Genomic DNA, 56474 nt, shown 5'->3' with positions numbered 1-56474 from the left:
AGCGGTACTTCACCGCGTCGTGCGCCGGATCCGGCCGGGCGGCCAGCCAGTCGCGCATGATCGCGCGGGTGCGCCGGTTGTTCACCTTGGCCCCGCGCAGCGACCGGAACAGCCGGTACACGCGCTGCGGCGGCAGCTTCGCCAGCCGGGCGGCGATCAGCCGGCCCTCGGTGCGCTTCTCCTCGGCGGTCGCGTCGGCGGCGGTCTCCAGCAGCCCCTGGACGATGCGCGCGGCGTTGTGGTCGTTGATGTCGAGCGCGAGCGCGGCGGCGTACACGCGACGGTAGTTGACCCGTACGTACTCGTGGAGGAAGTCCAGCGAGAGCTGCTGCTGATGCGCGGTCGTGCGGAATTCGCGCTGTCCGGTCGCGGTGATCGCCGCGTTGACGAAGAGGAGCACGTCCTCGGCCGCCACGAGGCCGGTGCCGCTGCCGGTGCTGGTCGTCATGGTTTCCCCCGTGGTGTCACGCGCCGCCGTACGCAGGGGCGGGGCGGGGCGCCGGCCGGGGAATGGGGGCGCGAACAGCGAAATCACTGCTTCAGAGGCAAGTCCCGGAAGTCGCGGCCGGAGTCCCGCGGCCGGCACCGCAAACGTAGCCATGAAGTTCACGCTGTGCCAACTCAATACGGGATCGGCCCGGTGAACCCGGCAGACTTGGGCCATGACGACACTTCCCCCGACCCCTTTGCGTATCGGCCTCGTCGGTGCGGGCCCCTGGGCCCGGAACACCCAGGCCCCCGCTCTCGCCGCGCACCCGGGCGCCGTACTGAGCGGCGTGTGGGGCCGCCGCCCCGAGGCCGCGAACGCGCTGGCCGCCGCCCACGGCACCACGGCGTACACCGGCGAGACGGGCATCGACGAGCTCTTCGCGGCCAGCGACGCCATCGCGTTCGCCGTGCCGCCGGACGTCCAGGCCCCGCTCGCCGCCCGCGCCGCCGCCACCGGCCGCCATCTGCTGCTGGACAAGCCGGTCGCGACCACGACGGCGGCGGCCCGTGAGGTCGTGCGCGCCGCCGAGCAGACCGGGGTCGCGTCCGTCGTCTTCTGCACCCTGCGCTTCGCGGCCGAGACATCCGCCTGGATCATCGAGCAGGCCGCCCTGGACGGCTGGTTCACCGCCCGCGCCGAGTGGCTCGGGGCGCTGTTCGCCCCCGGCACGACCAGCGAGTACGCGGCCTCGCCCTGGCGCCGGGAGAAGGGCGGCCTGTGGGACGTCGGCCCGCACGTCCTGTCGGTCCTGATCCCGGTCCTGGGCGACGTCACACGACTGACCGCGGCCCGCGGCCCGTCCGACACCACCCACCTGATCCTCCGCCACACCTCCGGCGCGTCCAGCACCGTGACGCTCGCCCTGGGTGCCCCGGTGGGCGCGGCCGGCACGGAGATCGAGCTCAGGGGCGAGCAGGGAACGGCGGCGCTGCCGCGGTGGAGCGATCCGGTCGGTTCCTTCCGGGCGGCGGTGGACGCACTGGTCGAATCGGTACGCACGGGGGTGCCGCACCCCTGCGACGTCCGGTTCGGACTGCGCCTGACGGAACTGCTGGCCGAGGCGGAGAAGCAGGCGGGGGAGTAGGGGGAGCAAGCGGGAGCGAGGGGACGGGGAGCGCGAAGGAACGGGCGGTGCGGGGCCGTGTGCGGGTGTCCCTGTGCACGGGGGACGCAACCGTTCGTCCCGGCCGCCCCGCCCGTGCCCCGTGCGGGCGGGGCACGGGCGGGGCGGCGTCACCCTGCCCGCGGAGCCGCATCCGTGCCGGGCGCGGGTGGGGGAGGCGCCGTGACGGCCCGGTGAGCGGTGTCCAGGAAGCGCCGGACCGCGGCCGTCTCGCTCTCGTCGAAGTCGCGCAGCACGGCGACCGTGTTCTCGATCAGGGGCCGGAAGAAGAACTGGCCCAGCTCCACCGCGCGTGGCGTGACGCTCAGCAGCACCCGCCGCCGGTCACGCGCGTCACGCGTGCGGTCGAGGTGGCCCAGGCGCTCCAGACGGTCGGTCCCCGGCGCGACGCACCACACCCTGCCGCTGCACGAGCCGGCGGCCACCGAACTGAACCGCAGGATCGAGGACTTCCTGACGGACGCCCGACAGCACCCGCCGCGCGGGACGCTCAGCGCCCCATGGCGTCCCGCACCGCCTCGTCCGTACGCGCCACGACGGCGGTCCCGTCGTCCGCCGTGATGATCGGCCGCTGGATCAGCTTCGGATGCCCGGCGAGCGCCGAGATCCACCGCTCCCGCGACCCGGCCTCGCGCGGCCAGTCCTTGAGCCCGAGCTCCTTCGCGTCCGCTTCCTGCGTCCGTGCGATGTCCCACGGCTCCAGCCCGAGACGGTCGAGCACGGCCCGGATCTCGTCCGGTGACGGCACATCCTCCAGATAGCGGCGGACGGTGTACTCGGCACCCTCCGCATCGAGCAGCGTCAGCGCGCTGCGGCACTTGGAACAGGCGGGATTGATCCAGATCTCCATGGGGTCGACGGTACGGGAGGGACGCCGCGAAAACCCGTCTGGCCAGCGACGATTGTCAGTGGTGGGCCGTAAAATAGAGGGAGTTGGTGAGGGTTCCACGACCGTGCCAGGAGGTTGCCCATGGCCGTTGCCGCAGTCACGACCAAGCCGCTCCACAAGCCCCTGCAGAAGAAGCCGCTCCCCGCGGGCCGTCCCCGCGAGTGGTACGTCTCCCACAACCGCCGCCTGAAGGCCATGCGCCTGGCGATCGCCCTGCTCGACACGGGCGTCTACTACCCGTCGACCGCTACCGACGGCAGGATACGTGCGACTGCCGAGCGCATCGGCATCCACCCGCCGTCCGACACGACCTGCCGCATGGTCCGCACCCTGATCCGCTACGGCCGCTGACGGCTGACGGCCGACCGGCCCGTGGTCCGTGCCCTGCCGGGGCGCGGGCCACGGGCCACGGGCGCGCAAGGCTGCTCCCGGCCACGCCCGGCTTCAGTACCCACCGCAGGCGGCCGTGGCGAAGGCGCCGGACACCGAGGCCGTTCGCACCGTCCAGCCGTCCAGCCGTCCAGCCGTCCAGCGTCACGCCGCGACTCCGCGGGGCGGCCGCTCCCGGCCGTCCGGTCCTTCCGTACGGCCGGAACGCTCACCCGTCCGGAACGCTCACCCGTCCGGCGTACACGGCATGCGGCCGCACCCGCCGCCGTCTTGACTGGGGCGAGGGACGATGGCCGAGTGCTGGGAGGCACGCGATGACGACGAAAGCCGCGCGCGGCCTGTGGGCCGTGCTCCTGACGACGGCCGTGGCGGCGACGGCCGTCGGCTGCTCCGACGACGGCGGCAGCGCCTCCACCGCGGCGTCCAAGGCCGCGTCCGCCGCGGCGTCGGCTGCCTCCAGGGGCTCGGACGTGGTGGCCTCGGCGACAGCGGCCGCGGGCGAGAAGCTGAAGGGCTTCAAGAACGGCGTGAACGCCAAGGGTGATGTCAAGGTGGGCACACCGGGTACCGGCCCCGACGGCCATGCCGACGCGAAGGTCACCGTGACCAACGGTGCGGACTCGGCGAAGTCCTACGCCGTGCAGATCAACTTCCGCGACCCGAAGGGCAATCTGCTCGACGCGGTGGTGGTAACGGTCGACGACGTCGGCCCGAAGGCGTCCAAGGAGGCCACGGCCCGCAGTAACCGCAAGCTGTCGGGCGATGTCGAGGCCGAGGTGGGAAGGGCGCTGCGGCACTGATCACGCCGCAACGTCCGTAGTTGCAAAGGTGGTTGCCCGTGGTTGCCTGCGGTCTTCGGAGCGATGGATCACTGCCCCGAAGACCGCAGGCGCCGGGGCCGGCGCCGGGGCGCCGTCAGAAGGTGTTGTTCCGCTGCTCCCGCGCGGTCGGCCTGCGAAGCACGTGCCACGGCGGAGCCTGCACCCGGCGAGGCCGGCAGGAAAGCGCCGTCAGCTTGTTCTCGGTGCCGGTGCCGGGTTGCGGTATCTCAAGGATGATCCGCTGGTCCGAGCAGTCGTCGACCACGAGCGCGATCTCCTCCAGCACCATGCGGCCGACCGAGGGATGCTCCACTTCCCGAGCGGTGACGTGACGCCTTTCGACCTCGTGCTGCTGCCACCACGTGCGGAATTCCGGGCTGCTTCTGCCCAGTTCGCGAACCAATGCGGTGAACCACGGTTCGTGGACGTACAGACCGGTGGCCGCGCGGAATCCGGCCAGTGCTGATCGCGCGCTCGGCTCCCAGTTCTGAACCAATTCACGAAGATATCCGCCGAAGAACAGCCACAAAATGTGACGGTGCTCAGGGGGAATGTCGGTGAGGTCGCCGTAGACGTCGGTTCTGGCCTGGTTCCAGGCGAGAATATTGAAACGGGGACCGAGAGCGAATGCCGGATGGGGGTGCTGGCTGTCCAGGATGCGCTGGAGGGCCGGGGACACGCCGTCGTCGGCAACGCTCGCGCTGGAACGGGCGTCCTGGTTCGCCAGGGCCAGGAGGTAACCGCGCTCTTCGGCGTTGAGGCGCAGGGCTTCGGCCAGCGAATTGAGGACCTGGTCGGAGACTCGGATGTTCCGGGCCTGTTCGAGGCGGGAATACCAGCAGGCGCTGATCCCTGCCAGGTCGGCGACGTCCTCCCGTCGCAGACCAGGGGTCCGCCGCGATGCTCGCGAGGGAAGACCGACCTCTTCCGGTTGAAGGGCCAGTCGTCGTGTTCTGAGGAAGTTCGCGAGCTCCACTCGCCGTTGGTCGCAATTCATCCGTTGTCCCCTCTGCTGGGCGGACTGCTGCGGATGGCATTACCTGGTACCTCTGCTCTCAGGATAGTCGGTTTCCGGAATCGCGCTCTGCCGCGTGCGAGGGCGCGGCCGGAAGCCTTCAGAGGCGTACCGCCGCTGTGCGCCCGTCGGTGACCGCACCGCAAAGGGCCCGGCAGCGAGCTGCCGGGCCCTTCGTGTGAGGTTGAGGTCAGCGGTTTCCCCGCCCGCCTACACGCTCACCCTGGTTCTGGTTCTGGTTCTGGTTCTGGTCGCGGTTCCGGTTCTGGTGCCGGTTCTGGTTTTCGTTTTGATTCTGGTTCTGCTTCTGGTTCTGCTCAACCGGGACCCCCGACCTCAGCTGCGCCAGCATTGCGGAGCAACCGCCGATGGATGCCACCTTGTTGTTGAAGCCGAGAGTGTAATCCGCCACGAAACTCTGGCTCTTTCCGGTGTTCTCGTTGAACAGGTCGGACTTCTGCCTGCACGACGCGGCGCCGTCGTTCGCCCCGGCGGTGAGCGCCTGTTCCCTCTCGTCGGCGGTGCCGGGGACCGTTGTGCCGGGAACCTGTGTCTGCGCTGTCGCACTCGGCTTGACAAGGTTCAGGCACCCTTGCTGGTTCGCTCCCTCTTGGGCTGTGACGGCGTCGTCGGCCTTGACCACCGCCACCGCGTTGACCACTCCACCGCCGTCAGCCGTTGCGGTGGTGATCATGCGCTTCCCACTGATGAAGGAGACCAATTGCCCAGGAGTGAAACCGGCACCCGTTATTTTCGCGCTCTCATTCGGGTCTTCGACTCCGGAAATCGAGCAGGAGGCTGCCGGAATGGCCGACGGCTGTGAAGCGGCCCCCGATGCCGCGCTCTTGCCAGGAGTTGCGGCGTGCGCTGTGGCGGAGATTCCGGGTGCCAGCGCCAGCGACGCACCCAGCGGGACGCCGAGCAGGGCGAGAATTCGCTTCTTTCCGTGCATGAGATTCCCCTTTGTCGTGGGTCCGTGCAAGGAAAAGCGTTGCATGGGGTCCGAGGGGCAACAAGAGACCATTCATCCTAGGAGTGGCAGTGTCAGGTTTAATTCCGTGCGGTTGCGAAATCGGGGGATACGCATGCGCGATTCGGCGTCAGGTACACAGAGGGAGGGCCGCCACTTCCGGGAGGAAGGGGCGGCCCTCGCTGTCATGCCTGACGGTCGATCAAGTCCCGGTGGGACCGATCCCGCGTTTTAGAGGTCGAAGTACAGCTCGAACTCGTGCGGGTGCGGGCGCAGCTGGATCGGGGCGATCTCGTTGGTCCGCTTGTAGTCGATCCACGTCTCGATCAGGTCGGACGTGAAGACGCCGCCGGCCTGCAGATACTCGTTGTCCGCCTCCAGGGCCTCCAGGACGGCCGGGAGGGAGGTCGGGACCTGCTGGACGGTCGCGTGCTCCTCGGGAGCCAGCTCGTACAGGTCCTTGTCGATCGGCTCGGCAGGCTCGATCTTGTTCTTGATGCCGTCGAGGCCCGCCATCAGCAGGGCGGAGAAGGCGAGGTACGGGTTGGACGACGGGTCCGGGGCACGGAACTCGACGCGCTTGGCCTTCGGGTTGGAGCCCGTGATCGGGATACGCATCGCGGCGGAGCGGTTGCGCTGCGAGTACACCATGTTGACCGGGGCCTCGAAGCCGGGAACCAGGCGGTGGTACGAATTCACCGTCGGGTTGGTGAAGGCCAGCAGCGACGGGGCGTGCTTGAGGATGCCGCCGATGTAGTAGCGGGCCACGTCCGAGAGGCCCGCGTAGCCCTGCTCGTCGTAGAACAGCGGGTCGCCGCCGGCCCACAGGGACTGGTGGACGTGCATGCCCGAGCCGTTGTCGCCGAAGATCGGCTTCGGCATGAACGTCGCGGTCTTGCCGTTGCGCCAGGCGACGTTCTTCACGATGTACTTGAAGAGCATCAGGTCGTCGGCCGCGGCGAGCAGCGTGTTGAACTTGTAGTTGATCTCGGCCTGGCCGGCGGTGCCGACCTCGTGGTGCTGGCGCTCGATCTGGAGACCGCTCTTCTCCAGCTCCAGGGACATCTCGGCGCGCAGGTCGGCGAAGTGGTCGACCGGCGGTACCGGGAAGTAGCCGCCCTTGTAGCGGACCTTGTAACCGCGGTTGTCCTCGACCGCACCGGTGTTCCAGGCGCCTGCCTCGGAGTCGATGTGGTAGAAGCTCTCGTTCGCCGACGTCTGGAAGCGGACGCTGTCGAAGACGTAGAACTCGGCCTCGGGACCGAAGTACGCGGTATCGGCGATGCCGGTGGAGGCGAGGTAGGCCTCGGCCTTCTTGGCCACGTTCCGCGGGTCGCGGCTGTACTGCTCGCCGGTGATCGGGTCGTGGATGAAGAAGTTGATGTTGACGGTCTTGTCGCGGCGGAACGGGTCGACACGCGCGGTCGACAGGTCGGCGCGCAGCGCCATGTCGGACTCGTGGATGGCCTGGAAACCGCGGATCGACGAACCGTCGAAGGCAAGCTCCTCGGTCGGGTCGAAGGTCGCCGCCGGTACGGTGACGTGCTGCATCACACCGGGCAGGTCGCAGAACCGGACATCGATGAACTTGACGTCTTCGTCGGCGATGAACTTCTTCGCGTCGTCGGCGTTCTGGAACATCCAACTCCTCCTACTCCCGGCCCGGGAGGGACGGGGTTGCAGCTCGTGGTGCGGCCGGTGCGGTGGCACACGCTGGACCCGACCTTAGGCAGACCGGATTTCTCAAGCATGACCCATTTGTTTCGCAGAAGTTAACCGAGCCGAGCGCGAGCGGCACCTTGAGGCCGGTAACGGACCCTTGTCCGGCCCGCCAGGGAGCCCGCGGCGGTCACCCCGCCCGGCGGGGAGCGAAACAGGGCGCAGTACCGTGTTCGGGTGGACACTAGGCAAGCAATCGGATCGTGGCTCTCCGGGCCGCGCGCGACCGCCGAGGAGATGGGGGCCGACTTCGGCCACCGGGGCAAGCGGCTCGGTCTGCCCGAGCACGGGCCGGGGTCCGTGGCGCCGTTCGGCCGGCGTCTCGGTGCGCTCTTCATCGACTGGGCCCTGTGCATGCTGATCGCATACGGGCTGTTCGCTCGCGGTGACCAGCAGGCGGCGGGAAACTGGGCGCTCGGCGTCTTCCTCGTACTGAGCGTGCTCACGGTCGGAACCATCGGCTGCACGCCCGGCAAGCGCGTCGCGGGCATCAGGGTCGTCGCCGAGAACGGCGGCCGGCTCACGTTCGGGCGGGCGGTCGTCCGGAGCGTGCTGCTGTGCCTGGCGATCCCGGCCCTGGTCTGGGACCGCGACGGCCGCGGTCTGCACGACCGGCTGGCCCGCGCGGTTCAGGTCCGTATCTGAGCGGGGCCGTATCCGGGCGAGGGCCCGCGGCCGGGCGAGGCCGAAAAGATGAGAGAGGGCGGGTTGCGAACCGGTTCGGTTCGCAACCCGCCCTCTCTCGTACGTGGTACGGATGGCCGGCTGCCGCGTACGGCGGAGGCGTCAGCGCATCTTTCCGCCGCGCGGCATCCGCATGCCCTTGGGCATCGGGCCCTTCGGCAGCGGCATGTTGCTCATCAGGTCGCCCATCGCGCGCAGCCGGTCGTTGGCGGCCGTCACCTGCGGGCCGGTCAGGACGCGCGGCAGCTTCAGCATCTTGGTGCGCACCTTCTTGAGCGGCACCTGGCCCTCGTCGTTGCCGACGATGATGTCGTGCACCGGTACGTCGACCAGGATGCGCGCCATCTTCTTCTTCTCGGCCGCGAGCAGCAGCTTCACCCGGTTCGGATTGCCCTCGCCGACCAGCACGATGCCCGCCTTGCCCACGGCGCGGTGGACGACGTCCTGGCTGCGGTTCATCGCGACCGCGGGTGTCGTGGTCCAGCCGCGGCCCACCCGGTCCAGCACCGCCGCCGCGGCGCCGGGCTGCCCCTCCATCTGCCCGAAGGCCGCGCGCTCGGCACGCCGTCCGAAGACGATCGCCATCGCGAGGAGGGCCAGCACGAAGCCCAGGATGCCCAGATAGATCGGGTGGTCGATCAGAAAACCGACCGCGAGGAGGACACCGAAGGTGACGATTCCCACACCCGCGACGACAAGACCGATCTTGGGGTCGGTCCGCCTGGTCATCTTGTAGGTCAGGGCGATCTGCTTGAGCCGCCCCGCGTTCTCGGCGCTGTCCGCGCCTTCAGTGTTTGCCTTCCTCGCCATGCACTGAAGTTTACGTGGCTCAAGAACGGTGGTCGGCCGCGGCCTCCAGTACGTACTCGGCCTCGACCCGGTCCTTGGCCCGGCGCCGGTCTTCGAGGACGGCCGTCCAGGCGTTGCGGCGGGCGGTCCGCTGGCCGCCGCTCAGCAACAGCGACTCGACGGCACGGAGAGCATGGGTGACGGAGGGGAGGGCGGTGGCGCGTACCGGCACGGCCTGCATCGTGGAAATCTCCTCGGAGCGGATGTGCGGACTGAGTGGCGTGGACTCAGCTGCCCGGGCCGGTCTGCCCGGGACTGCGTTGCGCGAAGTGGGCGGCGTGCGCCGGGTGCGGGAAGCGGCGCCGGCAGCGACCAGGAGAGCCGCTGCGCCGTGAGCACCCAGCGTCACTGCTCGGTGTTACCAGCGCATGACGGGTCGGTCAAACACCAATGAACCCTTGATCCGGGCGGAGCGCACGCCGACGCGGCCCATACGCGCCCCCGACCTGCGGGGAGCATAGGGGCCGCGTCGAATCGGCTATTACCGATCGGTAGCTTCTTGTGCTCGGATTCACACGGCGGGCGTCGCCGCGACGGCGCCGCGCCGCTCGATCGCCTGCTGGAAAAGACGGCCCGCGCGGTACGAGGAACGGACCAGCGGCCCGGACATCACGCCGGAGTAGCCGATCTCGTCGGCCTCCTCCTTCAGCTCCACGAACTCCTGCGGCTTCACCCAGCGCTCGACCGGGTGGTGCCGCACGGACGGCCGCAGGTACTGCGTGATCGTGATGAGCTCGCAACCCGCGCCGTACAGGTCCCGGAGCGCCTCGCTGACTTCCTCGCGGGTCTCGCCCATGCCGAGGATCAGGTTGGACTTGGTCACCAGACCGGCCTCACGGGCCCGCGTGATGACCTCCAGGGAACGTTCGTAACGGAAGCCGGGGCGGATCCGCTTGAAGATCCGCGGCACCGTCTCGACGTTGTGCGCGAGCACCTCGGGGCGCGAGGAGAAGACCTCGGCGAGCTGCTCGGGCACCGCGTTGAAGTCGGGGATCAGGAGCTCGACCTTGGTCCGGCCGGCCTCCCGCTCCGCGGTCAGCGCGTGGATCTGGCGCACGGTCTCCGCGTACAGCCAGGCACCGCCGTCCTCCAGGTCGTCGCGTGCGACGCCGGTGATGGTGGCGTAGTTCAGGTCCATCGTGACGACGGACTCGCCGACCCTGCGGGGCTCGTCCCGGTCCAGCGCCTGCGGCTTGCCCGTGTCGATCTGGCAGAAGTCGCAGCGCCGGGTGCACTGGTCGCCGCCGATGAGGAACGTGGCCTCGCGGTCCTCCCAGCACTCGAAGATGTTGGGGCAGCCGGCCTCCTGGCACACCGTGTGCAGGCCCTCGCTCTTCACGAGCTTCTGCAGCTGGTTGTACTCGGGGCCCATCTTCGCCCGGGTCTTGATCCACTCGGGCTTGCGCTCGATGGGGGTCTGGCTGTTCCGGACCTCAAGGCGCAGCATCTTGCGCCCGTCGGGTGCGACAGCGGACACTCCGGCACTCCCCTTTGCTTTCACTGCATTGGATTCTTCGGCGAACACCAGGGTACGCCCGTAGTTCAAACGGCTTTACGTGTGGCCAACCTGTGGCCGGCAGGGCCTATTCCCCGCCGGGCGTCCGGGCCGTCATGCCGTGGCCGCGGCATCCGCCGGGCGCTCGACGACGCGCGGGGCGAGCTCCGCGTTCTCCAGGACGTCCTTGAGGTGCTTCTCGGCCACCGGGAGCACATCGGCGATGGTGATGTCACGGCCCAGCTCGTACGCGAGCGACGTGACCCCCGCGTCCCGGATGCCGCACGGCACGATGCGGTCGAACCAGGTGTTGTCCGGGTTCACGTTGAGCGCGAAACCGTGCATGGTCACGCCCTTGGCCACCCGGATGCCGATCGCGGCCAGCTTGCGGTCCTCGCGGCGCTGGCCGGCGTTGGACGGCGCGTACTCGGGGCCGTTCAGCCGGGGGTCGAACTCCTCGTCCTGCAGCCGCGGGTCGAAGTCGAGGGAGAGGCCGCCGAGCGACGGGCGGTCCTCGACCGGATCGCCGAGCACCCAGACCCCGCTGCGGCCCTCGACCCGGGAGGTCTCCAGACCGAATTCCGCGGCGGTGCGGATCAGCGCGTCCTCCAGCCGGCGGACGTGCGCGACGACATCCACCGGCCTGGGCAGCTTCTGGATCGGATAGCCGACCAGCTGCCCGGGGCCGTGCCAGGTGATCTTGCCACCGCGGTCCACGTCGATGACCGGGGTGCCGTCGAGCGGGCGCTCACTGTCGGTCGTGCGCCGCCCCGCCGTATAGACGGGCGGGTGCTCCAGCAGCAGGCAGGTGTCCGGGACGGCGTCCTCGAATCTGGCCGCGTGCACCTCGCGCTGCTTCTGCCAGGCCTCCTGGTAGTCGACGGCTTCCTCGCCGAATCCCAGCCGGACGAACCGAAGTTCGGTCACGACAGATGCCTTCCTACTCGCGGTGCCGGGAGCCGGGGGTGCCCGGAGCCACGCCACCATGCACTGAATCACGCCCCGAGCCACTGTACGACCGGCCCCCGGGCGGCGGCCCGGCAGGTCCTTCCCGTCAGCGCCACCCCCAATCCTCACACGATCGGATGAAAGTGAAGCGAAGGTGCCTGCGGTCGCGACAGAGGCCGCTAAATTCGCGCCGTTCCATTAGGGCTGCCCGCCCGGCCCCGAAGGCAGGAGACCGTACAGCTGATGTCGGAACGACCTCCGCAGCGCACCCCCAACCGCCGACTCGCCTCGCTCATCGCCGAGGCCGGTTTCTCCAACGCCGGCCTCGCCCGAAGAGTGGACCAACTCGGTCTGGAGCACGGCCTCGACCTGCGGTACGACAAGACGTCCGTGACTCGCTGGCTGCGCGGTCAGCAGCCGCGCGGGACCACCCCCGCGCTGATCGCCGAGGTCTTCACCCGGCGGCTCGGGCGCCGCCTGTCCGCCCAGGATCTGGGCCTCGACGCGTGCGCCCCCGTCTACGCGGGCCTGGAGTTCGCGGCCACGCCGGCCGAGGCGGTCGACATCGTCAGCGGGCTGTGGCGGAAGGACTCGGGCAGCCATGCGGAGCTGCGCAAGATCGCCTTCACCCCGGCCGGGCTCGTCGTCCCCAGCCGGGACTGGCTGATCGGCCGGGCCGACGAGTGGGTGGGACGGGGGCCCGAGTCCGCCCCACCGGTGCCGGGCGGAGCCGCCGGGAGCCGTGCGGCCGGTGGTGCCCAGGCGACCGGTGGTGCGCGTGCGGCCGGCGGGCTCGGCAGGTCTGCCGGGAGCGGTGAGGCCGCAGGGGCGGCAGGGGCCTTCCGGGGCACGGGAACGGTGGAAGCCGCCGGGGCCGGTGGTCCGGCACGGACCGGTGGGCCCGGCGGAGCGCGGGGGACCGGGGCACCGGGGCTGCACGGCCCGCACGGCGCGCACTGGCCCGGCGGCAGCGGGCCCGGCGGTACGGGAACAGCCGGTGCGAGCACTCGGAACGGGGCCCGGGGACCCGTACCGTCCCGGCCCTCCGGACCGTCCGCGCCTCCCGGATCCCCCACCTCCCCGACCGCACCCGGCGTCCCGGGAGCAGGGCTGCCGGCCGCCCCCGGCGTCCCCCGGCAACGGCAGTCCGACCGCGGCTCCGGCCAGCGGGTCGGCGTGGGAGATGTCGCCGCCCTGCGCTCGGTCGGTGAACTCTTCCGCACCCTCGACAACGCCTACGGCGGCGGCCATGCCCGGCAGGCCCTCGTCCGGTACCTGGAGCACGAGACGGAACCGATGCTGCGCGGGACGTACGGCGAGGCGACCGGGCGCAGGCTCTTCTCCGCCGCCGCCGATCTGACCCGGCTGGCGGGCTGGACCTCGTACGACATCGCGGCCCACGGCCTCGCCCAGCGGTACTTCGTCCAGGCGCTGCGGCTCGCCCAGGCCGCCGGGGACCGCGCGTACGGCAGCTACGTCCTGATCACCATGAGCCGGCAGGCGGTCTACCTCGGGCACGGCAGGGAGGCGGTGCAGCTGGCCCGCGTCGCCCAGCAGGGCATCGGTTCGTCGGCGCCGCCCGTCGTCCAGGCCCTGCTGCACGCCGCCGAGGCACGCGGTCACGGGGTGCTCGGCGAGGCCAGGCCCTGCACCGCCTCCCTGGCACGGGCGGAACACGCCCTGGAGATCGCCCGCCACGGGGACGAGGTGCCGCACTGGGCGCGCTACTTCGACGAGGCCCAGCTCGCCGACGAGTTCGGGCACTGCCACCGGGATCTGCAGCAGTACAAGGCCGCGGCGCAGCACGCGGAGCGCTCCCTCCAACTGCGCGCCCCGGCGTACGCCCGCAGCAGGCTGTTCTGCCGGGTGGTGCTGGCCTGCGCGCGGCTCGGGCTCGGCGAGCTCGACCAGGCGTGCCTGCTCGGCGCCGAGGCGGCCCAGCAGGCGGCCGAGATGCGGTCGGTGCGCGCGACGGAATACGTCCGGGACTTCGAGCGCCGCCTGGAGCCCTACCGGGAGGCGGCCGCGGTGCGCGGGTACCGCGAACGGGTCGCCGCGCTGGGGTGAGCCCCCGCCCGCCCGTACCCCCGGGCGCACCCCCGCGCCCGCCGCCGCCCGCACCCCGCGCCCGCCCCCCTCCGGGCGCAAGGGGCGGCGGACTAGGCCGCTTCGGGGAGCGCCGCCGTCCCGCTCCCGTATCCCGGTCGTACGCCCAGGTCGGTGAGGATCGCCTCGGCCGCGCGGCGGCCAGAGAACAGGGCGCCCTGGACCGTGCTCGTGTCGCGGTGGTCGCCGCACACGTACAGACCGGCGAGCAGCCGGACGGGGCGGCGCAGATCGTGCGGGGCGGGCATCGCCGGGACCGCCTCCGGGTCGTGGTGGGCGGCCAGCAGCTCCCAGTCGTCGGTGGGGGTCCCGTACAGGGCGGCCAGGTGGGTGCGGACGGCGCGGTCCAGGTCGGGCGGCGGGGTGCCGAGTACCGTCGAGCTGATCAGGCTCCGGCCGTGCGGGGCGCGCGACGGGTCGACCGCGCTCATCACCGCGGTGTGCGCGACCGGGCCCGAGCGGTCGGCGTCCAGCAGCAGCGAGGCGCCGGTCGGCGGGGGAGCGGGGGCGGTGTGGTGAAGGACCGTCACGGGGTGGAAGGACGGCATGCGCAGGCCGGGCAGCAGCTCGGCGGCGGCGCCCGCGCCGGTCGCCAGCAGCAGGGAACGGCAGCCCAGTTCGCCGTGCTCCTTGGTGCGGACCGAGGTGATGTCGGCGGCCGTGACATGCACGCCCGTCCGTACGGTGCCCGGTGGCAGCGCCGCCGCGAGCAGTTCGGGCAGCCTCCCCGAACCGCCCGCGGGCACGCACATCCGGCCGCGTGCGTAGCCGCGCAGCGCGAGATCGGCGCACCGGCTGGACGTGGTGAGCTCCGGGTCGCTGAGCAGCGCGGAGAGCAGCGGACGCAGGAAGCCGTTGACCGTACGGGAGGGCAGGCCGCGGTGGGACAGGGCGGCGAGCGCGGTCTGTTCGGGCCGGGCCAGGATGCGGGCGGCCGGGGTGGCGGCGAGCCGGGCCAGGGCGGCGCCCAGCCGGGCCTGGTCGATCGGCCCGCCCATCGGCGGCCGGGGGGCGCTTGCCAGGGCGCGTGCTGCCTTGAATGCGCCCCGCGCGCCCCGTACATCGCCGGTCCGGTACTGACGGCCCTCGCTGTGGACGAGCACCCCCGGTGCGAAGGTGCGCAGTACGAGCCCTTCGAGGGCGGGCATCAGGCGGAGTTCCGGATACGAGGTGCTGAGCAGTGGGCCGATGCGGTCGAGCAGGAAGCCGTCCGTCTCGGTGGTGGTCATCCGGCCGCCGATCCGGGGGCCGGCCTCCAGGACGCTGACGCTTACCCCTGCGCTGGTCAGTCGGTGGGCGGCTGACAGACCGGCGATCCCGGCCCCGATGATGACGACGTCCGCGTGGTGTGCCGAGCTGAGCACGTGCCCCTCCCCGAGTCGGCGCAACTGCTGGGAGGCTCTTGCCCCCGACTGGCCCCCGGAATGCCCGAGTTCGCAAGGAGGCTAGGAGGGCGCCCGGTGCGGGCGCAGTCGCGCGCACCGGGGGCACCGTTGCACGGGGTCGCACGCCCGTCCGAATGCGCGGCGGACACGTGGGCCGGGGCCCGGCGGGACGGGCTCCGGCGCCTACTGGCGCGTAGCGCGTGCGCTCAGCGCAGCGCCGCGCGGATGGCCGCGTCGATTCCCGGGAAGGCGAACACGAAGCCCGAGTCCAGGAGCCGGCCCGGCAGCACCCGCTGGCTGCCCAGCACATCCGCGGCGAAGTCCCCGAGGGCGATCCGCAGGGCCGGAGCCGGGGCGGTGAAGAGTGTGGGGCGGCGCAGTACCCGTCCCATCGCGGCCGTCACCTCGCCATTGGTGACGGGGTCGGGGCCGGTCAGGTTCACCGGACCCGACAGCGACTCGGTGTCGAGGATGTGCCGCAGGGCCGCGACCTCGTCGTGCAGTGCGATGAAGCTCCAGTACTGGCGTCCGTTGCCCAGCCGCCCGCCGAGCCCCGCGCGGAACAGCGGGAAGAGCCGGCCCCAGGCCCCGCCCTCCCGCGCGACCACCAGGCCGGTGCGCGCGTGCACCGTCCGTACGCCCGCCTCCTCGGCGGCGGCCGTGGCCGCCTCCCACTCCACGCACACGGACGGCAGGAAGCCCTCGCCGGCCGGGGCGCTCTCGTCGACCGCGCGGTCGCCGGTGTCGCCGTAGTAGCCGATGGCCGACCCGGACAGCAGCACCTTCGGCGGTACGTCCAACGAGGCGACGGCCTCGGCGATCGCCGCCGTCCCGAGCACCCGGCTGTCCCGGATCTCCCGCTTGTACGCCGGTGTCCAGCGGTGGTCGCCGACGCCGGCCCCGGCGAGATGGACGACGGCGTCGCAGCCCACCAGGCCCGCGACATCGACGTACCGGCGCCCGGGATTCCACTCCACCTCGTCGCCGGCCCGCGCCGGGTGCCGCACCAGGCGTACGACCTCGTGCCCGTCGGCCCGCAGCGAGCGCACCAGCGCCGCTCCGATGAGTCCGGATGCTCCGGTGACAGCGATACGGGAGTGCGACATGGGGCCATCCTGCCGCAGGGGCCCCGGGCGCGCCTCACCCGCGGGGCCGGACGGCCCCGCGCGCGTCGCGATCCGCGCCGGGCGGCGAAACGGGGCTGACCGGGCGGGGGAGCCGTGGCACAGTGGCGCGCATGCCCGAGATTCACACCCGCCCGGCCCGCCCCGTCCGTCCCGCGGTTCTCGCCGACGAAGCCGCTCTCGGTGAACTCGACCGTTCCACCTGGTCGACGCTGCACGCGGTCATGCCGAGGCCGCAGCCGCCGTACGCGCCGTTCTTCGACGACCGCCACAGGCCCGAGGACATCCTCGTGGCCGAGGTGGAGAAGGTGTCCGGAGCGGTGTGCCTCGCCGGGTACCTCAGGCTGGTCCCGCCGACCCCGCTGGCCTGCAACGCCCATGTCCGGCAGATACAGGGCCTCGCCGTGGCCGACTGGGCGCGCGGCCGCGGTGTCGCCAGGACCCTGCTGCGGGCGGCGGTCGCGGCCGCGCGGAGCGACGGGGCGAACCGGATGACGCTCCGGGTGCTCGGGCACAACGCACCCGCGCGGGCCCTCTACGAGTCGGAGGGGTTCGCCGTCGAGGGTGTGCTGCCCGGTGAGTTCTTCCTCGGCGGGCGCTACGTCGACGACGTCATGATGGGCCGCTCGCTCGCCCCGTGACCCCCCGATTCCCGCTCAGCCCCTGAACAGCCGCATGCCGCCCATGAGTTGGTGCAGGCAGTGCACCGCCAGATCGGCGGGTGAGCCCGGTCCGCTCGCCGGTGCGTCCGTCTCGGCCCAGGCTTCCAGGGCGACGCGCACCGCGTCCGTGGCGGCGGCCGCGGCGAGCCGGACCTCCAGCGGATCCGCCCCCTCGCCCGCCAGCCGGGTCAGCACCGGCAGCAGTCGTTCCTCCGAATCCTGATTGACCCGGTACCAGACGGCACGCAGCGCCGGGTCCTCCCGCGCCGCCCGCAGCAGCCCGCGCGTCCAGCCGAGCTGTTCGGCGGCGTGCGCGTCGGGCATCCGCAGCGCCTCGGTGACCGCCCGTTCCAGGACCCCGGCGAGCGCCTCTCCCGGCTCGGCCGCTTCGAGCAGGGCCCGCCAGCGCTCGGCGCCGCCGGAGAGCAGCGGGCCCACCGCGTCCTGCTTGGAGCGGAAGTACCGGTAGAAGGTGCGCAGCGCGACGCCCGCCCGACGGGCGATGTCCTCCGCCGTGGTGCCGTCGGGCCCGCGCTCGGCGAAGAGCGAGGCGGCCGCGCGCGCGATGTCCAGCTGGGTCGCGGCCTTGCGGCGTTCGGTGAGGGACGGCTGACTCGGCTTCGGGCTCATTCCCGGGAGATTACCCCGGCAGGGGAGTGGTGTGCGCAGAATGACGTCATGGCAAAACGTGCCACTTGGGCGTACGGTGGACATCGATCGAGGCGGTGTCGAGCACGTTCGGACAGCCTCGGGACAGCAGTCACCGGGATCGGGAGAGAACAGAAATGAACCGTTACGAAGGCCGTCGCGCACTCATCACCGGTGGTGGTTCCGGCATCGGACAGGCCACCGTTCACCGCCTCCTCGCCGAGGGCGGCCAGGTCGTCGCGGCCGATGTCAACGAGGCCGGCCTGAACGCCACGTACGCGACGGCCGAGGCGAACGGCACCGCCGGCCGCCTCACCACCCTCGTCCTCGACATCTCGGACGAGTCCGCGGTACGGGCGGGCGTCGCCTCCGCCGTGGCCGCCCTCGGCGGGCTCGACGTGCTCGTCAACGCGGCCGGGATCCTGCGCTCCGAGCACACGCACAAGACGACGCTGGAGTTCTTCAACAAGATCCTCGCGGTCAACCTGACGGGCACGTTCCTGATGGTCCGTGAGGCGATACCGGCCCTGCTGGCGGGTGACGAGCCGGTCGTCGTGAACTTCTCCTCCACTTCGGCGAGCTTCGCGCACCCCTACATGGCGGCGTACGCGGCGAGCAAGGGCGGCATCCAGTCGATGACGCACGCGCTGGCGAGCGAGTACAGCAAGCAGGGGCTGCGGGTCGTCGCCGTCGCGCCCGGCTCGATCTCCTCCGACATGACCAGCGGCAACGGCCCGGGGCTGCCCGCCGATGCCGACATGTCGCTCTTCGCGAAGCTGTCCCCGGCGCTCGGGGCGGGCTTCGCCAGCCCGGACACGGTCGCGGGCGTCGTCGCGATGCTCGGATCGCAGGACGGGGCGTTCATCACGGGTACGGAGATCCGGATCGACGGCGGAACGCACTTCTGAGGCGGCGGCACCCGCTTGCGGTGCGACGGCGGGGCGGAGGGGCCGCGGGGTGGCGGGACGGTGCCACGGCGTCACAGAGTGGGCGCGGGGTGGCGGGACGGTGCCAGGCCCCGGGCGGGTTCAGCCGGCCCCGAACCGCTCCCAGAGCGCGGGGAAGCGTTCCGCCAGGGCCCCGTCGTCCTCAAGGCCGACAGGGGTGCCCGCCGGCTCGGTGGCCTGGGGAGGCAGGCCGAGGTCCGGGGCGACCACGCCGGTGAGCTGCTCGTACGCCTCGTCTGCGGCGTAGCCGAGATCCTCGGCCTCCCCGTCGACCTCCGCGTCGAAGTCGCCGAGAAGGTCGGCGAGGCTGTCCGGATCGTGCAGCGCGCCCTCGAAGACCTCCCGGCCCTGCCCGATCAGCCAGCAGCGGAAGAAGTCGAAGGCGTCGTCGCTCGCGCCGCCGAGCAGCACGGCGGCGGCGCCCCACAGGTCCCAGCGGTACGCGCGGTTGTAACGGGCCTCGAAGTGCCTGGCGAAATCCAGCACGGTTTCGGGATCGAGTCGCACCAGCCGTTCGACGAGCAGGTCGGCCTGGTCCTCGGGGTCGCCCTCGGCGGCCTCGCGGGTGCTGTCGACGATCTCCCAGAACTCCGTCTCGTCCATCACGGGACAAGCATCGGCCCCGGCGGCGGGCGACGCACGCGGACGCGGGGAAAAGGAACCCTCAGCGATAGAGGTCGCGCAGACGTTCGGCGGCCGCGACGAAACGGGCCCGCAGCGCGGCCGGTTCGAGGACTTCCGACTCCGGTCCGAGCAGGAGAAGTTGGCTGTATGCGACATCGAGGGACTCGACCGGCAGAGTGACCGTGAGCCACCCCTGCGTATCGGCCGGTCCCGCCGCCTCCAGCGCGTCGCGGACCGCCGAACGGTCCATCGCGTACGGCAGTCGGTGTACGCCCTGCGCCGACACCCGTACCGTCACCTCGGTACGCAGCAGCGAGCGGGCGAACTGCGCGGCCCGCTCGTCCCAGAACCCCGGCAGGTCGAACGCCTCGTCGCGCGCGAACCGCTCGTGGGACACCGCGACGGCCGAGAACCGGTCGATGCGGTACACCCGGAAGTCCTCCGCCACACGGGCGCAGAGATACCAGACCCCGGCCTTCAGGACGAGCCCGTACGGGGCCAGCTCCCGCTCCACCTCGCCGTCCCGGCCGCCGCGGCGGTAGCGGGCGTGGACGATCCGGTCGTCCCAGACCGCCTCCGCGACGGCGGGCAGCAGCTCCGGGGTGACCGGTTCCTGATACCAGCCGGGAGCGTCCAGATGGAAGCGCTGGGCGGCACTGGCGGAGGCGTCCCGCAGGGAGGGGAGCAGCGCCGCCGACACCTTGAGCCGGGCCGCGGACGCGGCGTCCTCCAGGCCCATCTCGCGCAGGGCGGACGGCAGCCCGGAGAGGAAGAGCGCCTCGGCCTCGTTGCGGGCGAGTCCGGTGAGGCGCGTGCGGTACCCGCCGACCAGCCGGTAGCCCCCGGCCCGGCCCCGGTCCGCGTACACCGGGACACCCGCCTCGGAGAGCGCCTGGGCGTCCCGGGTGACGGTCCGCTCGGACACCTCCAGCTCCTGGGCGAGCTCGGCGGCGGTCATGGCGGGGCGGGACTGCAGGAGCAGCACCATTTTGATGAGACGGGCAGCACGCATACGGCCATTGTGGCCGGGAGCCACATGCCGCCCTCCCTCGCGGGGCGGCCCGGAAGACGCCCTCGGCCGCCGGACGGGTCCGGTCCCCGGGCCCGCCGGGCGGATCGGCGGCCGGGCGCACCCGGCCGCCGCCTCACGTCACAGCCCGTACCGCTCCCGGGCGTCCTTGACCGCGGACGCGGTCACCTCGCCGCGGCGGGCCAGCTGGGCCAGGGCCGCGACCGTGATCGACTGGGCGTCGACGCCGAAGTGGCGGCGGGCCGCGTCGCGGGTGTCGGAGAGACCGAAACCGTCCGTGCCGAGCGAGGACCAGTCCTGCTCCACCCACTGGCTGATCTGGTCCGGGACCTGCCGCATCCAGTCGCTGACCGCGAGGACCGGGCCCGGTGCGCCCTCCAGCGCCTGGGTCACGTACGGCACCCGCTGCTCACCGCGGAGCAGCGCCTCGTCGCACTCCAGCGCCTCGCGGCGCAGCTCGCCCCACGAGGTGGCGGACCAGACGTCGGCCGTGATGCCCCAGTCCGCGGCCAGCAGCTCCTGTGCCTCCAGGGCCCAGTGGATCGCCGTGCCGGAGGCCAGCAGCTGGACGCGCGGGGCGTCCGCCGCCGCGGGCGTGCCTTCCTTGAAGCGGTAGAGGCCCTTGACGATGCCCTCCTCGACGCCTTCCGGCATCGCGGGCTGCGGCTTCGGCTCGTTGTAGACCGTCAGGTAGTAGAAGACGTCCTCGGCCTCGGGGCCGTACATCCGGCGCAGACCGTCCTTGACGATCACCGCGATCTCGTACGCGAACGCCGGGTCGTAGTTGAGCGCGGCCGGGTTCGTGGACGCGATCAGGTGCGAGTGGCCGTCCGCGTGCTGGAGGCCCTCGCCCGTCAGCGTCGTACGGCCCGCCGTGGCACCGACCACGAAGCCGCGGCCGAGCTGGTCGCCGAGCTGCCAGAACTGGTCGCCCGTACGCTGCCAGCCGAACATCGAGTAGAAGATGTAGAAGGGGATCATCGGCTCGCCGTGCGTCGCGTACGACGTGGACGCGGCGATGAAGTCGGCCATCGCGCCGGCCTCGGTGATGCCCTCGTTGAGGACCTGGCCGTCCTTGGCTTCCTTGTAGTACATCAGCTGGTCGCGGTCGACCGGGTCGTACGTCTGCCCCAGCGGCGAGTAGATGCCGGCCGACGGGAACAGCGCCTCCATGCCGAAGGTGCGCGCCTCGTCGGGGACGATCGGAACCCAGCGCCTGCCGGTCTCCTTGTCCCGCATCAGGTCCTTGGCCAGGCGTACGAACGCCATCGTGGTGGCCAGCTCCTGCTTGCCGGAGCCCTTCTTCAGCGCGGCGAACGCACGCTCGTCGGGCTCGGGCAGCGCCACCGCGTGGACCCGGCGGGCCGGGGCGGGACCGCCGAGGGCGGCACGGCGCTCCTGGAGGTAGCGGACCTCGGGGGAGTCGGCGCCCGGGTGGCCGTACGGCACCAGGCCCTCGTCGAGTTTCGAGTCCGGGATCGGCAGCTCCAGCAGGTCCCGCATGGCGCGGAACTCCTTGCCGGAGAGCTTCTTCATCTGGTGGTTGGCGTTGCGCGACTCGAAGCCGGGGCCGAGCGTGTAGCCCTTCACCGTCTGGGCCAGGATCACGGTCGGCGCGCCCTTGTGCTCGACGGCCGCCTTGTACGCCGCGTACACCTTGCGGGCCTCGTGGCCGCCGCGCGAGGTGTGGAAGCACTCGGCGATCTTCGCGTCGGTGAGCAGCTTCGCCAGCTCGGCGAGCGCGGGCTCGGCGCCGAAGAAGTGCTCGCGTATGTACGCGACGTCGCGGGTGGCGTACGTCTGGAACTGCGCGTCCGGGACCGCCCGGAGCCGGCGGACCAGCGCCCCGGTGGTGTCCAGCTGGAACAGCTCGTCCCAGGCGTTGCCCCAGAGCGTCTTGACGACGTTCCAGCCGGCGCCGCGGAACGCGCCCTCCAGCTCCTGGACCACGCGGAAGTTGGCGCGGACCGGGCCGTCGAGGCGCTGCAGGTTGCAGTTGATGACGAAGGTCAGGTTGTCGAGCCGCTCACGCGCCGCGAGGGCGAGGGCCGCGGTCGACTCGGGCTCGTCCATCTCGCCGTCGCCGAGGAAGGCCCAGACGTGCGAGTCCGACGTGTCCTTGATGTTGCGGTTGGCCAGGTAGCGGTTGAAGCGCGCCTGGTAGATCGCCGAGAGCGGGCCGAGGCCCATCGACACGGTGGGGAACTCCCACAGCCAGGGCAGCCGCCGCGGGTGCGGGTAGGACGGCAGGCCGTCGCCGCCCGCCTCCTGGCGGAAGTTGTCGAGCTGCTGCTCGCCGAGCCGGCCGTCGAGGAAGGCGCGGGCGTAGATGCCGGGGGAGGCGTGGCCCTGGATGTAGAGCTGGTCGCCGGAGCCGTCCCCCTCCTTGCCGCGGAAGAAGTGGTTGAAGCCGGTCTCGTACAGCCAGGCCGCCGAGGCGAAGGTGGCGATGTGGCCGCCGACGCCGAGCCGGGAGCCGCGGGTGACCATCGCGGCCGCGTTCCAGCGGTTCCAGGCGGTGATCCGGGACTCCATCTCCAGGTCGCCGTCGAACGCGGGCTCGGCGGCGGTCGGGATGGAGTTGACGTAATCGGTCTCCAGCAGCTTGGGCAGCGCGAGACCGGCGCCCTCGGCGTGCTGGAGCGAGCGGCGCATCAGGTACGCGGCGCGGTGCGGGCCCGCGGCCTTGGTGACGGCATCCAGGGAGGCCGCCCATTCGGCGGTCTCCTCGGGGTCACGGTCCGGGAGCTGATCGAGCTCGCTCGGAAGCTTTCCTACGGGGTCGGTCATGATCGCCGCCTTCCGGAGTGGAGGGGGGTGGAGAAAGGCCCTGGCTGGCAGGACAGGGCGATGGGGCCGGTGGGCCCGCGAAGTGAACTCTAAGTCGCCGATCGATGATCGATCAAAGGATGAATGGCAAAACTTCTCGATGTGAAGAAAGTGGCATTCGGTGCCGCGGAACCGGGCACGGAGTGACGGGATTTAGCGCGCAAAAGGGGCGCCCACCTGCACAGACGAGCGCCCCCGGCGACAGATGCGTACGCGTCTCGGGCGCGAGGAACGCCCGCGACTCGGGTGCGGGAGACGTACGCCCCCAGGTGCGGGGAACGTACGCGTCTGGGGCACAAGGAACGTACGACCCCCGGGTGCGGGGACCGTATGACCCTCGGCCCGTGGCGGGTACCTTCCTCAGGCGCGCGGGGCGCAGCCGAGTACATGGGCCTTGACCAGCACCCCGATGTCCGGGTCCTTCCGCAGGAACGCCTCGATGAGCGCCTCGTGCTCCTCCGCGTACGACTTCTGCACCGTGCCCAGCCAGCGGATCGACAGGGCGGTGAACACCTCGATGCCCAGCCCCTCCCAGGTGTGCAGCAGCACGGCGTTCCCGGCGGCCCGCACCATCTCGCGGTGGAACGCGACGGTGTGCCGCACCTGCGCCTCGCCGTCGGCCAGCCGGTCCGCCCGGTAGAGCGCCGCCACGTGCGGCGCGAGGCGCGAACAGTCCTCGCCGAGCGCCGGAGCCGCCAGTTCCGCGGCGATCTGCTCCAGACCGGCCCGTACCGGATAGCTCTCCTCCAGATCGGCCGCGGTGAGATTGCGGACCCGTACGCCCTTGTTGGGCGCCGACTCGATCAGCCGCAGCGTCTCCAGCTCCCGCAGCGCCTCGCGCACGGGCGTCTGGCTGACCTCCAGCTCGGTGGCGATCCGGCGTTCCACGATTCGTTCGCCCGGCTTCCAGCGCCCGCTGACGATCCCGTCCACGATGTGCTCGCGGATCTGTTCGCGCAGCGAGTGGACGACGGGCGGGGTCATGAGGGGCTCCTTCGGGGCAAACCGGTGCTGTCCGCACCATCACGGCTGCCGGGGCGACCGGTGGTGTCTAGACAATACGGCGGCGCCCCCGTCCGGAAAGGATCCGGACGGGGGCGCCGCTGGTGAGGCTGGTTACAACCGTGGTGCTCAGAGGCCGAGCTCGACCTCGAACTCACCGGCCTCCAGGATCGCCTTGACCGCGGTCAGGTAGCGGGCGGCGTCCGCGCCGTCCACCAGACGGTGGTCGTAGGAGAGCGAGAGGTACGTCATGTCGCGCACCGCGATCGTCTCGCCGAGGTCCGGGTGGTCGATGACCACCGGGCGGCGGACCGTGGCACCGATGCCCAGGATGGCTGCCTGGTTCGGGGGCACGATGACGGTGTCGAACAGCGCACCGCGGGAGCCGGTGTTGCTGATGGTGAAGGTGGCACCGGACATGTCGTCCGGCGTCAGGCCGCCACCGCGGGCCTTGCCGGCCAGCTCGGCGGTCTTCTTCGAGATGCCGGCGATGTTCAGGTCGCCCGCACCCTTGATGACCGGGGTCATCAGACCCTTCTCGGCGTCCACGGCGATGCCGATGTTCTCCGAGTCGAAGTACGTGATGGTGCCCTCGTCCTCGTTGATCCGGGCGTTGACGACCGGGTGGGCCTTCAGCGCCTGGGCCGCCGCCTTCACGAAGAACGGCATCGGGGACAGCTTGACGCCCTCGCGGGCGGCGAACGCGGCCTTCGCCTGGTTGCGCAGCTTCATCAGCTTGGTGATGTCGACCTCGACGACCGAGGTCAGCTGGGCCTGCGAGTGCAGAGCCTTCATCATGTTGTCGCCGATGACCTTGCGCATGCGGGTCATCTTGACCGTCTGACCGCGCAGCGGGGACGCCTCCAGCTTCGGCGCCTTGGAGGCGGCGGGCGCCCCGGCGACCACGGCGGCGGGGGCCGCGGCAGCGGCGGCGGCCCTGGCGGCCTCCGCGGCGGCGACGACGTCCTGCTTGCGGATACGGCCACCGACGCCGGAGCCCTTGACCGCGCCCAGGTCGACTCCGCTCTCGGAGGCGAGCTTGCGGACCAGCGGCGTGACGTACGCGCCGTCGTCACCGGAGGCCGCGGCCGGGGCGGCCGGGGCAACGGGGGCGGCGGGGGCGGCCGGAGCCGGAGCGGCGGCGGGCGCCGGAGCAGCCGGGGCCACCGGGGCCGGAGCGGCGACCGGGGCCGCGGGCGCCACCGGTGCCGGTGCCGGTGCGGGGGCGGCCGGGGCAGGAGCGGCCGGGGCAGCCGGTGCCGGAGCCGGAGCGGCGGCGGGCGCCGGAGCGGCCGGAGCCGGGGCAGCGGCCGGAGCGGCACCCGGGGCACCGATGACGGCGAGCTTGGCGCCGACCTCGGCGGTCTCGTCCTCGGCGACGACGATCTCCAGCAGCACACCGGAAACCGGGGCCGGGATCTCGGTGTCGACCTTGTCCGTGGAGACCTCCAGGAGGGGCTCGTCCTCCGTGACCTCCTCGCCGACCTCCTTCAGCCAGCGGGTGACGGTGCCCTCGGTGACGCTCTCGCCGAGCGCCGGGAGGGTGACGTCGGTACCGGCCGCGCCACCGGCCGGTGCGGCGGCCGGAGCCTCGGCCACCGGGGCCGGGGCCGGGGCAGCGGCGGCGGGGGCCTCGGCGACCGGTGCCGGTGCCGGTGCCGGTGCGGCCACCGGCTCGGCGGCCGGTGCCGCGGCGGCAGGGGCCGCACCCGTGCCGTCGTCGATGACGGCCAGCTCGGCGCCGACCTCGACGGTCTCGTCCTCGGCGACCTTGATCGCGGCGAGGATGCCGGCCGCGGGGGCCGGGATCTCGGTGTCGACCTTGTCGGTCGAAACCTCGAGCAACGGCTCGTCGGCCTCGACGCGCTCGCCCTCGGCCTTCAGCCAGCGGGTGACAGTGCCCTCGGTGACGCTCTCGCCGAGCGCCGGAAGGGTTACGGAAACCGACATGGTTTCAGTTGCTCCTTACGAAAGTGCGGAAGTGGTCGGTCGTCGCGCCCGGTCGACTGATCAGTCGTGGGAGTGCAGGGGCTTGCCGGCCAGGGCCAGGTGGGCCTCGCCCATCGCCTCGTTCTGCGTCGGGTGTGCGTGGATCAGCTGCGCGACCTCGGCGGGCAGCGCTTCCCAGTTGTAGATCAGCTGGGCTTCGCCGACCTGCTCGCCCATACGGTCACCGACCATGTGGACGCCGACCACGGCACCGTCCTTGACCTGGACGAGCTTGATCTCGCCCGCGGTCTTGAGGATCTTGCTCTTGCCGTTGCCCGCGAGGTTGTACTTCAGAGCGACGACCTTGTCCGCGCCGTAGAGCTCCTTGGCCTTGGCCTCGGTGATGCCCACGGAGGCGACCTCGGGGTGGCAGTACGTCACCCGCGGGACACCGTCGTAATCGATCGGAACGGTCTTCAGACCGGCCAGCCGCTCCGCCACCAGGATGCCCTCGGCGAAGCCGACGTGCGCGAGCTGGAGCGTCGGGACCAGGTCACCCACGGCCGAGATGGTGTCCACATTGGTCTGCATGTACTCGTCGACCAGGACGTAGCCGCGGTCCGTCGCGACGCCGGCCTCCTCGTAGCCCAGGCCCTGCGAGACCGGGCCGCGGCCGATGGCGACCAGCAGCACCTCCGCCTCGAAGGTCTTGCCGTCGGCGAGGGTCACGCGGACGCCGTCCTGCGTGTACTCGGCGCTCTGGAAGAACGTACCGAGGTTGAACTTGATGCCGCGCTTGCGGAAGGCGCGCTCAAGAAGCTTCGAGCTGTTCTCGTCCTCGACCGGGACGAGGTGCTTCAGGCCCTCGATGATCGTGACGTCGGTGCCGAAGGAGGTCCACGCCGAGGCGAACTCGACGCCGATGACGCCGCCGCCCAGCACGATCGCGGACTTCGGGACGCGGTCGAGCTTCAGCGCGTGGTCCGAGGAGATGATGCGGTTGCCGTCGATCTCCAGGCCCGGCAGCGACTTCGGCACGGAGCCGGTCGCGAGCAGCACGTGGCGGCCCTGGACACGCTGGCCGTTCACATCCACCGAGGTGGGGGAGGAGAGCCGTCCCTCACCCTCGATGTAGGTGACCTTGCGCGAGGCGATGAGACCCTGAAGACCCTTGTACAGGCCCGAGATCACGTCGTCCTTGTACTTGTGGACGGCCTCGATGTCGATGCCCTCGAAGGTGGCCTTGACACCGAACTGGTCGGCCTCGCGCGCCTGGTCGGCGATCTCGCCGGCGTGCAGCAGGGCCTTCGTGGGGATGCAGCCGTTGTGCAGGCAGGTGCCGCCGACCTTGCCCTTCTCGATCAGAGCGACGTCCAGGCCCAGCTGCGCTCCGCGCAGGGCCGCGGCGTAACCGCCGCTACCACCGCCGAGGATCACTAGGTCGAAAACGGTGCTGGCGTCGTTCGCCACGTCACGTCCTCCATGCATGTGCGCCGTACGCCGGGCCCCGTCGCTGGGGGATGACCGGCCGGTCGGCTGGTGTTCGGCCGCTTTTGTTATTCGGCCCTGTGGTGGGGGCCCTGTCCTGCCGAGAACCCATCTTCGCACTTGTTGACGGTGGGCGGGACGCGGGGCCCGGGTCTGAGACGGATGATCATCCGTCTCGCGTGGTTACCGCTGCGTAGAGACGTACGGATTTCGTTGAGAGCGAAAACGGCCGGATCAGTGCCGCGATGCCAGGAGGAGAACACCTGCGGCCCCGGACGTATGCCCGGGGCCGCAGGTCAGCCGTGACCTCAGCCGAGGTCTCCGGCCGCGGTGCGCTCGGCCAGCTTCACCAGCGTGCGGACCGCGGAACCGGTGCCGCCCTTCGGTGTGTAGCCGTACGGTGCGCCCTCGTGGAAGGCCGGGCCCGCGATGTCCAGGTGCGCCCAGGCGATGCCCTCGCCCACGAACTCCTGCAGGAACAGACCGGCCACCAGGCCGCCGCCCATCCGCTCGCCCATGTTGGCGATGTCGGCGGTCGGGGAGTCCATGCCCTTGCGCAGGTCGGCGGGGAGCGGCATCGGCCAGGAGGCCTCGCCGGCCTCCTCGGCGATCTCGTGGATGGAGGTCCGGAAGGCGTCGTCGTTCGCCATGATGCCGAAGGTGCGGTTGCCCAGCGCCAGCACCATCGCGCCGGTCAGGGTCGCCACGTCGACGATCGCGTCCGGGTTCTCCTCGGAGGCGCGGGTCAGCGCGTCGGCGAGGACGAGCCGGCCCTCGGCGTCCGTGTTGAGGACCTCGACGGTCTTGCCGCTGTACATGCGCAGCACGTCACCGGGGCGGGTGGCGTTGCCCGACGGCATGTTCTCGGCGAGCGCCAGCCAGCCGGTGACATTGACCCGGAGGCCCAGACGGGCGGCCGCGACGACGCTCGCGAACACGGCGGCGGCGCCGCTCATGTCGCACTTCATCGTCTCGTTGTGGCCGGCCGGCTTCAGCGAGATGCCGCCCGAGTCGTAGGTGATGCCCTTGCCGACCAGGGCCAGGGTCTTCTCCGCCTTCGGGTGCGTGTAGGCGAGCCTGACCAGGCGCGGGCCGTGGGTCGAGCCCTGGCCGACGCCCAGCAGGCCGCCGAAGCCGCCCTTGACGAGCGCCTTCTCGTCGAGGACCTGCACCTTGATGCCGTGCTCCTTGCCCGCGGCGGTGGCCACGGCGGCGAAGGACTCCGGGTACAGGTCGTTCGGCGGGGTGTTGATCAGGTCGCGGGCGCGGTTGATCTCCTCGACGACCGCGAGGGCGCGGTCGGCGGCCGCCTTGAACGCCTTGTCGCGCGGCTTGGCGCCGAGCAGGGCGACCTCGCCGAGCGGGCCCTTCGGGCCGTTGCCGTTCTTCTTGCCCTTGGGGGCCAGCTTGTCCTCGCCGCCCTGGTACGCGGTGAAGGCGTACGCGCCGAGGAGCGCGCCCTCGGAGACCGCCCCGGCGTCCTCGGCGGAGGCGATGGGCAGCGCGAAGCCGGCCTTCTTCGCACCGGCGAGGGCGCGGGCGGCCGCGCCCGCGGCCCGCCGCAGCGCCTCGGCGTCGTACGCCGCGTCCTTCTCCGGGACGGGGCCGAGGCCGACCGCGATGACGACCGGGACCTTGAGGCCGTCGGGCGCGGGGAGCTTGGTCACCTCGCCCTCGGCACCTGCGGCGCCCAGGGCCTCCAGGACGGTGGCGAGCTTTCCGTCGAACGCCTTGTCCACGGCCTCGGCGCCCGGTGCGAGGACCAGGTCCCCAGACTTGGATCCAGCGCCCTTGGCGACGCCGACGACGAGTGCGTCGGCGCGCAGCGTCGCCGCACCGGCAGTGCTGAGAGTGAGAGCAGTCACGGTGGTGAAATCTCGCTTCCGTTGAGTTCGTTGTCGGTCGAGGGGTGGGCCGACCGTGCCCGGCGCATCGTAGACGCCGCCGCAATGTGCCGGGAATGAGCCTACGCGCGCCATTGCTGCGGGATCACGGCGGCGGGCCGTCGATGGCCTGTTGTGGTGTCCCGGCCGCGGTTCCGGGCGGCGGGAGCCGGGCCCGTGCGACGGGAACGGACCGTGGAAGTAGGGTCGTTGCCGGTGTTGGACCTACGGGGGGAGAACCATGCACGTCCGCGGGGCTGCGCGCCCGGCGCGACCGGGAACGGTGCTGCCGGTCACCGTGCTGATGCTGCTGGTCCTGCTGACCGGCTGCACCTCGGCGCCGGAACAGGGCCCGCGGGGCCACTGGCGGCCGGAGCCGGGCATCGGCTGGCAGTGGCAGCTCTCCGGCCGGCTCGACCCCACGGTGGACGTCCCGGTCTACGACATCGACGGCTTCGAGCACGAGGCCCCGGCCGTCGCCGATCTGCACCGCCGGGGCCGCAAGGTGATCTGCTACCTCTCCACCGGCGCCTGGGAGGACTTCCGCCCGGACGCGGGCGAGTTCCCCGCCTCGGTGCGGGGGAAGGGCAACGGCTGGGAGGGGGAGCGGTGGCTCGACATCCGCCGCACGGACGTCCTGGGGCCGCTGATGGAGGCGCGGATCGCGATGTGCGCGAAGAAGGGTTTCGACGCGGTGGAACCCGACAACATGGACGGCTACCGCAACCGCACGGGCTTCCCGCTGACCGCCGCCGACCAGGTGCGCTACAACCGGCTCATCGCCCGTATCGCCCACCGCCACGGACTCGCCGTCGGCCTGAAGAACGACCTCGGCCAGATCCCGGAACTGGTGCCGGACTTCGACTTCGCGGTCAACGAGCAGTGCGCGCAGTACCAGGAGTGCGAGGCCCTCACGCCGTTCGTGAAGGCGGGCAAGGCCGTCTTCCACGTGGAGTACGAACTGCCGGTCGCCCGGTTCTGCGCCGCGTCGCAGCGGCTGGGGCTCAGTTCGCTGCGGAAGAAGTACGAACTGGGTGTGTGGCGCCAGGCGTGCCCCGAGGCGCGCACCTAGAAACGTACGGCCCTAACCGAGCGCCAGCACCACCAGGGCCGCCGTCGCCGCCGTCTCCGCCAGCGCGCCGAAGACATCGCCGGTCACCCCGCCGAAGCGCCGTACGCAGTGCCGCAGCAGGAGTTGGGCGGCGCCGAGCGCGGCCAGGGCGGCGAGGGCGTGGTGCAGCGCCCCGTACCCGCCGAAGAGCGCCCCGGCACCCGCGCAGGCCGCGACCGCGACGGCCCCGACCGCCACCGCGGCCCGCACCGTGACCGTCCCGGCCACCGCCGCGCCCAGCCCTTCCGGACGGGCCGCCGGTACGCCCTGACGGGAGGCCAGCGTGAGCGCCAGCCGGGCGGTGACCGCGGCGACGGCCGCCGCCACCGCGCCGCGCGCCCAGCTCTGCCCGTACAACTGGTCGAGTACCGCGACCTGGGCCAGCAGCACGAACAGCAGGGTGATCACGCCGAACGGCCCGATGTCCGACTGCTTCATGATCCGCAGGGCGTCGTCGGCGGGTCTGCCGCTGCCCAGGCCGTCGGCGGTGTCCGCGAGACCGTCCAGGTGCAGCCCCCTGGTCAGCACCGCGGGCACGGCCGCGGAGGCGACCGCGGCGAGCAGCGGACCGGAGCCGAGCAGCAGCGACAGGGCGCCCGGTACCGCGGCGAGGATCCCCACGACGAGACCGGCGAGCGGCGCGCACATCATCCCGGTACGGGCGGTACCGCGGTCCCAGCGGGTGACGCGGACGGGAAGCACGGTCAGGGTGCCGAAGGCGAAGCGCAGGCCGTGGCTGTTCAGGGAGGTCACGGCGCGCAGGCTAATCGCTGTGACGGACCGATAGATTGGTCGTAACACGACAGACCATGGCAAAAGCGTCCTATCAGGAGTGGGTGGCATGGGTCACTGGTTCGATCAGAACATCGTCGAGCCGGGGAAGCTGCCGCTGCTCCTCGCCCTGGCCGCCTTCGTGCTCACCTTCGCCGTCACCCGGTTCATCACCCGGATGATCAGGGCGGGGAAGGGGCCGTTCCGCAACATCACGCCCGGCGGAGTGCATGTCCACCACGTGGTGCCCGGTGTGGTGCTGAGCGTCGTCGGCGGCTTCGGGGCGGTCGCCAGTAGTCGCCACGGGGTGACCGCGGGGGTCTGTGCGGTGATCTTCGGCACGGGCGCGGGGCTGGTGCTGGACGAGTTCGCCCTGATCCTCCACCTCGACGACGTGTACTGGACCGAGGAGGGCCGCCAGAGCGTGGAGGTCGTGGTCCTCACCGCGGCGCTGGTGCTGCTGGTCCTGGCCGGATTCTCACCGCTCGGCGTGAACGAACTGAGCAGTGACGAGCAGCAGGGCAGGCTCGGGGTCGTCCTGACCCTGGCCATCAACTTCTGCTTCGTGCTGATCTCCCTGTTCAAGGGCAAGGCGCGGCTCGCCGTCGTCGGCACCCTCGTCCCGTTCGTCGCGCTGATCGGGGCGATCCGGCTGGCCCGGCCGACCTCGATGTGGGCGAGGCGCTTCTACCGCAACCGCCACCGCGCCCGTGCCCGGGCGGTGCTGCGCGCCTACCACCACGATGTGCGCTGGATGGGCCCGCGGCGCAGATTTCAGGACCTGATCGGCGGGGCACCGGACCGGGCTCCGGTCTCCGGACGCAAACCCTGATCCCGGCGGCGCAGATCCCGGTGCCGGTGCCGGCTCACCGTGACGGCGCACAGCACGAGCACCGCGGCGATCGCCGCCAGATGCTCCTTGCCGGCCAGATTGTTCTTGAGGACCATCTCGACCGCCATCGCCGCGATCACCAGCGCCCCGGTGAACCAGGCCCGGTAGAGGCAGCACACGTAGACGGCGAGACCGACCACCGCCGCCGACGGGCCGGTGTCCACGATCCGGGCGTCGGTGGCGGGCAGCCCGAACAGCCCGTCCGGGCCGAGCGCGACGCCGATCCGCGCGTACAGCGTCCCGGCCAGCGTCGCGGTGTACGCGATCATGAGCGTGCGCCACCGGCCCAGGCAGATCTCGGCGGTCCCGAACACCATCAGGATCTGCCCCAGCGCGCCCCACACCGGCAGGTCCAGCGCCGGGACGAACAGCGACAACGGGGTACGCAGCAGGGCCTGCCACAGCGGGTCCTCGGCCCGTACGGCCCCGAGTTCGCGCACCGCGCCGAAGCCCCACGCCTGGTTCTGCACGGCGTGGAGCAGCGCCGTCAGGCAGACCGCGGCGAGCGTCATCGGGACCGCCCGCAGCCGGGAGGCGGTGAGCCCCGCGCGTACGGTGACGACGAGCGGACCCCATTCGTGACGGGCTGCCCCGCGCAGCGCCCGTACGGGTCTCATCCACCGGCCCCGAGGTGCGAGCGGTGCAGCCACTTGGGCAGACCGGGCGCCTCCAGGAACCCTTCGGCACGGCCCGCGGCGAGGCCGATGCGCAGCAGGTCGGAGCTCTTCTCGAAGAGCATGAAGCGCGGCTCCCAGATCGGTCGGTACTTGGCGTTCGCGCGGTAGAGCGACTCGATCTGCCACCAGCGCGAGAAGAAGCTGAGCATGGAGCGCCACAGCCTCAGCACCGGTCCGGCGCCGAGTCGTGAACCCCGCTCGAAGACGGACCGGAACATCGCGAAGTTCAGTGAGACCTGGGTGATCCCGATCTCTTCGGCGCGCTGCAGGAGTTCGATGACCATGAACTCCATCAGGCCGTTCTCGGAGTCCCGGTCGCGGCGCATCAGGTCCAGCGAGAGGCCGTTCGGCCCCCACGGCACAAAGCTCAGCACGGCGCGCAACTCGCCGGGCGCGCCGCCCTCTTCGGCGTCCGCGCCGTCCTTTCCGGTGGGTGCGTCGCGGCATTCGAGCATCACGCACTGCCCGTCGGCCGGATCGCCGAGCCGGCCCAGCGCCATGGAGAAGCCGCGCTCGGTCGCCCCGTCGCGCCAGTCGTCGGCGCGCCGCACCAGTTCCGCCATCTCGTCGTCGGGGATGTCGGCGTGCCGGCGCACGGTCACCTCGTACCCGGCGCGCCCGACCCGGTTGTACGCCTGGCGCACGGTCCGCATCGCCCGCCCTTCGAGGGTGAACTCGGCGGTCTCCACGATCGCCTCGTCGCCCAGTTCCAGGGCGTCCAGGCCGTGCCGCGCGTACACGGTGCCGCCCTCTTCGCTCACCCCCATCACCGCCGGGATCCAGCCGTGCTCGCGGGCCTCGGCCAGCCACGGCTCGATCGCCCCCGGCCAGGCCTCCGGGTCGCCGATGGGATCACCGGAGGCGAGCGAGACCCCGCCGACCACCCGGTAGGCGACGGCGGCCTTCCCGGTCGGTGACCAGACGACGCTCTTCTCCCGGCGCAGCGCGAAGTAGCCGAGCGAGTCCCGGTCGCCGTGCTTGTCGAGCAGCGCCCGCAGCCGCGCCTCGTCCTCGGGGGTGATCGGGTCGACGGCCCGGCGGGACCGGAACGCCGCGTACACGACGGCGATCAGCAGCAGGGTGGAGAGGATGTTGATCGTGACGTTGACCCAGCCGGGCGTGTGGATCCCGGGGAAACCGGTGTCGTTGGCGGCGATCGAGACCAGCCGCAGGGCGCCGTAGCGCCAGCGGTCCAGGAAGGACGAGCGGAAGCCGTCGTGCGCGGTGTTGGTGAGGGTGACCAGGCCCGCGGCGATCAGCGAGGTGGTCAGCAGGCCGCCGGCCGCGACGGCGGCCGCCAGCTTCGGGTTGGACCGGTCGCCCTTCGCGTAGAACTCACGCCGGCCGAGGGCGAGCGCCAGGACGAATACGGCGGTCAGCGCCAGCGAGATCCAGTTCTGTGGGTACTGCCGGACCTCCGGGAACGGGATCACCAGGGCGAAGAGGAGCAGCAGAAGACTGCTCACCACCATGTTCACGATCCAGGCGGCCCGCTTGCGGCGGCGCATGGTGATCGCGAGGAAGAGTGCGACCACCCCGGAGGAGAAGCCTGCGGTGAGCAGGTACGGGGTGAAGTAGTTCGCGGTGTTGTGGCGGCGCAGATCATTGCCGAAGCTGACCCAGACGGCGCTCAGGAAATTGATGAACGACACCACGCGCAGATACCAGATGGCGAACGCGGCACTGCGCCGCGACCGGTCGGTGCTCGGTGCACGGGTGCTGTCTCGCCCGGTTTCGTCGGTGGCCAATCGGACCTCTCCCATGAAAAGCGATCATATGGTGCATCGCGCTGCGGGAGGGGGCTGCGCTGCGGCCGGTGTTCGGCGGCCGCAGCTGTGCCGGGTCCGTCAGCCGCCGGTCGCGTCGCCGTCCGCGTCGCTTCCCTCGGCCTCTTCGCCGGCGCCGTCCTTCTCGTCGGCGACAGATGGGCGCTCGGGCAGCTCCGCCGCCAGCGCGGCCGCGGCCCGAACAAGCGGAAGTGCGAGCAATGCCCCACTTCCTTCACCGACGATGACGCCGTGGTCCAGCAAGGGGTTGAGCGCCATCCGGTCCAGGGCCTTGGCCTGCGCCGGCTCGCCGCTCGCCTGACCCGCCAGCCACCAGTCCGGTGCCCGGAAGGCCGCGCGCTGACCCACCAGCGCGCAGGCCGCCGAGACCACACCGTCCAGGATCACCGGCAGTCTGCGCACCGCGCACTGCAGCAGGAACCCGGTCGTCGCCGCCAGGTCCGCACCGCCCACCGCGGCCAGCAGCTCCAGCTGATCACCGAGGACCGGCCGGGCCCGCCGCAGCGCGTCCCGGACCGCCGCGCACTTGCGCATCCAGGCCAGATCGTCGATCCCCGCGCCACCGCGTCCGGTGACCACCGAGGCGTCCGTGCCGCACAGCGCCGCGATCAGCGTGGCGGCGGCCGTCGTACCGCCGACGCTCAGATCGCCGAGCACCACCAGGTCGGTGCCCGAGTCGGCCTCCTCGTCCGCGATCGCCATCCCCAGGCGCACCGCCTGCTCGGCCTCCTCGGCCGTCAGCGCGTCCTCGACGTCGATCCGGCCGCTGCCGCGCCGCACCCGGTGGCGTACCACCGACTCGGGCAGCAGCTCCGGGTCGCAGTCCAGACCGGCGTCGACGATCCGTACCGGTACGGAGAACCGGCGGGCCAGCACGGCGAGCGGAGTCGCGCCGTCCAGCGTGGCTCTCACCAGCTCGTGCGCGCTCCCGGCCGGGCGGCCGGAGACACCCAGTGCGGCCACCCCGTGATCACCGGCGAAGAGCACCACACGCGGTTGCTCGATCGCCTTGACCGGTACGGACTGCTGGGCGGCCGAGAGCCATTCGCCCAGCTCGTCCAGGCGCCCGAGGGCGCCCGGAGGAACGATCAGGCGCTCCCGGCGTTCCTCGGCGTCGCGCCGTACGCCGCCGTCGGGGCGTTCGATCAGGTCGGAGAAGTCGTCCAGATTCACGGGGGTCTGCCTCGCGGGTCGATACGTGGAGTGGGCCGGTGAGCCCGGCGGCGGGCTCACTGCGGAACAGTACCCGCAGCGTTTCTGACGCCCGGTCAGTGCGGGGACCCGTATCCGAACCGCAGCTGCGTCATCGCGGGTGTCAGGGTCCGCAGCCCCGGGAGCATCGACTGGAGCCGGATCAGCTCGCCCATCGCGCCCCGCCCCCGGGGCAGCCGCAGCGCCCGTACCTCGGTGATCGCCGGGTGCGCACCGCGCAGCTTGTGCCGCTCGCCGGGGTTCATCGCCCAGCGCATCGGCGGAATGGTCATCCCGCCGGCCTTCGAGGTGCCGGCCACCGTGCCCCTGGCCAGCCAGCGCGCCATCGTGTCCAGGACGAGGACGCCGCCGGGCAGCCGTTCGGCGCAGGCCGCCAGGATCCTCCGCACCTCCGGGGGAGGCAGGTACATCAGCAGCCCCTGCGTCGTGACGACCGCACCGCGGCCCTCCGGATCCTCGATCTCGTCCAGCCAGGACAGATCGGTCGCCGACCGGGACAGGGTGCGCAGCCGGCCGGAGGCGGGCAGCAGCGCCCGCCGCAGCTCGGCGACCTCCGGAAGCTCCACGCTCAGCCAGTTCAGCCGGCCGTTGTCGACCCGCCAGAAACCGGTCTCCAGGCCGTCGCCGAGCGCGACCACGGTGGCCTGCGGACGGTCGGCGAGGTAGCCCTGCACGGCCAGGTCGAAGCAGCGCGAGCGCAGCCCCTGGGCCTGCGAGTGGAACGCGTTCGGCCGCCCGAACCGCTCCTCGAAGGGATAGTCCAGATCCTTCATCAGCCGCAGCGCCATCGGGTCGTCCAGCACCGGATAGCGCTGCCCCGCCTCGTACGCCCGGTTGTAGAGCGTCCACAGCAAGGTCTCGGGAACCCCGCTCAGCATCGGTCGCACACGTGCCATGTCCGCTCCTCCTGTTCCCGCGTCTCCGTTCGCGTGCTCCGGTCAGCCGCGCAGCACCAGCACCTGCCCGGCCACCACCAGCAGCACCTGTTCGCACTCGTCGGCGAACGCGGCGTTCAACCGGCCCAGCTCGTCCCGGAACCGCCGCCCGGCGGCCGTCGCGGGCACCACTCCCGAGCCCGTCTCGTTGGTCACGGCGACGACCGTGCGCCGCGTCCCGCGCACCGCGGCGACCAGCTCGGCGGTCCGCTCCCGCAGCGCGCTCTCGCCGCCGTCCGCCCACGCCGCGTCGTCCCAGGCACGCACCCGGTCCATCGCGTCGGTCAGCCACAGCGACAGGCAGTCGATCAGCAGCGGAGGCCCGTCCGACCCCAGCAGTTCCACCAGCTCACAGGTCTCCTCGGTGCGCCAGGCGGCGGGCCTGCGCTCCCGGTGCAGCCCGATCCGGGCCGCCCACTCGGCGTCCCCTTCCCTGCGTCCACCGGTCGCCACGTACACCACCTCGGGGAACGTCTCCAGGCGCCGCTCGGCCTCCACGGACTTCCCCGACCGGGCACCGCCCGTCACCAGCGTGCGCCGCGGTACCTCCAACGCCGCGTGGTACTCGCCCACCACCAGCGTCGTCCCGTCCGGCACGGCGCGCGCGCCGGACGCCGCGAGCCGTCGGTCCAGCTCCCCGCCGGGCGGTGCGTCGTGGCCCAGATGGACGGCGATGATCTCCGTGGTGGGGCCGATCGCCTCGACGGCCCGCAGCCGCGCCACCGCGTCCGGCCGCCCGACCACATCGCCGACCACCATGTCGTACGGCTGGGGCGCCGGGTCCGCGAGGCCGGAGGGCGCGGCGCCGGGCGGCAGGTAGAGCAGCCGTACGCCCTCCGGCGCGGTCACCTCGTAACCCGTGCCCGGCGCGTCCATCGGCACCGCCCGCACCCGGTGCCCGCTGATCAGCGTCAGTTCCCGCCCGTCCGGCACCCGTCCCGCCGGAGGCAGCCCGGCGGGCAGCTCCACGGCGGGCCCGTCGTGCGGATGGGTGAGCAGCACCTGCCGTACGCCGGTGAGCGAGTGCCCCGCACGGGCTGCGGCGAACACGGCGCCCGGGGTGAGATCCAGCAGCAGCGCGTCGTCGACCAGCACGGCGGTCGCGGCCCGCGAGCGCGCCCCGCGGGCGGTGGCGCAGGCGGCGCAGGGACATTCGGGGCGCGGCAGCCCGTCGGGGGCTCCGGTGCCGAGCAGAGTCAGTTCCACGCCTCCGATCCTGCCGCGTCCGCGCCACGGGTGCGCGACTTGGGGGGGTGTCCGGGCGGGCGCAGACCCCGTACCCGCACGGGTGGGAGGCACTAGGCTGCGGGCAGCAAAGCGACCCAGGAGGCGGACATGGCGTGGACGTGGCGGTTCGAGAAGTCCGACGGTACGGAGACGGAGCCGGCCCTGCAGCCGGAGGAATTCACCACGCAGGGTGATGCGGAGTCCTGGATCGGCGAGTACTGGAAGGAACTCCTCGACGGCGGGGCGGACCAGGCGACGCTCTTCGAGGACTCGACGAAGATCTACGGCCCCATGAGCCTCCAGGCGGACCAGGGCTGATCCGACCCCGCACACGCGAGCGACGTACGGGCCCGTGGGCTGCGCTCCCGGGCCCGTACGGCTGAGATCCGCCGGGATCCGCGCCCGCGGGGCGGCGGCGTTCCGTCCGTACGAGACCGGCCGGGGCCCGCGCCCGTACGCGGCGACCCGGCTCTCCGCCGTCGTCCGTCCGTAAAGGACCGGCCCGTACGGACGACGGAGGGTGTTCCCGCGGCCGGGATCTAGATCTCGCCCAGGGTGACCCGCGCCGTCTTCTCCGCCCCGTTGCGCAGATACGTCACCGTGACCTTCTGGCCCGGCTTGTCCGAGGCCAGCGCCTCCGACAGGGACGTGATCGTCGTGACCGGCAGATCGTTGAGCGCCGTGATGATGTCGCCGACCCGCAGCCCCGCCTTGTCCGCGGCGCCGCGCTTCGTCACGCTGACCAGCGCGACCCCGGCCGGCCGGTAGTTCGTGTCGACGACCGTGCGTCCGATGATGTCCAGCGCCGCCCGGCCCGAGTCCGTGACCTTGCCGCTCTTGATGATCTGATCGGCGACCGTCCGCACCATCGAGACGGGGATCGCGAACCCGATTCCCGGTGCCGCGCTGTCACCCATCTCCGGGTCGATCGCCCCCAGCGTCGGGATGCCGATCACCTCGCTGTTCAGGTTGACCAGCGCACCGCCGCTGTTGCCCGGGTTGATCGCCGCCGAGGTCTGCACCATGTTCGCGATCGTCGCGCCCGTGCCACCGCCCGCACGGCTCTCGCTGACGGTCCGGCCGAGCGCCGAGACGATGCCCTGGGTGACGCTGGAGGACAGCCCGAGCGGCGAGCCCATCGCCAGCACGATCTGTCCCACCTCGACCTTCTCCGAGTCACCGAACTTCGCCGCTTTCAGCCCCTTCGGAACGCTGTCCAGCTTGATGACGGCCAGATCCTGTTCCGGATAGGAGGTGACCAGCGAGGCGTTCAGTACCTTTTCGCCGGTCGCTACGGTGACCTTGAATGTCCTCTCGTCACCGACCACATGGGCGTTGGTGACGATATGGCCCTTGGAGTCGTAGACGACGCCGGAGCCCAGGCTGTTGGCGGCCTCGATCTGCACGACCGACGGCAGCACGTTCTTGATCACGGTCTGGTAATCGCTCTGCAGATCAGCGGCGTTCCGGGGAGCGGGGGGAGACGCGGAGGGATCGGCCTTCGATGAATCGGACTTCGTGTCCGAGCAGCCGCTCACCAGGGCGATGGCGCAGAGCCCTGCGGTCAGAGGCAGCAGCACCTGGCGCACACGGCTGCGGAAGTGGAATGCATCCATGTCCGGATTGTCGCTTCTGGTGCTCCCGGTGGCCCGCTGGGTTCGGCCGACCGGGCACCGCGCCTCCGTCCGGCCCCGGCCCGGACGAGTGGTTCTAGCCCCGCACCCCGCACAGATGCAGCAGCGCGGCCACCCCGCGGTACGGGTCCGTCCGCCCGGCCCGGTCCTCGGCGGCCAGCACCCGCTCCAGCTCGGCGGCGGCCGGCAGTTCCACGTCGTTGCTCACGTTGTCCGTGAAGACGCGGACCCCGTACCAGGTGTGCAGGGGCGCCGCGATTCCGGCGAGCGTGGCCGTCAGGGCGTCCAGCCGGTCGGCCCGTACCGGGAGGCCCAGCCGGTTGGTGTACGTGGCCGTGTCGAAGGCGGCCAGCGCCGTGTCCCAGTCCCCGGCCGTCCCGGGGCGCATCGCCAGCGCGTCGGCGTTCCGTACGAGCAGCGAGAGCAGCCCGCCGGGGGCCAGCATCCGGGCCAGGCCGGCCAGCATCGCGTCCGGCTCCCGGACGTACATCAGGACGCCGTGGCAGAGCACCACGTCGAAGCTGCCGGGCAGGAAGTGCACCCCGGTGTCCAGGCCGTCGCCCTCGATCAGCCGGACCCGCTCGCGGATGCCCGCCGGCTCGCTGCCGAGCGACTCGCGGGCCACCCGCAGCATCTCGGCATCGGACTCCAGCCCCGTCACGGTGTGCCCGGCCCTGGCCAGGCGAAGCGCCTGGGTGCCCTGGCCCATACCGACGTCCAGGACGCGCAGCCGCTGCCCGACCGGGAAGCGGGCGGCTATCTGCTCGTCGAGCTGGCGGGCGACGAGCTCCTGGCGGACCGTGTTGCGCAGCCCGCCGAGCCCCTTCAGCCACGCCGAGGAGGCTCCCGAAAATCCGGTGACGGCAACGGGGGCGGTGCCGCCCGGCAGGCCGGCGGACGGACCGCCGGCCGAGGCGGAGATGTCCGTACTCAGGGCCGCTCTCCGCGCTTGACCTGCGGCTTCGGCAGCCGGAGCCGACGCATCTGAAGCGTACGCATCAGACCGTAGGCGACCGCGCCGCGCTTCGGCGTATCGGGGAAGCGCGCGTTCAGCTGCTTCTTCAGGCGGAACGCGAGACCGATCGAGTCGACGACGATCAGCACGATCACGACAAGCCAGAGCAGCAGCGAGATGTTCTGGATGTTCTGCACCTGGATCACGCTGAGGATCAGAATGATCACGGCGAGCGGAAGGAAGAACTCCGCGATGCAGAAGCGCGAGTCCACGTAGTTGCGGACGAAGCGCCGCACAGGGCCCTTGTCGCGAGCCGGCAGATAGCGCTCGTCGCCACTGGCGAGCGCCTCGCGCTGCTTGGCCAGGTCGACACGGCGCGCTTCGCGTTGCCGCTTCATGGCCTCCTTGCGGTCGAGCGGCGCGCCACTGGAGGCACGACGGCGCTGCGACTGGGCATCGCTGCGCTTGGGGGTGGGGCGACCTTTGGGGGCCTGCGGGTCGCGGGGCTGCTTGGAGAGGTCCGCCGTCACCTTGCCGGTGGGCGCCTTCTCTTCCTTCGAACGGCTACGGAACACAAGGCCCAAGGGTACGGGTTCGATCGCCGCGACCCCAGGCCGGTCGGGAACGATCCGGCAACGGCCCGCGTCCTCGCAGGTGTCCCCACGGGTTCCGCGGGGGCGCCGCCACCGTTTCCCCGACCGCCACCTACTCCCTGGGCCGGAGTGGTGACCGGGTGCAGTCGTCCTTGGGGAGGAGCACATCTGTGCTCGAACAGTGCGGTAATAGAGGCAGGGCCCGTACTGTGGGTTCTGTTGGAGTGCTGGAGCTCAGTCCGTCAGAAGGGGGCGCGCGAAGCCCATGAGCGGTGTCATGAAGCGTATGGGGATGATCTTCCGCGCGAAGGCAAACAAGGCCCTGGACCGGGCCGAGGATCCGCGCGAGACCCTCGATTACTCGTACCAGAAGCAGCTGGAGCTGCTTCAGAAGGTGCGCCGCGGTGTCGCCGATGTGGCGACCTCGCGCAAGCGGCTGGAGCTGCAGCTGAATCAGCTGCAGGGGCAGTCGTCCAAGCTGGAGGACCAGGGCCGCAAGGCGCTCGCGCTCGGCCGCGAGGACCTGGCCCGCGAGGCGCTGTCCAGGCGCGCCGCACTCCAGCAGCAGGTCACCGACCTGGAGACGCAGCACACCACGCTGCAGGGCGAGGAGGAGAAGCTCACTCTCGCGGCCCAGCGGCTGCAGGCCAAGGTCGATGCCTTCCGTACCAAGAAGGAGACCATCAAGGCCACCTACACCGCCGCCCAGGCGCAGACCCGGATCGGCGAGGCATTCTCCGGGATCTCCGAGGAGATGGGCGATGTCGGCCTGGCGATCCAGCGGGCCGAGGACAAGACCCAGCAACTGCAGGCGCGGGCCGGCGCGATCGACGAGCTGCTCGCCTCCGGCGCCCTGGACGACCCGACCGGGACGGCGAAGGACGACATCGCCGCCGAGCTGGACCGGATCTCCGGTGGTACGGATGTGGAGCTGGAGCTGCAGCGCATGAAGGCCGAGCTGGCCGGCGGCTCCACCCAGCAGCAGGCGATCGAGGGCGGCCCGCAGGACGCGGCGCAGCAGCAGTCGTCGCAGTCCCCGCACAGGTTCGACAAGAGTTAAGGCAGCGTCATGATCGTACGGATCATGGGGGAGGGCCAGGTCGTACTGGCCGACAGTCATCTCGCCGAGCTCGACGAGCTCGACGACGAACTGCTCGCCGAGGTGGAGAGAGGCGACGGTCCCGGCTTCCGCTCCACTCTCCACGCGCTCCTCGCCAGGGTGCGCGAGCTCGGAGAGCCCCTGCCGGACGACTCCCTGGAGCCGTCCGAGCTGATCCTCCCGTCGTCCGACGCGACCCTCGAACAGGTGCGCGCCATGCTCCGGGACGACGGCCTGATCCCCGGCTGACGCCGGTCGTACTCCAGCACCCGCTCGCACCTGCGCGCACCCGCGCGAATCCGTGCCCCGTGTCCGGTCCGCCGGCCACGGGGCACGGCCGTGTCCGCGGCGCGGCGCCCTTGCGGGTCGGGGCGCTCCGTACCGTTCTCTCCGTACAATCCGGACCGATTCCCGCGCGACACGCCGTAACGTAGCTTGACGTGACCACCCTCGGAACCGGGGTTCTGCGCGTCCGGCACTGGCTGCGCGACCATCCCCTCGCGCTGGATTCCGTGCTCGCCCTGGCCGTACTCGCGGCCATGAGCATCGGGTCGTTCGTCCATCCGCGTACACCGAACGGGCCCACCTTCGGCACCCGCCCGCCCGAGGTGAGCAGCGTGTGCCTGATGATGCTCGGTGCCGTGGCGCTCATCTGGCGGCGGCGCAATCCCATGGCGGTGCTCGCGGTCACGGCCGGGCTGACGGTCGTCGAACTGGTGAGGTCCGACCCGCCCGCGCCCGTGGTGATGAGCACCGTCATCGCGCTCTACACCGTCGCCGCCCGCACCGACCGGCCCACCACCTGGCGGGTCGGCCTGCTGACCATGGCCGCGCTGACGGCGGCCGCGATGCTCTTCGGTCCGGCGCCCTGGTACAGCCAGGAGAACTTCGGCGTCTTCGCCTGGACCGGCATGGCCGGCGCGGCCGGGGACGCCGTCCGCTCCCGGCGCGCCTTCGTCGACGCGATCAGGGAGCGTGCCGAACGGGCCGAGCGCACCCGCGACGAGGAGGCCCGGCGCCGGGTCGCCGAGGAACGGCTGCGGATCGCCCGCGATCTGCACGACGTCGTCGCCCACCACATCGCCCTCGTCAACGTCCAGGCCGGGGTGGCCGCCCACGTCATGGACAAGCGCCCCGACCAGGCCAAGGAGGCGCTGGCCCACGTCCGGGAGGCCAGCCGCTCCGCGCTCAACGAACTGCGGGCCACCGTCGGGCTGCTGCGTCAGTCCGGCGACCCGGAGGCACCGACCGAACCGGCGCCGGGGCTCGCGGTCCTCGGTGAACTGGTGGACACCGTCCGACGGGCCGGGCTCCCGGTCGAGGTGGCCTGCACCGACCGGCGGCCCCCGCTCCCCGCGGCCGTGGACCTGGCCGCGTACCGGGTGATCCAGGAGGCGCTGACCAATGTGCGCAAGCACGCGGGCCCCGGCGCGAAGGCCGAGGTGAGCGTCGTACGGGTCGGGGCCACGGCCGAGGTCACCGTCATCGACAACGGCTCGGGCGGGGGCTGCTGCGACGGCGGGGGCGACGGCGGCGGCCACGGCCTCCTCGGCATGCGCGAACGGGTCACCGCACTCGGCGGCTCCCTCACCGCGGGGCCCCGCTACGGCGGCGGATTCCGGGTCCATGCGATCCTGCCCGTCAAGGCCCGTGCGGCAGAGCCGGAGGAGCCGGACGCGGCGGGCCGGACGGGGGAGAACGCATGACACCGCCCATCAAGGTGCTGCTCGTCGACGACCAGGCGCTGCTGCGCAGCGCGTTCCGGGTGCTGGTCGACTCGGAGTCCGACATGGAGGTGGTCGGCGAGGCGGCGGACGGCGCGCAGGCCGTCGAGCTCGCCCGGTCGACCCGCGCCGACGTGGTGCTGATGGACATCCGGATGCCCGGTACGGACGGACTCGCCGCGACGCGCATGATCAGCGCCGATCCGGAACTGGCGGACGTGCGGGTCGTCATGCTCACCACCTTCGAGGTGGACGAGTACGTGGTGCAGTCGCTACGGGCCGGGGCGTCCGGCTTTCTCGGGAAAGGGGCGGAGCCGGAGGAACTGCTCAATGCCATCCGCGTCGCCGCGGGTGGCGAGGCGCTGCTCTCGCCCGCCGCGACCAAGGGCCTGATCGCCACCTTCCTTGCGCAGGGCGGCAGTTCGGATGGCGACGGGCCGAGCGCCGCGGAGTACTCCGAGCGGCTCGACGCGCTCACCGGCCGCGAGCGCGAGGTGCTGGTCCTGGTCGCGGGCGGCCACTCCAACGACGAGATCGCCGAGCGGCTCGTCGTCAGCCCGCTCACCGTCAAGACGCATGTGAACAGGGCGATGGCGAAGCTGGGCGCACGGGACCGGGCTCAATTGGTGGTAATAGCGTACGAATCGGGCCTGGTGCGCCCCAGGGTGGAGTGACAGGTGGAGATACGGCGTACTCCACCTGCGGTATGCGCGGCATAAGAAAGCGACCCTGGGCCGACGCCCGAGCCCCTGCGGGTGAGCGATCGTATGGATGGGTCGGGTCTGTCCCCAGTAACCCGCCCATCTGCCGCGTAAGCCACAGAAGAGAGACCCACCCATGTCCTGGCTGTCCAGATTCAGCCTCGCGCAACGGGCCCTGATCGGACTGATCTCGATCGTCGCCCTCGTATTCGGAGCGATCGCGATCCCGCAGCTCAAGCAGCAGCTGCTGCCCACCATCGAACTCCCGATGGTGTCGGTGCTCGCCCCCTATCAGGGTGCGTCCCCCGATGTGGTCGAGAAGCAGGTCGTCGAACCGCTCGAGAATTCCATCAAGGCCGTCGACGGCGTCACCGGTACCACCTCGACCGCCAGCGAGGGCAACGCCGTCATCATGGCGACCTTCGACTTCGGCAGCGAGGGCACCAAGCAGCTCGTCGCCGACATCCAGCAGGCGGTGAACCGCGCCCGCGCCCAGCTTCCGGACGATGTGGACCCGCAGGTCGTCGCGGGCTCGACGGACGACATGCCGACCGTCGTCCTCGCCGTCACCTCCGACAAGGACCAGCAGGCGCTCGCCGACCAGCTGGACCGCACCGTCGTCCCCGCACTGGAGGACATCGACGGCGTCGGCCAGGTCAGCATCGACGGCGTCCAGGACCTCCAGGTCTCCATCACCCCCGACGACAAGAAGCTCGCCGCCGCGGGTCTGAACGCCACGACGCTCTCCCAGGCGCTCCAGGCGGGCGGCGCGACCGTCCCCGCCGGTTCCTTCTCCGAGTCGGGCAAGAGCCGCACCGTCCAGGTCGGCGGCGCCTTCACCTCCCTGAAGCAGATCGAGGACCTGCGGGTCACCGGCCAGGACCCGGCGACGGGCAAGCCCGGCGAGCCGGTCCGCGTCGGTGACATCGCCACGGTGAAGCAGGAGCCGTCCTCCGCGGTCTCCATCACCCGTACCAACGGCAAGCCGAGCCTCGCCGTGATGGCCACGATGGACAAGGACGGCAGCGCCGTCGCCATCTCGGACGCGGTCAAGGACAAGCTCCCCGACCTCCGCAAGGACCTCGGCAAGGGCGCCGAACTGACCGTCGTCTCCGACCAGGGCCCCGCCGTCTCCAAGGCGATCTCCGGCCTGACCACCGAGGGCGCGCTCGGTCTCCTCTTCGCGGTCATCGTGATCCTGGTCTTCCTCGCCTCGCTGCGCTCGACCCTGGTCACCGCGGTCTCCATCCCGCTCTCCGTGGTCCTCGCGCTGATCGTGCTCTGGACCCGCGACCTGTCGCTCAACATGCTCACGCTCGGCGCGCTGACCATCGCGATCGGCCGAGTCGTCGACGACTCGATCGTGGTCCTGGAGAACATCAAGCGTCACCTCGGCTACGGCGAGGAGCGCCAGTCGGCGATCATCACCGCGGTGAAGGAAGTGGCCGGCGCGGTCACCTCCTCGACCCTCACCACGGTCGCCGTCTTCCTGCCGATCGGTCTCGTCGGCGGTATGGTCGGCGAGCTCTTCGGCTCGTTCTCGCTGACCGTCACCTCGGCCCTGCTGGCCTCCCTGCTGGTCTCGCTGACCGTCGTCCCCGTCCTGTCGTACTGGTTCCTGCGCGCCCCGAAGGGCAGCACCGAGAACCCGGACGAGGCCCGGCGCAAGGCCGAGGAGAAGGAAGCCGGCAGCCGGCTCCAGCGGCTGTACGTCCCGGTGCTGGGCTTCGCGACCCGGCGCCGCATCACCAGCATCGTCATCGCCGGCGTGGTGCTGCTCGGCACCTTCGGCATGGCTCCGCTGCTGAAGACCAACTTCTTCGACCAGGGCGAGCAGGAGGTCCTCTCCATCAAGCAGGAGCTGACTCCCGGCACCAGCCTGGCGGCCGCCGACGCGGCGGCCAAGAAGGTCGAGAAGGTCCTCGCCGACGACAAGGGCGTCAAGGACTACCAGGTCACCGTCGGCTCCTCCGGCTTCATGGCGGCCTTCGGCGGCGGTACGGGCTCCAACCAGGCCTCGTACCAGATCACCCTGAAGGACGCGGGCGACTCCGAGGCCGTGCAGAAGCGCCTCGACACGGAGCTGGGCAAGCTCGACGGCATCGGCGACACCACCATCTCCGCGGGCGGCAGCTTCGGCAGCCAGGACCTCAGCGTCGTGGTCAAGGCCGCCGACGCGGACGTCCTGAAGAAGGCCTCCGAAGAGGTACGGGCCGAGATGGCCGGGCTCAAGGACGTCACCGACGTCCAGAGCGACCTGGCGCAGAGCGTGCCGCGGATCTCGGTCAAGGCCAACGCCAAGGCCGCGGAGGCGGGCTTCAACCAGACCACGCTCGGCGCGGCCGTCGCCGGAGCGGTGCGCGGTACCCCGTCCGGCAAGGCGATCATGGACGACACCGAGCGGGACATCGTCATCAGGTCGGCCCACCCGGCGACCACGATGGCCGAACTGAAGAACCTCTCCCTCGGCCCGGTCGAGCTCGGTCAGATCGCCGACGTCGAGCTGGTCCCCGGACCGGTCTCGATGACCCGGATCGACGGCCAGCGCGCCGCGACCATCACCGCCAAGCCCACTGGTGACAACACCGGCGCGGTCGGTGCCTCGCTCCAGACGAAGATCAACGCGCTGAAGCTCCCGGACGGCGCCACCGCCACCATCGGCGGTGTCTCCGAGGACCAGAACGACGCGTTCGTGAAGCTCGGCCTGGCCATGCTGGCCGCGATCGCGATCGTCTTCATGCTGCTGGTGGCGACCTTCAAGTCCCTGATCCAGCCGCTGATCCTGCTGGTCTCCGTCCCGTTCGCGGCCACCGGCGCGATCGGCCTGCTCGTGATCACCGGCACTCCGATGGGCGTCCCGGCGATGATCGGCATGCTGATGCTGATCGGCATCGTGGTCACCAACGCGATCGTGCTGATCGACCTGATCAACCAGTACCGGACGCAGGGCATGGGCATCGTCGAAGCGGTCGTCGAGGGCGGCCGCCACCGGCTCCGCCCGATCCTGATGACCGCCCTGGCGACGATCTTCGCCCTGCTCCCGATGGCGCTCGGCGTCACCGGCGAGGGCGGCTTCATCTCGCAGCCGCTCGCGGTGGTGGTGATCGGCGGTCTGGTCACCTCGACGCTGCTGACGCTGCTCCTGGTGCCGACGCTCTACGCGATGGTGGAACTCCGCAAGGAGCGCCGCGCGAAGAAGAAGGCCATCAAGCGGGCGCGGAAGGCCGGCGTGTCGGCCCCGGCCGAGGCGGCGGACTCCACCGTCGAGGAGCCGGAGCCCGCGAAGGCCTGACCCGCCTGGCATGACGAGGGGCCTGTCCCGCACGAGCGTGTGGGACAGGCCCCTTCGGGTTGTCCGCTTGCGGCTTGAGCGCTGCTGCTACGTGAGCGAGGAGGAACGCGCCCCGGGCCGCGGCCTGGACGACGAGCGCCGGGCCGGCGGGGTTCTTGCTGTCGCGTACGGGGACGACGCCGGGGAAGTCGTCGCTGATCTCGACGCATTCGCCCCCATGGGAATTGCTGGAGCGGCGGGAGCGCAGGCTGGCTGCGGGGCGGTGAGCGTCAGGCGGCCCCGCTGAGAGCCTGGACGATCCGGAGCCACGTCTCGCCGTGCGGGTGGGCGTGCCGGACGCTGAGGGCGAGGATCTCCCTCAGTAGCCGGGCACGGGTCTCCTCGGGTGCGCGGGCGAGGAGCGTGGCCAGCTCGTCCGGTTCGACGCCCTCGACGGCTCCGGCGAGCACCATGCCCGCCTGGGCGTGGGTGAGGGAGGACAGCATGTCGTCGAAGACCTGCCCCTCGACGGCCGCCGCGTGCAGCAGTGCGTTGCCGTCCCCGGCTGCCAACGCCCTTTCCACGTACGCCTGGAGGGCGTCGCGGTCCTCGACGAGGCGGTACGCGGCGTCCAGTCCTTCGGTGCGGGCGACATCGAGGACGGCGACGTGCGCGAGCGGGGTGGCCTCGGACGGCTGGGCCTGGAGGATGCGGGGGTGGTCCTGGAGGAAGACCCGTGACTCCGCCCAGGTGTCGCAGTCCACCCACTCCGCCACCTGCTCCGCGAGGATCAGCGGATCGTAGGCGGCGGTCACGCCGTGGACGAGGACGGCCTCGCGGAGCGCGGCGTGCTGCTGTGCGGTGCGGGGGTCCAGGAGTGCCAGCTCTTCGAGGGCTGTCGCTGTCTCCTCGCGCTTGAGCACTTCCGCATTCCGGGACCAGACGTCGCGTGACTGGGGCCAGTTGGGCGCGAACATCCAGGAACTGACGAGGTCCAGAGTCTCCGGCGACAGGGCGAGCCAGGCCGGTGCGGGGGCGAAGGTCTCTTCTTCCCACGCGGTGCGGACCGCGTCGGGATCGCCGTACGCGCGCAGCGCCTGGCGGGCCCGTACGGTCACGGGGTCCGGCCCTCCCGTCCCCACGGGGGCCTTGTGCAGGCACGCCACCAGCTCACGTACGCCGGCCTCGGCCCAGGGGGCGGGGCAGGACAGGAGGAAGACGCCGCGCTCGACGCCGAGGCGGCGGGCGGTTGCGGGGTGGACCGTCGCGAAACCCTCCACGGCCTCGTCGAATGCGCAGATCGCCGATGTGTGGCCGTCCGTGCGGGTGAGAGCCTCGGCCAGGTTGTCGAGAGCGGTGACGAACACGGTCTCGAAGGCGCCAGGACTCGCCATGGCCAGGCTCCGCCGGATGGCGACGGCTTCCCGCGCTGTGGTCACCGCCCCGTCGTAGTCGCGGTTCTGCCCCAGGTACACGCCGAGGTTGTTGAGGGCGGTGGCGAGATCGGGAAGGAAAGTGTCGGCCTGGTCGGCGACGAGTTCACGCCAGAGCCGTACGGACTCGTGCGCTGGTGACAGTGCTTGCTCCGGACTGCCTGTGGCGGCGAGACTCTCCGCGAGAGGGGTGAGGGCGCAGGCGAGGCCGGAGCGGAAGGCGGCAGGGTTCTGTGCGGTGAGTTCGCGGTGGATGGCAACGGATTCCTCCGCTGCCCGCAACGCGGCGGCAGGGTCCCCGGTGTCGTTGAGGTGGTTGGCCAGGTTGTTGAGCGTCGCGGCAAGGTCCAGGCGGAAGACAGGCTGCTGTGCGGCGAGTTCACGCTGGAGGGCGAGGGCTTCTCGGGCCGATGCGAGCGCCCCTGAGACGTCGCCGACGACAGCGCGGTTGCTGCCCAGGTGGCAGAGCGCCGTGGCGAGCTTGGCAGAGGAAGCGCCCGGGTCCCGCAGGACGAGGCGGCGACAGACGCTGACCGCTTCTTCGGCCTGGGGCAGGGCTGCCGTGGGCTCCCCGGCAGCGACGAGCGCCTTGGCGAGGTTGTGGAGGAAGTCGGCGAGCGCCGGGAGGTGTGCGGCCGTTTGTTCCGCGGCCAGTTCGCGCTGGATGCGTACGGCTTCTCGCATCAACGCCACGGCGGATTCCCGGTCTCCGGCGGGGAATGTTCCGGACAGGGTGTTCAGGGACAGCGCGAGATCCGCCCGGAACGCGCCGGGGTGCTCCGCAGCCAGCTTGGCGTACAGGCGTGCGGCCTCCTGAGCCGGGGCGCGCGCCCCCTTGGGGTCTCCGGTGGCGGAGATTCGCTGTGACAGATTGGTGAGGGCGTCGGCCAGACCGGGCAGGAACGCGGTCGGATGGCGCGAACCGAGGTCTCGGCAGATGCGTACCGCCTCCTGGGCGGAGGCGAGGGCCCCCTCACGGTCCCCGGCGTCGGCGCGGTGCGCGGACAAATTGTTCAGGGAGCGGGCCAACGGGAGCAGGGCGCCGGAGTGGCCTCGGGCCACGGCCCGCCGGATGCGGACCGCCTCCTCTGCGGGCGGCAGTGCGTCCGCGTGGGCGCCGGTCCTGCGGAGATTGCCTGCCAGATTGGTGAGGACGGCGGCGAGGTCGCCCAGGAATGCGCCAGGGTGAAGCGCGTCGAGTTCGCGGTAGATGCCGACCGCTTCCTTCGCGTGCGGCAGCGCGGCCCGGTGTTGTCCGCCGGAACCCAGGTGCGCCGCGAGGTTGGTGAGCGTACGGGCGAGACCCAGGCGGAAGGCCGCTGGGCTTTGCGTGGCGAGTTCGCGGTAGATGCGTACGGCCTCCCGCGCCGGATCGAGTGCGCTTTCCTGGTCGCCGACGCCTGCGAGGCGGTTGCCGAGGGCGCTGAGGGAGTCCGCCAGAGCCGGGAGCGTGCCGTCGGCCCCGGAATCGGCCAGCGCCCGCTGGACAAGGACTGCCTCCCGTGCGGGTGCCAGAGCCCCTGCGAGGTCGCCGGTGCCGGCGCAGCGGGCGGAGACATTCATCAGGGCACGGGCCACCGCGGTCCGATGGCTTCCGGGAGATTCTCGTTCCAGCTCCTCCCACAGCGACAGCGCCTCCCGCGCTGCACCCAGCGCACCGTCCAGATCCCCTTCCGTCCCGAGCCGCTCGGAGAAGCGATGCAACGCCTCGGCCAGAAACAGCGCCGCGCTCGCCCCGCCCCGCTCCACCAGCCCCCGCAGCATCCCGATCCCCGGTGCACCCGCCCGCGCCGCGTGCCGCGCCAGCCCCCGCACCACGTACGGGTCGATGGCCCCCCAGTCGCCGCCCACCGCTCGCCGCTCGACGTGCGCGATGAGCGCGGCCAACGCCACCTCTCCGGCCTCGGCGTGCCCCGGCCCCTCCCGGTCCGCGAGATGTGACACGAACTCGCGGTGGTACAGGCGGTACACCGCCTGTCCGTCCTCGGAGTCCTCGACGATGTAATGGCCGTAGGCGGAGAGCACCCAGTCCACGTCGCTGTCGTCGTACGACACGTCACCGCCGCCCAGCGCTCCGGCGACCTCCTCCCACACGCCCCCGGCGGGCATGCCGCGCCCGACCGTCCACGCCAGCGCGGTCAGCAGATCCCGTGCGGCGGACGGCAGTTCGGTGCCGTCCGCCAGGACCCGTACCGGCCCGGCCCGCAAGTCCTCCTCGAACGCGGCCTCGATGGAGCCCGGCAGACCGGCCGGCCACTGGTCCTCCTCGGCGACATAACCCCCTGCCAGCAGCGAGCCCGTCACCAGCCGGGCGAACAGGAACCCGCCGCCCACCGCCGTAGCACGCGCGGCAACCGCATCGCCCGCCTCCCGCGCCCGGTCCTCCGGGACACCGGCCGCCGCGCACCGGCGGAACACGTACTCACCGATGTCCTCCTGCGTGTGCGGCTCCCGCTCCAGGTCCGCCGTGGTGACCTCCGTACCGATCAGCCGGGCCAGAGCGTCCGGCAGGGTCTCGTTCCCCTGCCCGTCCTCCTCGATACGGCTGCGGAACGCACGGTCGCGGGAGCCGAGCAGGACCGGGGTCGTCCGGCTGAGCGGGAAGACCAGCTCCTCGATCACGGCACGGAGGTGCTCGGCGGGTACTTCGTCCAGGCCGTCGAGCACCAGCACCGGCTGCGGGGACAACTCACGGAGCTCGCCCCGGAAGTCGTCCGCGTTGCGGGGTTCCGGCAGTCCGAGTTGCCGGGCCAGCTCCGAGGCCGCCTGGAGAGGGCTCAGACCTCGCAGATGCACGGAGGCGAGGGAGCGGTCGGGGCGGAGGCCCGGGTCCGGGTCGTCCTCGCGCAGGCCCCCGTGTGCCTCGGTCTCCTTCCGCTGCACGGGATCGGTGAGCGTCGCGATCCGGCCCAGCACGGCCGACTTGCCGCAGCCCGCCGGGCCGGTCACCAGGAAGAGCCCGGCCTCGTCCGCCTCCAGCCATGCGGCGATCCGACCCAGCACCTCCTTCCGGCCCGTGAAGAACCAGCCCTCCTCGCGGTACCCGGCCCCGCGCGCCGCGAGCACCAGGTGCTCCACCAGCCGGGCGGGGGCCCCGGGTACATGGCGCGGGTTCGGGAAGACCGGCCGCCCGGTGCCGAGGGTGGCGGGCACCGGTGTCTGCCCCTCTCCGCGCCATCGCTCACCCAGCGCGGCCAGCAGGTCCGGGCCGCTGACCGACGCGTTGTGGGCGCTCCACGCCGAGCGGTACTCGGTGGTGGCAGGGCCGGCCTTCAGTACCTCCGCCAACGCGGTGAGCAGAGGGCCGCTGCCGTCCGACGTCTCGTTGCGCCGACAGCTCGCCATGATCCCGAACCACTTGACCTGGCCGGGCGGCGTGGATGTGGCCTCCCAACGCCGCAGAGCCTTCTCCAGGCCCCGGCCCACCGCATCTCCCGCGTGGCAGGTGTCGATGATCACCAGGATCTGGCCGGCGCCCGACGCCACCGCGTCATTGACCAGCGTCTCGGCCGAGACGCCCCGCTTGAGGGCGCGTGCGTCACGAGCCACCTGCTCGACGTCGAGATCCAGGTCGCAGAGCGCGAGGCGCAGTTCGTCGTCGATCAGCACGCCGTGCCCCGACCAGATGATGATCGCGGGCTTCGCCGCCCCCGTCTTCCGCCGGCCCTCGCTCCAGGTGGTGAGGGCCTCGTCGAAGGTCGCCCAGGACGGGTTCCCGCCGCCCACCACATGCGCCGCGATCCCCAGGCCCTCCAGCAGTCCGGCGATCCCCTCCATCTGGGCCACCGCCCCGGTCAGCGGGGGGAAGCTCCGCTTGTCGGCGTACTCCTCGCACGCCACGCACAGCGCCGTCCCCACCGGCTCGCGTCCGTCGTCGCCCGCCACGCCCGCCTCACGCACCATTGTCCGCCCCGCCTTCCAGTACCAGCACCAGCGCGGTCATCACGACATGGCCCGCGTTCCCCGTACTCACCCGCACCCGGTGCGGCCCTGCCGGCAGCCCGGCCAGGCGTGCCACGTAACGGCCCCCGCCCAGGTTGTTCAGCGTCCGCACCGGTCCGCCCCCGGCGGCCGCGAAGACGGCCACCCGGTCGTGGCCCCGTATGTCCGGCGGGACCGTGGCCCGCAGCTCGTACACCTCGCCCTCGGTGATCGCGTCCGGGGCGTCCACCACCAGCGGGATGTCCGCGACCTCCGGGCCCCGGTGGACCGGCGGGTCGGGGGTGAGCCAGTTGTAGAGGGCCTGGCGCAGCGCCGTGTTGTTCTGGAGCGAGCCGTGTTTCTCCCAGGGCGTGTACGCGGGCCGCCGCGCCACGCCCACGTGGGCGCTGGAGAGCCTGGGCACGCGGCCGTCGCCGCCCTCGTCGGTCCCGTCGATCGTGAGCAGTCCGGTCAGCTTCTCGCCCTGGACCTCGGCGGTGGTCGGGGTCGGCTGGAGCACTCCGCTGATCGGTACGTACTCCACTCCGTACGCCGCCCCCGCCCCGGACTCCCGCAGCGCCTCGTGGAAGCGGGCGGCGTCCTTGAGCAGTGCCGCGTCGGCCCCGGGCAGGCCGGTCGCCTCACGGGCGTATCGCAGCGGCTCGCCCGGCGCGGTGATCAGCGCGGCGTAGTCGGGGACGAGCTGGTGGAGGGACGGAAGGCTGCGGGCGAACGCGGTGAGGCCGATACCGGCCGGGCCCACCCCGTTGACCAAGGAGAGCAGGGCGTCCAGGGAGCCCCGGTACGGGGTTCCGAGCGTGATCACGCGGCGCGTCACCTCCGCGCCGCCGCACCGCTCCACGTACTGGCGGGTGACCAGGCCGCCCATCGAGTGGCAGACGAAGACGACCCGGGCCTCCGCCCGCTCCGGCGCCGAGGCTCGCCAGCGGCCGAGCTCCTCGTCCACCCGCTCGGCCAGCCGGTCCGCGTTGCAGCGGCAGGACAGCCGCCAGTCGTAGGCGAAGTCGATCAGGTTGGCGGGGGCGTCCGCTTCGCCCTTCTCGCCCCGGCGCCGGAGCGTGAAGTTGTCTTCCAGCCACTTCAGGAAGCCGTCGTAGCCGTCCACGAGCGTCCCGATGCCCAGCAGTCCGTGCAGGTCGCGCATCGGACCGAGCGGGCGCACACCGTCGCCCGGGTGCTCGTCGCCCAGGTCCGGGGGCAGCGCCAGGCCCTTGACGGACCGGCCGAACGTACGGATCCCGCGGAGGAGGGCCGGGCCCGAGAGGCCCCAGACCTCGTGCCCGTCCGCGTCCGCCAGCCGACTGCCGAGAATGCCCGGGACGACGACCACCATGTCGTCGACCCGGCTGCGAGACGTCATGTGGCGCCGTACCCCCGTGAATGTGCGCTGCTGCCGTGGATAAAACAGCGTAATTACGGAGAGGGCTGTTCGAGTGCCATATGGAGGAAACCGGTCGGCTCGGGAGGTTCCGTACCCGTACGCGAGCGGAAGGCCCGGCCCACCGGCTGTCCAACGGTGGACCGGGCCTCACGGCCGTGCCGCAAGCGGCACCCGCTACGGCAGCGCCAGCATCCGCTCCAGCGCCAGCTTCGCGTACTTCTCCGTCTCCGGGTCGACCTCGATCCGGTTGACCAGGTTCCCCTCGGCCAGCGACTCCAGGGCCCACACCAGGTGCGGCAGGTCGATCCGGTTCATCGTCGAGCAGAAGCAGACCGTCTTGTCGAGGAAGACGATCTCCTTGTCCTCGGCCGCGAACCGGTTGGCCAGGCGGCGCACCAGGTTCAGCTCGGTGCCGATCGCCCACTTCGAGCCGGCCGGGGCCGCCTCCAGGGCCTTGATGATGTACTCCGTCGAGCCGACGTAGTCCGCCGCCGCCACGACCTCGTGCCTGCACTCCGGGTGGACCAGCACATTGACGCCCGGTATCCGCTCGCGCACGTCGGCGACGGACTCGACCGAGAAGCGCCCGTGCACCGAGCAGTGCCCGCGCCACAGGATCATCTTCGCGTCGCGCAGCTCCTCGGCGGTCAGGCCGCCGTTCGGCTTGTGCGGGTTGTACAGGACGCAGTCCTCCAGCGACATGCCCATGTCCCGGACCGCGGTGTTCCGCCCCAGGTGCTGGTCGGGCAGGAACAGGACCTTCTCACCCTGCTCGAAGGCCCATTCCAGCGCCCGCTCCGCATTGGACGAGGTGCAGATCGTGCCGCCGTGCCGGCCGGTGAAGGCCTTGATGTCGGCGGAGGAGTTCATGTACGAGACCGGCACGACCTGCTCGGCGACCCCGGCCTCGGTCAGCACGTCCCAGCACTCGGCCACCTGTTCGGCGGTGGCCATGTCGGCCATGGAGCAGCCCGCCGCCAGGTCCGGCAGCACGACCTTCTGGTCGTCGGTGGTCAGGATGTCCGCGGACTCGGCCATGAAGTGCACGCCGCAGAAGACGATGTACTCCGCCTCCGGGCGCGCGGCCGCGTCCCGGGCGAGCTTGAAGGAGTCCCCGGTGACGTCCGCGAACTGGATGACCTCGTCGCGCTGGTAGTGGTGACCGAGGACGAACACCTTGTCCCCGAGCTTCTCCTTGGCCGCGCGGGCACGCTCCACCAGGTCCGGGTCGGACGGGGAAGGGAGGTCGCCGGGGCACTCGACGCCGCGCTCGCTCCTCGGGTCGGCCTCGCGGCCGAGCAGGAGCAGGGCGAGGGGCGTCGGCTGGACGTCGAGATCCTGGACGGGGTGGGCCGTGGTCACGTCACGCACCCTTTCTTCTCTGCAGAAATGCCTTTTCGTCTAATTGACGCTATCTATCATATCCCGTTCACGTCACTTTGACGATGGCCATAGTGTCGATGTGACGCATCCGCCGGGACGGCCGGTGTGCGAGCATGAATGGAACAGGCAAGCGCTCGGCTCGGAATGAATCCGAGGTCCCGTCGGTTGCAACGTCGGCAAGCAGTCTCCGTACAACCCGGGAGAGAAGCAGATGTCCGTATCGGACGAGACCACCACCGTGAGCGACGGCATCCTCCTGTCCGACGCCGCCGCAGCCAAGGTCAAGGGCCTGCTGGAGCAGGAAGGCCGTGACGACCTGGCGCTGCGCGTCGCCGTCCAGCCCGGCGGCTGCTCGGGCCTGCGCTACCAGCTCTTCTTCGACGAGCGTTCGCTCGACGGCGACGTCGTCAAGGACTTCGACGGCGTCAAGGTCGTCACCGACCGGATGAGCGCCCCGTACCTGGGCGGCGCCTCCATCGACTTCGTCGACACCATCGAGAAGCAGGGCTTCACGATCGACAACCCGAACGCCACGGGCTCCTGCGCCTGCGGCGACTCCTTCAGCTAGGGCCCTGAAGGCAGCGGCGGAACCACGCAGAGGCGGGGGGGGGCGGGGGGCGGGGGCGGCCCGCGGGGGGGGGGGGGGGGGGGGGGGGGGGGGGGGGAGGCGAGCGTGGGGCACGCGGGGGGGCGGCG

The 56474-nt window shown here is 71.6% G+C and carries 48 protein-coding genes and 1 pseudogene (1 of these 49 running past the window's edge); 16 read left to right on the top strand and 33 right to left on the bottom strand.

Going from position 1 to position 56474, the window contains the following annotated elements:
• Positions 1–448, bottom strand: the 5' portion of a protein-coding gene (locus tag ACIOMQ_RS20910) for a hypothetical protein (protein WP_402189757.1). The gene continues 1028 nt to the left of window position 1, outside the view; only the first 448 of its 1476 coding nucleotides appear in the window; it begins with the start codon at positions 446–448; its stop codon lies off the left edge, out of view.
• A 214-nt stretch (positions 449–662) separates the two neighbouring features.
• Between ACIOMQ_RS20910 and ACIOMQ_RS20905 the strand changes: the two genes are divergently transcribed.
• Positions 663–1574, top strand: coding sequence for a Gfo/Idh/MocA family oxidoreductase (locus ACIOMQ_RS20905; protein ID WP_362204261.1), 912 nt, complete (start codon positions 663–665; stop codon positions 1572–1574).
• A gap of 149 nt (positions 1575–1723) precedes the next feature.
• On the opposite strand, the gene ACIOMQ_RS20900 is transcribed toward ACIOMQ_RS20905, so the two are convergent.
• Complete coding sequence (locus ACIOMQ_RS20900; protein WP_362204264.1) at positions 1724–2038, bottom strand: hypothetical protein; 315 nt, start codon at positions 2036–2038, stop codon at positions 1724–1726.
• A gap of 65 nt (positions 2039–2103) precedes the next feature.
• Positions 2104–2463, bottom strand: coding sequence for an arsenate reductase family protein (locus tag ACIOMQ_RS20895; RefSeq protein WP_362204267.1), 360 nt, complete (start codon positions 2461–2463; stop codon positions 2104–2106).
• Between the two features lie 120 nt (positions 2464–2583).
• Between ACIOMQ_RS20895 and ACIOMQ_RS20890 the strand changes: the two genes are divergently transcribed.
• Entirely contained in the window at positions 2584–2853 is a 270-nt protein-coding gene (locus ACIOMQ_RS20890) for a hypothetical protein (protein WP_362204270.1), read from the top strand.
• 353 nt (positions 2854–3206) lie between these two features.
• The gene (locus ACIOMQ_RS20885) at positions 3207–3692 is read left to right on the top strand and encodes a hypothetical protein (protein ID WP_362204273.1); all 486 of its coding nucleotides are present in this window, start codon (positions 3207–3209) and stop codon (positions 3690–3692) included.
• A 115-nt stretch (positions 3693–3807) separates the two neighbouring features.
• Here ACIOMQ_RS20885 and ACIOMQ_RS20880 read toward each other — a convergent pair whose 3' ends face one another.
• From ACIOMQ_RS20880 to glnA, 3 genes are all read right to left on the bottom strand, one after another.
• Positions 3808–4689 (bottom strand): helix-turn-helix transcriptional regulator, encoded by an 882-nt coding sequence (locus ACIOMQ_RS20880; protein WP_362204276.1) that lies wholly within the window; start codon positions 4687–4689, stop codon positions 3808–3810.
• A gap of 229 nt (positions 4690–4918) precedes the next feature.
• Positions 4919–5680 (bottom strand): hypothetical protein, encoded by a 762-nt coding sequence (locus tag ACIOMQ_RS20875; RefSeq protein ID WP_402189755.1) that lies wholly within the window; start codon positions 5678–5680, stop codon positions 4919–4921.
• A gap of 249 nt (positions 5681–5929) precedes the next feature.
• Positions 5930–7339, bottom strand: a complete 1410-nt coding sequence (gene glnA, locus ACIOMQ_RS20870; RefSeq protein WP_362204281.1) for a type I glutamate--ammonia ligase — start codon at positions 7337–7339, stop codon at positions 5930–5932.
• 255 nt (positions 7340–7594) lie between these two features.
• Between glnA and ACIOMQ_RS20865 the strand changes: the two genes are divergently transcribed.
• Positions 7595–8062, top strand: a complete 468-nt coding sequence (locus ACIOMQ_RS20865; protein ID WP_362204284.1) for an RDD family protein — start codon at positions 7595–7597, stop codon at positions 8060–8062.
• A gap of 141 nt (positions 8063–8203) precedes the next feature.
• Here ACIOMQ_RS20865 and ACIOMQ_RS20860 read toward each other — a convergent pair whose 3' ends face one another.
• The 4 genes from ACIOMQ_RS20860 to lipB form a co-directional block, all read right to left on the bottom strand.
• Positions 8204–8911, bottom strand: a complete 708-nt coding sequence (locus ACIOMQ_RS20860) for a DUF4191 domain-containing protein (protein ID WP_362204287.1) — start codon at positions 8909–8911, stop codon at positions 8204–8206.
• A 19-nt stretch (positions 8912–8930) separates the two neighbouring features.
• The gene (locus ACIOMQ_RS20855; RefSeq protein WP_362204290.1) at positions 8931–9131 is read right to left on the bottom strand and encodes a hypothetical protein; all 201 of its coding nucleotides are present in this window, start codon (positions 9129–9131) and stop codon (positions 8931–8933) included.
• Between the two features lie 330 nt (positions 9132–9461).
• Positions 9462–10427 carry a lipoyl synthase gene (lipA, locus tag ACIOMQ_RS20850; protein WP_362204293.1) on the bottom strand — a complete coding sequence of 322 codons (966 nt, stop codon included), beginning with the start codon at positions 10425–10427 and terminating at the stop codon, positions 9462–9464.
• 132 nt (positions 10428–10559) lie between these two features.
• The gene (lipB, locus tag ACIOMQ_RS20845) at positions 10560–11372 is read right to left on the bottom strand and encodes a lipoyl(octanoyl) transferase LipB (protein WP_362204296.1); all 813 of its coding nucleotides are present in this window, start codon (positions 11370–11372) and stop codon (positions 10560–10562) included.
• A gap of 264 nt (positions 11373–11636) precedes the next feature.
• Between lipB and ACIOMQ_RS20840 the strand changes: the two genes are divergently transcribed.
• A complete protein-coding gene (locus ACIOMQ_RS20840; RefSeq protein WP_401264850.1) occupies positions 11637–13460 on the top strand; it encodes a regulator in 1824 nt (607 codons plus the stop codon).
• A 92-nt stretch (positions 13461–13552) separates the two neighbouring features.
• On the opposite strand, the gene ACIOMQ_RS20835 is transcribed toward ACIOMQ_RS20840, so the two are convergent.
• The gene (locus ACIOMQ_RS20835) at positions 13553–14863 is read right to left on the bottom strand and encodes an NAD(P)/FAD-dependent oxidoreductase (protein WP_401264848.1); all 1311 of its coding nucleotides are present in this window, start codon (positions 14861–14863) and stop codon (positions 13553–13555) included.
• 227 nt (positions 14864–15090) lie between these two features.
• Entirely contained in the window at positions 15091–15990 is a 900-nt protein-coding gene (locus ACIOMQ_RS20830; RefSeq protein WP_362204305.1) for a TIGR01777 family oxidoreductase, read from the bottom strand.
• Positions 15991–16121: 131 nt separating this feature from the next.
• Here ACIOMQ_RS20830 and ACIOMQ_RS20825 point away from each other — a divergent pair, with 131 nt between their 5' ends.
• Positions 16122–16649 carry a GNAT family N-acetyltransferase gene (locus tag ACIOMQ_RS20825; protein WP_362204308.1) on the top strand — a complete coding sequence of 176 codons (528 nt, stop codon included), beginning with the start codon at positions 16122–16124 and terminating at the stop codon, positions 16647–16649.
• A gap of 15 nt (positions 16650–16664) precedes the next feature.
• On the opposite strand, the gene ACIOMQ_RS20820 is transcribed toward ACIOMQ_RS20825, so the two are convergent.
• Positions 16665–17300: a TetR family transcriptional regulator gene (locus ACIOMQ_RS20820; protein WP_362204311.1), complete on the bottom strand. Its 636-nt coding sequence runs from the start codon at positions 17298–17300 to the stop codon at positions 16665–16667.
• A 155-nt stretch (positions 17301–17455) separates the two neighbouring features.
• On the opposite strand from ACIOMQ_RS20820, the gene ACIOMQ_RS20815 reads away from it, so the two are divergent.
• Positions 17456–18226 (top strand): SDR family NAD(P)-dependent oxidoreductase, encoded by a 771-nt coding sequence (locus ACIOMQ_RS20815; RefSeq protein WP_401264842.1) that lies wholly within the window; start codon positions 17456–17458, stop codon positions 18224–18226.
• A gap of 120 nt (positions 18227–18346) precedes the next feature.
• Here ACIOMQ_RS20815 and ACIOMQ_RS20810 read toward each other — a convergent pair whose 3' ends face one another.
• The 7 genes from ACIOMQ_RS20810 to ACIOMQ_RS20780 all read right to left on the bottom strand — a co-directional run bounded on the left by ACIOMQ_RS20810 (position 18347) and on the right by ACIOMQ_RS20780 (position 29032).
• Positions 18347–18868, bottom strand: a complete 522-nt coding sequence (locus ACIOMQ_RS20810) for a DUF4240 domain-containing protein (protein WP_362204558.1) — start codon at positions 18866–18868, stop codon at positions 18347–18349.
• Positions 18869–18929: 61 nt separating this feature from the next.
• Positions 18930–19901: a helix-turn-helix transcriptional regulator gene (locus ACIOMQ_RS20805; protein WP_401940609.1), complete on the bottom strand. Its 972-nt coding sequence runs from the start codon at positions 19899–19901 to the stop codon at positions 18930–18932.
• A 138-nt stretch (positions 19902–20039) separates the two neighbouring features.
• Entirely contained in the window at positions 20040–22709 is a 2670-nt protein-coding gene (gene aceE, locus ACIOMQ_RS20800) for a pyruvate dehydrogenase (acetyl-transferring), homodimeric type (protein ID WP_362204320.1), read from the bottom strand.
• A gap of 399 nt (positions 22710–23108) precedes the next feature.
• On the bottom strand, positions 23109–23732 hold the full coding sequence (locus ACIOMQ_RS20795) for a GntR family transcriptional regulator (RefSeq protein WP_401264838.1): 624 nt from the start codon (positions 23730–23732) through the stop codon (positions 23109–23111).
• A 147-nt stretch (positions 23733–23879) separates the two neighbouring features.
• On the bottom strand, positions 23880–25700 hold the full coding sequence (gene sucB / locus ACIOMQ_RS20790; RefSeq protein WP_402189752.1) for a 2-oxoglutarate dehydrogenase, E2 component, dihydrolipoamide succinyltransferase: 1821 nt from the start codon (positions 25698–25700) through the stop codon (positions 23880–23882).
• Between the two features lie 60 nt (positions 25701–25760).
• Entirely contained in the window at positions 25761–27149 is a 1389-nt protein-coding gene (gene lpdA / locus ACIOMQ_RS20785; protein ID WP_402189750.1) for a dihydrolipoyl dehydrogenase, read from the bottom strand.
• A 326-nt stretch (positions 27150–27475) separates the two neighbouring features.
• On the bottom strand, positions 27476–29032 hold the full coding sequence (locus ACIOMQ_RS20780; protein ID WP_362204332.1) for a leucyl aminopeptidase: 1557 nt from the start codon (positions 29030–29032) through the stop codon (positions 27476–27478).
• A gap of 259 nt (positions 29033–29291) precedes the next feature.
• Here ACIOMQ_RS20780 and ACIOMQ_RS20775 point away from each other — a divergent pair, with 259 nt between their 5' ends.
• Entirely contained in the window at positions 29292–30122 is an 831-nt protein-coding gene (locus ACIOMQ_RS20775; RefSeq protein ID WP_401264831.1) for an endo alpha-1,4 polygalactosaminidase, read from the top strand.
• A 12-nt stretch (positions 30123–30134) separates the two neighbouring features.
• Here ACIOMQ_RS20775 and ACIOMQ_RS20770 read toward each other — a convergent pair whose 3' ends face one another.
• Positions 30135–30914 carry an adenosylcobinamide-GDP ribazoletransferase gene (locus ACIOMQ_RS20770; RefSeq protein WP_402189747.1) on the bottom strand — a complete coding sequence of 260 codons (780 nt, stop codon included), beginning with the start codon at positions 30912–30914 and terminating at the stop codon, positions 30135–30137.
• Positions 30915–31002: 88 nt separating this feature from the next.
• On the opposite strand from ACIOMQ_RS20770, the gene ACIOMQ_RS20765 reads away from it, so the two are divergent.
• Positions 31003–31764 carry a hypothetical protein gene (locus ACIOMQ_RS20765; RefSeq protein WP_362204341.1) on the top strand — a complete coding sequence of 254 codons (762 nt, stop codon included), beginning with the start codon at positions 31003–31005 and terminating at the stop codon, positions 31762–31764.
• Here the strand turns inward: ACIOMQ_RS20765 and ACIOMQ_RS20760 are convergent.
• The 5 genes from ACIOMQ_RS20760 to ACIOMQ_RS20740 all read right to left on the bottom strand — a co-directional run bounded on the left by ACIOMQ_RS20760 (position 31707) and on the right by ACIOMQ_RS20740 (position 37641).
• Complete coding sequence (locus ACIOMQ_RS20760; protein ID WP_401264827.1) at positions 31707–32441, bottom strand: hypothetical protein; 735 nt, start codon at positions 32439–32441, stop codon at positions 31707–31709. The genes ACIOMQ_RS20765 and ACIOMQ_RS20760 overlap by 58 nt on opposite strands.
• Positions 32438–34264, bottom strand: a complete 1827-nt coding sequence (locus tag ACIOMQ_RS20755; protein WP_362204347.1) for a phosphatidylglycerol lysyltransferase domain-containing protein — start codon at positions 34262–34264, stop codon at positions 32438–32440. The genes ACIOMQ_RS20760 and ACIOMQ_RS20755 overlap by 4 nt, the downstream gene beginning before the upstream one ends.
• 84 nt (positions 34265–34348) lie before the next feature.
• Positions 34349–35461, bottom strand: a complete 1113-nt coding sequence (cobT, locus tag ACIOMQ_RS20750; protein WP_401264824.1) for a nicotinate-nucleotide--dimethylbenzimidazole phosphoribosyltransferase — start codon at positions 35459–35461, stop codon at positions 34349–34351.
• 95 nt (positions 35462–35556) lie between these two features.
• Positions 35557–36396, bottom strand: coding sequence for a class I SAM-dependent methyltransferase (locus ACIOMQ_RS20745; protein WP_401757941.1), 840 nt, complete (start codon positions 36394–36396; stop codon positions 35557–35559).
• Positions 36397–36438: 42 nt separating this feature from the next.
• The gene (locus ACIOMQ_RS20740; protein ID WP_401264818.1) at positions 36439–37641 is read right to left on the bottom strand and encodes a bifunctional adenosylcobinamide kinase/adenosylcobinamide-phosphate guanylyltransferase; all 1203 of its coding nucleotides are present in this window, start codon (positions 37639–37641) and stop codon (positions 36439–36441) included.
• 129 nt (positions 37642–37770) lie between these two features.
• Here ACIOMQ_RS20740 and ACIOMQ_RS20735 point away from each other — a divergent pair, with 129 nt between their 5' ends.
• On the top strand, positions 37771–37980 hold the full coding sequence (locus tag ACIOMQ_RS20735) for a hypothetical protein (RefSeq protein ID WP_362204359.1): 210 nt from the start codon (positions 37771–37773) through the stop codon (positions 37978–37980).
• Between the two features lie 221 nt (positions 37981–38201).
• Here ACIOMQ_RS20735 and ACIOMQ_RS20730 read toward each other — a convergent pair whose 3' ends face one another.
• From ACIOMQ_RS20730 to ACIOMQ_RS20720, 3 genes are all read right to left on the bottom strand, one after another.
• A complete protein-coding gene (locus ACIOMQ_RS20730; RefSeq protein ID WP_362204362.1) occupies positions 38202–39278 on the bottom strand; it encodes a trypsin-like peptidase domain-containing protein in 1077 nt (358 codons plus the stop codon).
• Positions 39279–39372: 94 nt separating this feature from the next.
• Positions 39373–40107: a methyltransferase domain-containing protein gene (locus ACIOMQ_RS20725; RefSeq protein WP_362204561.1), complete on the bottom strand. Its 735-nt coding sequence runs from the start codon at positions 40105–40107 to the stop codon at positions 39373–39375.
• Positions 40108–40226: 119 nt separating this feature from the next.
• The gene (locus tag ACIOMQ_RS20720) at positions 40227–40826 is read right to left on the bottom strand and encodes a DUF3043 domain-containing protein (protein ID WP_362204564.1); all 600 of its coding nucleotides are present in this window, start codon (positions 40824–40826) and stop codon (positions 40227–40229) included.
• A 295-nt stretch (positions 40827–41121) separates the two neighbouring features.
• Between ACIOMQ_RS20720 and ACIOMQ_RS20715 the strand changes: the two genes are divergently transcribed.
• From ACIOMQ_RS20715 to ACIOMQ_RS20695, 5 genes are all read left to right on the top strand, one after another.
• Positions 41122–41904, top strand: a complete 783-nt coding sequence (locus ACIOMQ_RS20715; RefSeq protein WP_093893567.1) for a PspA/IM30 family protein — start codon at positions 41122–41124, stop codon at positions 41902–41904.
• Positions 41905–41913: 9 nt separating this feature from the next.
• Complete coding sequence (locus ACIOMQ_RS20710) at positions 41914–42192, top strand: hypothetical protein (RefSeq protein WP_362204366.1); 279 nt, start codon at positions 41914–41916, stop codon at positions 42190–42192.
• 191 nt (positions 42193–42383) lie between these two features.
• Positions 42384–43649, top strand: a complete 1266-nt coding sequence (locus ACIOMQ_RS20705) for a sensor histidine kinase (RefSeq protein WP_402189745.1) — start codon at positions 42384–42386, stop codon at positions 43647–43649.
• Positions 43646–44341, top strand: a complete 696-nt coding sequence (locus ACIOMQ_RS20700; protein ID WP_362204372.1) for a response regulator transcription factor — start codon at positions 43646–43648, stop codon at positions 44339–44341. The genes ACIOMQ_RS20705 and ACIOMQ_RS20700 overlap by 4 nt, the downstream gene beginning before the upstream one ends.
• Positions 44342–44504: 163 nt before the next feature.
• Positions 44505–47660, top strand: coding sequence for an efflux RND transporter permease subunit (locus ACIOMQ_RS20695; RefSeq protein ID WP_362204375.1), 3156 nt, complete (start codon positions 44505–44507; stop codon positions 47658–47660).
• Positions 47661–47760: 100 nt separating this feature from the next.
• Here ACIOMQ_RS20695 and ACIOMQ_RS20690 read toward each other — a convergent pair.
• From ACIOMQ_RS20690 to nadA, 4 genes and pseudogenes are all read right to left on the bottom strand, one after another.
• Positions 47761–47907, bottom strand: a pseudogene (locus ACIOMQ_RS20690) (DUF397 domain-containing protein); the annotation flags it as partial.
• Between the two features lie 22 nt (positions 47908–47929).
• On the bottom strand, positions 47930–52975 hold the full coding sequence (locus ACIOMQ_RS20685) for a tetratricopeptide repeat protein (RefSeq protein WP_402189743.1): 5046 nt from the start codon (positions 52973–52975) through the stop codon (positions 47930–47932).
• Positions 52965–54374, bottom strand: a complete 1410-nt coding sequence (locus ACIOMQ_RS20680) for a hypothetical protein (protein WP_401757945.1) — start codon at positions 54372–54374, stop codon at positions 52965–52967. Before ACIOMQ_RS20680 ends, ACIOMQ_RS20685 begins: the two co-directional genes overlap by 11 nt.
• A 195-nt stretch (positions 54375–54569) precedes the next feature.
• Positions 54570–55766, bottom strand: coding sequence for a quinolinate synthase NadA (gene nadA / locus ACIOMQ_RS20675; RefSeq protein WP_362204384.1), 1197 nt, complete (start codon positions 55764–55766; stop codon positions 54570–54572).
• A gap of 223 nt (positions 55767–55989) precedes the next feature.
• Between nadA and ACIOMQ_RS20670 the strand changes: the two genes are divergently transcribed.
• Positions 55990–56346: an iron-sulfur cluster assembly accessory protein gene (locus ACIOMQ_RS20670; protein ID WP_030933606.1), complete on the top strand. Its 357-nt coding sequence runs from the start codon at positions 55990–55992 to the stop codon at positions 56344–56346.
• Positions 56347–56474 lie beyond the last annotated feature (128 nt).

Origin of the sequence: Streptomyces sp. NPDC087845 (assembly GCF_044742755.1) — a bacterium.
GTDB lineage: Bacteria > Actinomycetota > Actinomycetes > Streptomycetales > Streptomycetaceae > Streptomyces.
The sequence above is the reverse complement of the archived record's forward strand: the minus strand, read 5'-3'. Positions and strand labels throughout refer to the sequence as shown.

Excerpts from the sequence above, each read along its gene's own strand:
- ACIOMQ_RS20855 (WP_362204290.1), bottom strand. The coding sequence starts at position 9,131 with ATGCAGGCCGTGCCGGTACGCGCCACCGCCCTCCCCTCCGTCACCCAT.
- sucB (WP_402189752.1), bottom strand. The coding sequence starts at position 25,700 with ATGTCGGTTTCCGTAACCCTTCCGGCGCTCGGCGAGAGCGTCACCGAG.
- ACIOMQ_RS20815 (WP_401264842.1), top strand. The coding sequence starts at position 17,456 with ATGAACCGTTACGAAGGCCGTCGCGCACTCATCACCGGTGGTGGTTCC.
- ACIOMQ_RS20700 (WP_362204372.1), top strand. The coding sequence starts at position 43,646 with ATGACACCGCCCATCAAGGTGCTGCTCGTCGACGACCAGGCGCTGCTG.
- ACIOMQ_RS20735 (WP_362204359.1), top strand. The coding sequence starts at position 37,771 with ATGGCGTGGACGTGGCGGTTCGAGAAGTCCGACGGTACGGAGACGGAG.
- ACIOMQ_RS20730 (WP_362204362.1), bottom strand. The coding sequence starts at position 39,278 with ATGGATGCATTCCACTTCCGCAGCCGTGTGCGCCAGGTGCTGCTGCCT.
- ACIOMQ_RS20680 (WP_401757945.1), bottom strand. The coding sequence starts at position 54,374 with ATGACGTCTCGCAGCCGGGTCGACGACATGGTGGTCGTCGTCCCGGGC.
- ACIOMQ_RS20825 (WP_362204308.1), top strand. The coding sequence starts at position 16,122 with ATGCCCGAGATTCACACCCGCCCGGCCCGCCCCGTCCGTCCCGCGGTT.
- glnA (WP_362204281.1), bottom strand. The coding sequence starts at position 7,339 with ATGTTCCAGAACGCCGACGACGCGAAGAAGTTCATCGCCGACGAAGAC.
- ACIOMQ_RS20840 (WP_401264850.1), top strand. The coding sequence starts at position 11,637 with ATGTCGGAACGACCTCCGCAGCGCACCCCCAACCGCCGACTCGCCTCG.
- ACIOMQ_RS20670 (WP_030933606.1), top strand. The coding sequence starts at position 55,990 with ATGTCCGTATCGGACGAGACCACCACCGTGAGCGACGGCATCCTCCTG.
- ACIOMQ_RS20810 (WP_362204558.1), bottom strand. The coding sequence starts at position 18,868 with ATGGACGAGACGGAGTTCTGGGAGATCGTCGACAGCACCCGCGAGGCC.
- ACIOMQ_RS20905 (WP_362204261.1), top strand. The coding sequence starts at position 663 with ATGACGACACTTCCCCCGACCCCTTTGCGTATCGGCCTCGTCGGTGCG.
- ACIOMQ_RS20795 (WP_401264838.1), bottom strand. The coding sequence starts at position 23,732 with ATGACCCCGCCCGTCGTCCACTCGCTGCGCGAACAGATCCGCGAGCAC.
- ACIOMQ_RS20760 (WP_401264827.1), bottom strand. The coding sequence starts at position 32,441 with ATGAGACCCGTACGGGCGCTGCGCGGGGCAGCCCGTCACGAATGGGGT.
- ACIOMQ_RS20860 (WP_362204287.1), bottom strand. The coding sequence starts at position 8,911 with ATGGCGAGGAAGGCAAACACTGAAGGCGCGGACAGCGCCGAGAACGCG.
- ACIOMQ_RS20885 (WP_362204273.1), top strand. The coding sequence starts at position 3,207 with ATGACGACGAAAGCCGCGCGCGGCCTGTGGGCCGTGCTCCTGACGACG.
- ACIOMQ_RS20895 (WP_362204267.1), bottom strand. The coding sequence starts at position 2,463 with ATGGAGATCTGGATCAATCCCGCCTGTTCCAAGTGCCGCAGCGCGCTG.
- aceE (WP_362204320.1), bottom strand. The coding sequence starts at position 22,709 with ATGACCGACCCCGTAGGAAAGCTTCCGAGCGAGCTCGATCAGCTCCCG.
- ACIOMQ_RS20755 (WP_362204347.1), bottom strand. The coding sequence starts at position 34,264 with ATGGGAGAGGTCCGATTGGCCACCGACGAAACCGGGCGAGACAGCACC.
- ACIOMQ_RS20765 (WP_362204341.1), top strand. The coding sequence starts at position 31,003 with ATGGGTCACTGGTTCGATCAGAACATCGTCGAGCCGGGGAAGCTGCCG.
- ACIOMQ_RS20745 (WP_401757941.1), bottom strand. The coding sequence starts at position 36,396 with ATGGCACGTGTGCGACCGATGCTGAGCGGGGTTCCCGAGACCTTGCTG.
- ACIOMQ_RS20775 (WP_401264831.1), top strand. The coding sequence starts at position 29,292 with ATGCACGTCCGCGGGGCTGCGCGCCCGGCGCGACCGGGAACGGTGCTG.
- ACIOMQ_RS20685 (WP_402189743.1), bottom strand. The coding sequence starts at position 52,975 with ATGGTGCGTGAGGCGGGCGTGGCGGGCGACGACGGACGCGAGCCGGTG.
- ACIOMQ_RS20820 (WP_362204311.1), bottom strand. The coding sequence starts at position 17,300 with ATGAGCCCGAAGCCGAGTCAGCCGTCCCTCACCGAACGCCGCAAGGCC.
- ACIOMQ_RS20890 (WP_362204270.1), top strand. The coding sequence starts at position 2,584 with ATGGCCGTTGCCGCAGTCACGACCAAGCCGCTCCACAAGCCCCTGCAG.
- ACIOMQ_RS20695 (WP_362204375.1), top strand. The coding sequence starts at position 44,505 with ATGTCCTGGCTGTCCAGATTCAGCCTCGCGCAACGGGCCCTGATCGGA.
- ACIOMQ_RS20805 (WP_401940609.1), bottom strand. The coding sequence starts at position 19,901 with ATGCGTGCTGCCCGTCTCATCAAAATGGTGCTGCTCCTGCAGTCCCGC.
- ACIOMQ_RS20830 (WP_362204305.1), bottom strand. The coding sequence starts at position 15,990 with ATGTCGCACTCCCGTATCGCTGTCACCGGAGCATCCGGACTCATCGGA.
- ACIOMQ_RS20715 (WP_093893567.1), top strand. The coding sequence starts at position 41,122 with ATGAAGCGTATGGGGATGATCTTCCGCGCGAAGGCAAACAAGGCCCTG.
- ACIOMQ_RS20875 (WP_402189755.1), bottom strand. The coding sequence starts at position 5,680 with ATGCACGGAAAGAAGCGAATTCTCGCCCTGCTCGGCGTCCCGCTGGGT.
- ACIOMQ_RS20710 (WP_362204366.1), top strand. The coding sequence starts at position 41,914 with ATGATCGTACGGATCATGGGGGAGGGCCAGGTCGTACTGGCCGACAGT.